At 64.2% G+C, this 57,671-nt stretch carries 44 protein-coding genes (1 of these 44 running past the window's edge); 21 read left to right on the top strand and 23 right to left on the bottom strand.

All coding sequences use genetic code 11. The features are described from left to right. Positions 1-83 precede the first annotated feature (83 nt). The 4 genes from EDF56_RS07995 to EDF56_RS07980 form a co-directional block, all read right to left on the bottom strand. Positions 84-764 carry a Fe2+-dependent dioxygenase gene (locus tag EDF56_RS07995; RefSeq protein WP_132386196.1) on the bottom strand — a complete coding sequence of 227 codons (681 nt, stop codon included), beginning with the start codon at positions 762-764 and terminating at the stop codon, positions 84-86. Positions 765-831: 67 nt separating this feature from the next. Continuing rightward, positions 832-1,680, bottom strand: a complete 849-nt coding sequence (locus EDF56_RS07990; RefSeq protein WP_132386195.1) for an SDR family NAD(P)-dependent oxidoreductase — start codon at positions 1,678-1,680, stop codon at positions 832-834. 46 nt (positions 1,681-1,726) lie between these two features. Continuing rightward, positions 1,727-2,698, bottom strand: a complete 972-nt coding sequence (locus tag EDF56_RS07985) for a TauD/TfdA family dioxygenase (RefSeq protein WP_132386194.1) — start codon at positions 2,696-2,698, stop codon at positions 1,727-1,729. Between the two features lie 59 nt (positions 2,699-2,757). Beyond that, positions 2,758-3,450, bottom strand: coding sequence for a TetR/AcrR family transcriptional regulator (locus tag EDF56_RS07980; RefSeq protein WP_243652465.1), 693 nt, complete (start codon positions 3,448-3,450; stop codon positions 2,758-2,760). Positions 3,451-3,726: 276 nt separating this feature from the next. On the opposite strand from EDF56_RS07980, the gene EDF56_RS07975 reads away from it, so the two are divergent. From EDF56_RS07975 to EDF56_RS07965, 3 genes are read left to right on the top strand one after another with little or no spacing between them, the layout of a single operon-like run. Further along, positions 3,727-4,638: a TauD/TfdA family dioxygenase gene (locus tag EDF56_RS07975; RefSeq protein ID WP_207904660.1), complete on the top strand. Its 912-nt coding sequence runs from the start codon at positions 3,727-3,729 to the stop codon at positions 4,636-4,638. A gap of 47 nt (positions 4,639-4,685) precedes the next feature. Further along, the gene (locus EDF56_RS07970) at positions 4,686-5,762 is read left to right on the top strand and encodes an LLM class flavin-dependent oxidoreductase (RefSeq protein WP_132386192.1); all 1,077 of its coding nucleotides are present in this window, start codon (positions 4,686-4,688) and stop codon (positions 5,760-5,762) included. 4 nt (positions 5,763-5,766) lie between these two features. Further along, positions 5,767-7,857 carry an FAD-dependent oxidoreductase gene (locus EDF56_RS07965; RefSeq protein WP_132386191.1) on the top strand — a complete coding sequence of 697 codons (2,091 nt, stop codon included), beginning with the start codon at positions 5,767-5,769 and terminating at the stop codon, positions 7,855-7,857. 43 nt (positions 7,858-7,900) lie between these two features. On the opposite strand, the gene EDF56_RS07960 is transcribed toward EDF56_RS07965, so the two are convergent. Next, positions 7,901-10,201, bottom strand: coding sequence for a TonB-dependent receptor (locus EDF56_RS07960; protein ID WP_132386190.1), 2,301 nt, complete (start codon positions 10,199-10,201; stop codon positions 7,901-7,903). 304 nt (positions 10,202-10,505) lie between these two features. On the opposite strand from EDF56_RS07960, the gene EDF56_RS07955 reads away from it, so the two are divergent. The 4 genes from EDF56_RS07955 to EDF56_RS07940 all read left to right on the top strand — a co-directional run bounded on the left by EDF56_RS07955 (position 10,506) and on the right by EDF56_RS07940 (position 16,143). After that, entirely contained in the window at positions 10,506-11,780 is a 1,275-nt protein-coding gene (locus EDF56_RS07955; RefSeq protein ID WP_132386189.1) for an MFS transporter, read from the top strand. A gap of 183 nt (positions 11,781-11,963) precedes the next feature. Continuing rightward, complete coding sequence (locus tag EDF56_RS07950; RefSeq protein WP_165912133.1) at positions 11,964-12,362, top strand: hypothetical protein; 399 nt, start codon at positions 11,964-11,966, stop codon at positions 12,360-12,362. Beyond that, positions 12,359-15,214: a response regulator gene (locus EDF56_RS07945; protein ID WP_132386187.1), complete on the top strand. Its 2,856-nt coding sequence runs from the start codon at positions 12,359-12,361 to the stop codon at positions 15,212-15,214. Before EDF56_RS07950 ends, EDF56_RS07945 begins: the two co-directional genes overlap by 4 nt. Further along, positions 15,211-16,143: a diguanylate cyclase gene (locus tag EDF56_RS07940; RefSeq protein ID WP_132386186.1), complete on the top strand. Its 933-nt coding sequence runs from the start codon at positions 15,211-15,213 to the stop codon at positions 16,141-16,143. Before EDF56_RS07945 ends, EDF56_RS07940 begins: the two co-directional genes overlap by 4 nt. Positions 16,144-16,251: 108 nt before the next feature. On the opposite strand, the gene EDF56_RS07935 is transcribed toward EDF56_RS07940, so the two are convergent. The 3 genes from EDF56_RS07935 to EDF56_RS07925 form a co-directional block, all read right to left on the bottom strand. Continuing rightward, positions 16,252-16,491 carry a hypothetical protein gene (locus EDF56_RS07935; RefSeq protein ID WP_132386185.1) on the bottom strand — a complete coding sequence of 80 codons (240 nt, stop codon included), beginning with the start codon at positions 16,489-16,491 and terminating at the stop codon, positions 16,252-16,254. Between the two features lie 344 nt (positions 16,492-16,835). After that, the gene (locus EDF56_RS07930; RefSeq protein ID WP_132386184.1) at positions 16,836-19,058 is read right to left on the bottom strand and encodes a fused MFS/spermidine synthase; all 2,223 of its coding nucleotides are present in this window, start codon (positions 19,056-19,058) and stop codon (positions 16,836-16,838) included. A 188-nt stretch (positions 19,059-19,246) separates the two neighbouring features. Beyond that, on the bottom strand, positions 19,247-19,543 hold the full coding sequence (locus tag EDF56_RS07925; RefSeq protein WP_132386183.1) for a hypothetical protein: 297 nt from the start codon (positions 19,541-19,543) through the stop codon (positions 19,247-19,249). Between the two features lie 248 nt (positions 19,544-19,791). Here EDF56_RS07925 and EDF56_RS07920 point away from each other — a divergent pair, with 248 nt between their 5' ends. After that, positions 19,792-22,122 (top strand): TonB-dependent receptor, encoded by a 2,331-nt coding sequence (locus tag EDF56_RS07920; RefSeq protein WP_132386182.1) that lies wholly within the window; start codon positions 19,792-19,794, stop codon positions 22,120-22,122. Between the two features lie 51 nt (positions 22,123-22,173). On the opposite strand, the gene EDF56_RS07915 is transcribed toward EDF56_RS07920, so the two are convergent. Together EDF56_RS07915 and EDF56_RS07910 are read right to left on the bottom strand one after the other, a co-directional pair. Then, a complete protein-coding gene (locus tag EDF56_RS07915) occupies positions 22,174-23,346 on the bottom strand; it encodes an MFS transporter (protein ID WP_132386181.1) in 1,173 nt (390 codons plus the stop codon). A gap of 15 nt (positions 23,347-23,361) precedes the next feature. After that, positions 23,362-24,396 (bottom strand): aldo/keto reductase, encoded by a 1,035-nt coding sequence (locus tag EDF56_RS07910; protein ID WP_132386180.1) that lies wholly within the window; start codon positions 24,394-24,396, stop codon positions 23,362-23,364. Positions 24,397-24,496: 100 nt separating this feature from the next. On the opposite strand from EDF56_RS07910, the gene EDF56_RS07905 reads away from it, so the two are divergent. The 4 genes from EDF56_RS07905 to EDF56_RS07890 all read left to right on the top strand — a co-directional run bounded on the left by EDF56_RS07905 (position 24,497) and on the right by EDF56_RS07890 (position 30,239). Further along, positions 24,497-25,390, top strand: a complete 894-nt coding sequence (locus tag EDF56_RS07905; RefSeq protein ID WP_132386179.1) for a LysR family transcriptional regulator — start codon at positions 24,497-24,499, stop codon at positions 25,388-25,390. A gap of 305 nt (positions 25,391-25,695) precedes the next feature. Further along, positions 25,696-28,125, top strand: coding sequence for a glucose/quinate/shikimate family membrane-bound PQQ-dependent dehydrogenase (locus EDF56_RS07900; protein ID WP_165912132.1), 2,430 nt, complete (start codon positions 25,696-25,698; stop codon positions 28,123-28,125). A 109-nt stretch (positions 28,126-28,234) separates the two neighbouring features. Beyond that, positions 28,235-29,563 carry a carbohydrate porin gene (locus EDF56_RS07895; protein ID WP_132386178.1) on the top strand — a complete coding sequence of 443 codons (1,329 nt, stop codon included), beginning with the start codon at positions 28,235-28,237 and terminating at the stop codon, positions 29,561-29,563. A gap of 55 nt (positions 29,564-29,618) precedes the next feature. Then, positions 29,619-30,239 carry a TetR/AcrR family transcriptional regulator gene (locus EDF56_RS07890; RefSeq protein ID WP_132386177.1) on the top strand — a complete coding sequence of 207 codons (621 nt, stop codon included), beginning with the start codon at positions 29,619-29,621 and terminating at the stop codon, positions 30,237-30,239. 3 nt (positions 30,240-30,242) lie between these two features. Here EDF56_RS07890 and EDF56_RS07885 read toward each other — a convergent pair whose 3' ends face one another. Beyond that, a complete protein-coding gene (locus EDF56_RS07885; protein WP_132386176.1) occupies positions 30,243-30,704 on the bottom strand; it encodes a MarR family transcriptional regulator in 462 nt (153 codons plus the stop codon). A 129-nt stretch (positions 30,705-30,833) separates the two neighbouring features. Between EDF56_RS07885 and EDF56_RS07880 the strand changes: the two genes are divergently transcribed. Beyond that, complete coding sequence (locus EDF56_RS07880; RefSeq protein ID WP_132386175.1) at positions 30,834-31,262, top strand: organic hydroperoxide resistance protein; 429 nt, start codon at positions 30,834-30,836, stop codon at positions 31,260-31,262. 78 nt (positions 31,263-31,340) lie between these two features. Here EDF56_RS07880 and EDF56_RS07875 read toward each other — a convergent pair whose 3' ends face one another. Genes EDF56_RS07875 through EDF56_RS07850 form a run of 6 tightly spaced genes read right to left on the bottom strand, consistent with a single transcriptional unit; the run spans position 31,341 to position 41,953 of the window. Then, the gene (locus EDF56_RS07875) at positions 31,341-32,381 is read right to left on the bottom strand and encodes a glycosyl hydrolase family 8 (protein WP_132386174.1); all 1,041 of its coding nucleotides are present in this window, start codon (positions 32,379-32,381) and stop codon (positions 31,341-31,343) included. Between the two features lie 18 nt (positions 32,382-32,399). Then, positions 32,400-32,861 (bottom strand): cellulose biosynthesis protein BcsD, encoded by a 462-nt coding sequence (locus tag EDF56_RS07870; RefSeq protein ID WP_132386173.1) that lies wholly within the window; start codon positions 32,859-32,861, stop codon positions 32,400-32,402. Beyond that, positions 32,858-36,289 carry a cellulose synthase subunit BcsC-related outer membrane protein gene (locus EDF56_RS07865; protein ID WP_347812972.1) on the bottom strand — a complete coding sequence of 1,144 codons (3,432 nt, stop codon included), beginning with the start codon at positions 36,287-36,289 and terminating at the stop codon, positions 32,858-32,860. The genes EDF56_RS07870 and EDF56_RS07865 overlap by 4 nt, the downstream gene beginning before the upstream one ends. After that, positions 36,286-40,779 (bottom strand): UDP-forming cellulose synthase catalytic subunit, encoded by a 4,494-nt coding sequence (gene bcsA, locus EDF56_RS07860; protein ID WP_132386172.1) that lies wholly within the window; start codon positions 40,777-40,779, stop codon positions 36,286-36,288. The genes EDF56_RS07865 and bcsA overlap by 4 nt, the downstream gene beginning before the upstream one ends. Next, positions 40,776-41,510: a cellulose synthase operon protein YhjQ/BcsQ gene (locus EDF56_RS07855; protein WP_132386171.1), complete on the bottom strand. Its 735-nt coding sequence runs from the start codon at positions 41,508-41,510 to the stop codon at positions 40,776-40,778. Before EDF56_RS07855 ends, bcsA begins: the two co-directional genes overlap by 4 nt. Next, positions 41,510-41,953 (bottom strand): hypothetical protein, encoded by a 444-nt coding sequence (locus EDF56_RS07850; RefSeq protein ID WP_132386170.1) that lies wholly within the window; start codon positions 41,951-41,953, stop codon positions 41,510-41,512. Before EDF56_RS07850 ends, EDF56_RS07855 begins: the two co-directional genes overlap by 1 nt. Positions 41,954-42,407: 454 nt before the next feature. On the opposite strand from EDF56_RS07850, the gene EDF56_RS07845 reads away from it, so the two are divergent. Then, complete coding sequence (locus EDF56_RS07845) at positions 42,408-44,306, top strand: EAL domain-containing protein (RefSeq protein ID WP_132386169.1); 1,899 nt, start codon at positions 42,408-42,410, stop codon at positions 44,304-44,306. Between the two features lie 107 nt (positions 44,307-44,413). Here EDF56_RS07845 and EDF56_RS07840 read toward each other — a convergent pair whose 3' ends face one another. Together EDF56_RS07840 and EDF56_RS07835 are read right to left on the bottom strand one after the other, a co-directional pair. Then, positions 44,414-44,860, bottom strand: coding sequence for a hypothetical protein (locus EDF56_RS07840; RefSeq protein ID WP_132386168.1), 447 nt, complete (start codon positions 44,858-44,860; stop codon positions 44,414-44,416). Beyond that, positions 44,844-45,107 (bottom strand): helix-turn-helix transcriptional regulator, encoded by a 264-nt coding sequence (locus EDF56_RS07835; RefSeq protein WP_347812971.1) that lies wholly within the window; start codon positions 45,105-45,107, stop codon positions 44,844-44,846. The genes EDF56_RS07840 and EDF56_RS07835 overlap by 17 nt, the downstream gene beginning before the upstream one ends. Before the next feature lie 188 nt (positions 45,108-45,295). Between EDF56_RS07835 and EDF56_RS07830 the strand changes: the two genes are divergently transcribed. Together EDF56_RS07830 and kdsA are read left to right on the top strand one after the other, a co-directional pair. Then, positions 45,296-47,791 (top strand): EAL domain-containing protein, encoded by a 2,496-nt coding sequence (locus EDF56_RS07830; protein WP_132386166.1) that lies wholly within the window; start codon positions 45,296-45,298, stop codon positions 47,789-47,791. Between the two features lie 103 nt (positions 47,792-47,894). Then, positions 47,895-48,737, top strand: a complete 843-nt coding sequence (gene kdsA, locus EDF56_RS07825) for a 3-deoxy-8-phosphooctulonate synthase (RefSeq protein ID WP_347812975.1) — start codon at positions 47,895-47,897, stop codon at positions 48,735-48,737. A gap of 21 nt (positions 48,738-48,758) precedes the next feature. Here the strand turns inward: kdsA and EDF56_RS07820 are convergent, their stop codons facing one another. The 3 genes from EDF56_RS07820 to EDF56_RS07810 form a co-directional block, all read right to left on the bottom strand. After that, on the bottom strand, positions 48,759-49,625 hold the full coding sequence (locus EDF56_RS07820) for a manno-octulosonate cytidylyltransferase (RefSeq protein ID WP_132386164.1): 867 nt from the start codon (positions 49,623-49,625) through the stop codon (positions 48,759-48,761). 11 nt (positions 49,626-49,636) lie between these two features. Further along, the gene (locus EDF56_RS07815) at positions 49,637-50,674 is read right to left on the bottom strand and encodes a KpsF/GutQ family sugar-phosphate isomerase (RefSeq protein WP_243652464.1); all 1,038 of its coding nucleotides are present in this window, start codon (positions 50,672-50,674) and stop codon (positions 49,637-49,639) included. 265 nt (positions 50,675-50,939) lie between these two features. Next, positions 50,940-51,983 (bottom strand): phytanoyl-CoA dioxygenase family protein, encoded by a 1,044-nt coding sequence (locus tag EDF56_RS07810; RefSeq protein WP_243652489.1) that lies wholly within the window; start codon positions 51,981-51,983, stop codon positions 50,940-50,942. A 191-nt stretch (positions 51,984-52,174) separates the two neighbouring features. Here EDF56_RS07810 and EDF56_RS07805 point away from each other — a divergent pair, with 191 nt between their 5' ends. The 5 genes from EDF56_RS07805 to EDF56_RS07790 all read left to right on the top strand — a co-directional run bounded on the left by EDF56_RS07805 (position 52,175) and on the right by EDF56_RS07790 (position 57,140). After that, on the top strand, positions 52,175-53,338 hold the full coding sequence (locus EDF56_RS07805; protein ID WP_243652463.1) for a DUF2279 domain-containing protein: 1,164 nt from the start codon (positions 52,175-52,177) through the stop codon (positions 53,336-53,338). A gap of 30 nt (positions 53,339-53,368) precedes the next feature. Then, the gene (locus EDF56_RS07800) at positions 53,369-53,983 is read left to right on the top strand and encodes an inositol monophosphatase family protein (RefSeq protein ID WP_243652462.1); all 615 of its coding nucleotides are present in this window, start codon (positions 53,369-53,371) and stop codon (positions 53,981-53,983) included. Between the two features lie 6 nt (positions 53,984-53,989). Then, positions 53,990-54,211, top strand: coding sequence for an inositol monophosphatase family protein (locus EDF56_RS26340; protein ID WP_243652461.1), 222 nt, complete (start codon positions 53,990-53,992; stop codon positions 54,209-54,211). Continuing rightward, positions 54,208-55,857, top strand: a complete 1,650-nt coding sequence (locus EDF56_RS07795) for a beta-3-deoxy-D-manno-oct-2-ulosonic acid transferase (protein ID WP_132386163.1) — start codon at positions 54,208-54,210, stop codon at positions 55,855-55,857. The genes EDF56_RS26340 and EDF56_RS07795 overlap by 4 nt, the downstream gene beginning before the upstream one ends. Before the next feature lie 95 nt (positions 55,858-55,952). Further along, complete coding sequence (locus tag EDF56_RS07790) at positions 55,953-57,140, top strand: glycosyltransferase family 1 protein (protein WP_132386162.1); 1,188 nt, start codon at positions 55,953-55,955, stop codon at positions 57,138-57,140. 1 nt (position 57,141) lies between these two features. Here EDF56_RS07790 and EDF56_RS07785 read toward each other — a convergent pair whose 3' ends face one another. Beyond that, positions 57,142-57,671 carry the 3' portion of a pentapeptide repeat-containing protein gene (locus EDF56_RS07785; protein WP_132386161.1) on the bottom strand. 163 nt of this gene lie beyond the right edge of the window, so 530 of the gene's 693 nt are visible here — the last part of the coding sequence; its start codon lies off the right edge, out of view — the gene reads right to left on this strand; its stop codon occupies positions 57,142-57,144.

Below are 57,671 nucleotides of genomic sequence, written 5' to 3'. Positions count from 1 at the left end.
TGGGGCGAGGAGCGCCGCAATATCTTGGGCACGCAACGATTATCGCGGTGGCGGCAAAAGCATCCGTCAGGGGTGCCGAATTCTCAGGTAACCGACCACTGGCGGAGCAGGTTGTGATAGACATTGGTCAGCGCATCGACCGAGCCATGCTCCGGATGGTCGCCCGCAATCGACTGGATCGCGCCGTCCAGTTCGAACATCAGCCGTCGGCGCTCCGGAGAAGCGACGAAGCTCTGGGTCCAGAAGAACGAGGCAAAGCGCACCCCGCGTGTCACCGGTGCGACCCGGTGCAGGCTGCTGCCGGGATAGACGACCAGAGAGCCTGCCGGAAGCTTGACCGTATGGTTCCCGAACATGTCCTCGATAACGAGTTCGCCGCCATCGTACTCGTCGGGATCGCTGAGGAACAGCGTGCTCGACACGTCGCTGCGCAAGTGCTCGCCGGTGCCAGGGATCGGGAAGATCGCGTTGTCGACATGGTTTCCGTAGTGCCCATGCCCGTCATAGCGGCTGAAACGCGGTTGCAGGATGCGCTGGGGCAGGGTGGCGGCAATGAACAGCGGCGTCTGGTAGAGCCGCGTCAGCACCCGGTCGGCAAGTTGCCGGGCCAGCGGGTGATCGAGCGGGAGTTGTTCGTTCTCCTTGACGAGCGCCGCGCGGTGACCCGCAGTGGCGCGTCCGTCGGCCCAGTCGGCCGCTTGCAGCGCCTCGCGGATTTCGCGCACTTCGTCGGGTTGGAAAAGCTCGGGAATCTCGATGACCATGCGGCCTTACTTGCGCAATATGCGCAAGATGACAATGCCGCCGCGTGAGAGTGCCTGAGCCCGGCGGTCACTCCTCGGCCGCGTAAAAGGCGTCCGCGAAGTCGAAGGCGTCGTAGACGATGCGGCGATAGGTTTCGTCGAAAGTCTTCCGGATTGCGCCGTCACTGATGACCATCGGGCGATCCTCCTCCACGGCCCTGACGACCAGCTTGCCGACCAGTTCGGCCGGCCGGAACTTGACCTCGGCATGCCACTGCGCGCCTTCCGGGATCTGCACTTCGCCCTCGCCCGGGCCGCCGAAACGGGCAGGGCGGTAGCGGGCATTATTGGCCTTCATGTTGCTGACGACGCCGTGGGGCACGAAGGCCGTGACCCCCACGCCGTGTTCGCGCGCCTCGATGGCAAGGTTCAGCATCATGCCGATGATCCCCATCTTCGCCCCCGAATAGGCCGCGTGATAGGGGATCCAACTCGGTAGCAGCCCGGCGGTGGAGGCCGTGGCGCAGAAATGGCCGTCGCGCGCGGCCACCATGTCGGGATAGAAGGTCTTTACACAGTTGAGCACGCCCAGCAGGTTGGCATGGACGATCCAGTCGATGTCATCCGCGCTCATGTCGGTGATGCGCTCGAACGAGGTGGCCCCGGCGTTCGCGAATAGCAGCGAGACGGGGCCGAGATGCTCGGTGGCGGCTTGTTTCGCGGCTTCGAGAGAGGCCATGTCCGTCACGTCGCAGCCGATCGCCAGCGCCTTGCCGTCCATTACAGCGATCTCGCGGGCGACCGCTTCCGCGTTTTCGGGAAGGATGTCGGCAATCGCCACGGCCGCGCCCTTGGCGGCGAGTTCAAGCGCCAGCCCGCGCCCGATGCCGCTGCCTCCGCCGGTCACCACGGCCGTCCGGCCCGCCACTTTGGTCATCGCGTTCCTCTCCCCTGCGTCGGTGCTTTTCAGGCCCTGAAGGACCCTACATCCTCACCGACGTCGTTGTTTCGTTCATGGCGGCAGCCGGGGCGAATTCGAAACGACCCAGACCATAATCTCCGGCAATCGTGGTGCGCTGCATGGTGCGGCCAAGCGCCGGGTCGTTGCCCGAGACAGCATGGAGCATGCGCCAGTTATCCCAGATCAACATCTGATCGAGCCGCCAGGCATGGTGATAGCTCTGGGTGGCGGCGATGCGGTTGACGGTCTGGCAGACGTCTTCCAGCAGCGCCTCGCCTTCCGGCGTCTCCAGCCCGAGAATGCCGTCGGCCATGTAGGGTGAAACGTGGAGGCAACGCCCGCCATCGGCGCGTGTCCAGATCGCCGGATGGATTGCGCGGGGCGCGCCTTTCCGGTTTTCCATCATTTCGAGCGCACCGGGCTTTTCGCGGATCACGCGCAAGGTCTTGGGCTGGCCGAAGCGGTTGGTCTGATAGGCGACATTGAGCGTATAAAGGATTTCCGCCTGTTCAAGCCGGTCGCGCAACTCGGCCGGAAAGGCGCGGTAAAGCGCCAGCCCGTCGACGAACCCGGTGAGGCCACCTTCGGAGGTGATCTGAGTTGCCCGCAGCACACCGGCCCGATTGAGTTCGTTGTTGTAGCAATGGTCGAAGTGCCAGGGCAGCCAGTGCGCGAGTTGCTTGCCCTCGATCTCGACGACGCCCGAAGCATTGGGTTCCTGCTTGATTTCGACCACGCCGGGCAACTTGCTGGCATCGACCCGACTGACTTCCTTCAGCGGATGTTCCTTGAGCGGGCCGAACACCCCGCTCAGCGCCACCTGCATCTCGTCGCTCTGCTCGATCCCGTCGAAGACGATCAGCCCCTCGCGCTCGAAGGCATCGAAGATCGCCCGGCGGCTGGCTTCGTCCGCCAGAACCGCGTGCGTGACACCGGAAATGCGCACGCCGAAAGGTAGCTCCTGTCTGAGCGGTTCGATCCTCAATGCGCCCATTCCTTGCATCCCTTCCCATTTGGCACCCCGATCGTTTCATCGGTAGCGTGCTGCCGTTTCTACGGCATCTGTGCGTTCAGCATTGAATCGACCAGCAGCCGCCGCAACTGCTCGTTTTCGCGCCGCAGTTGTTGGAGTTCCAAAGTCGCGGATTCCGGCGCGCCGTTGCGTTCCGGGGCTCTGCGACCGTCCGCTCCGGACAAGAGGCCGTGAAGCAGCACGTGGACGGCATAGCGGATGTTACTCTCAATCTCGGCGGCGCTTACGGTCATGCCCCAGGCCGTCACGGTGGGCGGACCGCAGACGACGATGTACATATAAGCAGTTGCGGCGTTGCGTGCCTGCTCCTCGCCGCATTCGAGCCGGCGGCGGAACAGGCTGGCCAGCCAATCGACGGTCGGGCCGGTGCCGGCATTATAAGTGAAAGCGCCGATCTCCGGAATTCTGGCGGATTCGGCGTTGGTGATCCGCAACAGGCGGATGCCGTCCTCGCTCATTACATTCGCAACGAGGCGGCGGCCGATGCGTAGCAGCGTGTCCTCGAAATCTTCGCTCTCGCAGGCTTCCAGCGTCTCGAGGGGCAGTATCCAGTCCTCGATCGCCCGTTCCAGCGCGGCCTTGAAGAAGGTGAGCTTGTCGCCATAACGCTGATAAAAGGTGCGCTTCGCCATGCCCGCAGCGGCGCAAATCGCGTCGATGCTGGTGCGCTCGAACCCGCTTTCCAGGAACAGTACCAGCGCGCGGTCGAGCAATTCCTCGTTGCTGAGCGAGGGGCGTCCCGGCCCCCGGCTTGGCGGAGCTACGTGCCCTTCCATCACTTTCACACCTCCCCCGCCCGGCATTGGGATGCAATTAAAACGATGTAGGTATTAAATGCTTGCATGTTTCTGCCGGGTGATGGAATGTGTGGGCGTTACACTTATTTATGAAACGATACGGGTGATAATCGGCTCGACAACCGCGTCGGTCAAGCCCCGAAAGTATAACGGGACATAGCGCGGCGCAAAGCCGGCGGAGGAGAGGCGGACGTGGGATTCGCAGGCGGAATTTCCGAATCCGAAGCGGGCATGCCATCCGGTGGGAAGGCGACTATCCCGCTGATCCCGCGCATTGGCTCTCAGCTCATGATCGACAAGGCCGCGTTGCTTTCTGGCCGCCACGCTGCGCAAATTCGTGCCCTGCTGGTCGAGCGGGGCGTCGTGGTCATGCGCGGCTTAGGTGTCGATGACGAAGAATTGCGAACGATCGCACGCAGCCTTGGCGAATTGCGCATCGGCAAGGCGCGACGCGGAGCCGACGGCGCGGTGCTGGCCGAAGGCGATGGCGGCGTGCTCCGCGTGACGCTCGACGAGACACGCAACCCCGAATACGCGCGCTTCCTGTTCGGCAATCAGCTCTGGCACATGGACGGCACTTACGAAGAGGTTCCGCCTTTCGCCACGCTGCTGGCACCCGTGCGCTTGTCCAACCGGGGCGGTGATACGCTCTTCGCCAATACTTGCGCCGCCTTTGCGGACCTTCCCGAGGAAGAACAGCGGCGGCTTGAAAAGCTGCGCGTGGTCCACACGATGCAGGCGGCGCTTTTTCCTGCCAAGCGCGATTGCACGGTTGAGGAGTTCGCGCTGTGGAGTTCCTATCCGCAGCGTTCGCATCCGCTGGTCTGGCAGCACCGTTCGGGTGCCCGTTCGCTCGTGCTCAGCACGTCGGGTGCCTATGTCGAAGGCATGGAGCCGGCGGAAAGCCATGACCTGCTCCAGCGCCTGATGATCCACGCCACGCAGGAGCAATACGTCTACCGTCACAAGTGGCAGCCGGGCGATCTCGCGATCTGGGACAATACCGGCACGATGCACCGCGTGGAACCGTTCGACCGTGAGAGCGGACGCGAACTGCATCGCTGCACGCTCAATGGTGAGGAACCTGTCACGGCGCCGGCCTGAAAGGCTGAATACGACCACTGACCCAACGCAATACGAGGATGAGCAACATGCAGGTCGGTATCCACCTGGGCTTTCAGAATCTCCACGGCATGCCGGACGGCGATTTCTTCCGCCGCGAGACCCAGCTCGCCATAGAGGCCGAGGCCATGGGCTTCGACTTCGCCGCGGCGGTGGAACACCACTTCACCGACTACGCCGCCTGTCCCGATCCGCTGCAACTGCTGACTTACGTCGCCGCGAAGACGAGCACGATCAAGCTGATGCCCGCCGCCGTCATTCTGCCGTGGAACGATCCGCTGCGCGTGGTCGAAAAGACCGCCATGCTCGACCATCTCAGCAACGGCCGCGTGATCCTGGGCATGGGACGCGGCGCGGCACGGCGCGAATTTACCGGCTTTCGCACCGATCTTGCGGATTCCCGCGAACGTTTCGACGAGGCGGCGCCGATGATCCTTGCCGGTCTCGAAACCGGCTTCGTCGAAGGTGTCGGTCCGCACTTCCCTCAACCCCGTGTCGAAGTTCGACCCCGGCCGGAGGGCTGGTCGAAAGAACGCTGCGTCATGGTCTCGATGTCGCGATCCTCGGTGGAGGAAGCGGCCCAGCTCGGCCTGCGCACGCTGCGGTTTTCGCAAGGCGACTGGGCCAAGGCGCTTCCCGAGATCGACTTCTACCGCGAGACCTTCGCCAAGCTCCACGGCGAACCCGCACCGCCTTTCGTCATCAGCGATTTCGTCGTCTGCTTCGACGACGAGCAGCAGGTGATCGATTATACCGACAAGTACTTTGCCGCGCAGTTCCAGCAGGTTGCCCAGCATTACGAGTTCGGCGGCGAGCATTTCCGCAGCCTCCCGTCCTATTCGACATATGTCTACCTGGGCGAAGCGGCAGAGGCGGCGGGCGGCCCGGACAAGGCCTATCGCGACTACATTTCCGGCAACATGATCGGCACCCCCGACCAATTGGTCGAAAAGCATTTCGCGCGGGCGGAGATGGTCGGCGACTACTGGATCATCGCCAATTTCAGCTTCGGCGGGATGCCCTATGACGATGTCTACCGGCAGATGCGGACGTTCGCGGAGAAAGTCATGCCGCGCCTGAAGGAGAGCGCACGAGTGGCGGCCTGAGCCAGTGCATCCGCGCTACCCTGCCGTCTTCTCGCCCATCGCGCTGGGCCCGGTCATTATCCCCAACCGCTATTTCTTCGCGCCGCACGGCAGTGCGCTCAGCGCGGGGACAAAGCCTTCGGACGATCTTGTCGCCTACAGCGTCGAGCGCGTGAAGGATGGCGGCTGCGGCCTCGTGATCGTGGCTCTGGTGGCGCACGAACGCGGCCGCACCCGTCAGCCGTCGCCGCATCCGGACGAGAATGTCGCCGCCTTCGCGCGCATGGCCGAAGCGGTCCACGCAGCGGGCGGACGCATTTTCGGGCAGATATTCTATTGGTGGGGCGGAGCAGGCTGGTGGCAGCCGTTGAGCCCGCCGGCACCTGCTTTCGGGCCCTCCAATCGCCAGTTCGCCTATGGCCGCCGCACCGCGACGACACGGGCCATGACGGTGGGCGAGATCGCCGGAATGCATGAGGCGGTCCATCGCTCGACCGCCAACTTGCGCCGCGCGGGCTTTGATGGGGTGATGCTCCACGGTTCGCACGCCGGGCTGATCGAGCAGTTTCTCTCGCCCTATTACAATGCGCGGGAGGACGATTACGGAGGCAGCTTCGACAATCGCCTGCGTTTTGCGGTGGAATCGCTGGAAGCTGCACGGGCCGGGGCTGGGCCTGGCATGGCCGTGGGCATGCGCTTCAATTGCGATGAGGAAGTGCCCGGCGGCTATGGGGTGGCCGGCGCGCGGGATGCGGTCTCGGCGCTGACCGGACGCGGTTTGCTCGATTATCTCGACCTCGATGTCGGGATGGAGCCGCAGCAGTTTCACCATGGCATGCCGACGGGTTTTTCCGAGAAATTCCCCTACCGCAAGGCGGTCGAGCAAGTGCGGAGCGCAGCAGGCGAGGTGCCGGTGCTGTCCGTTCTCGGCCGGATCACCCGCATGGCCGAGGCCGAGGAGGCGATTTCCTCGGGCGTGGTCGACATGGCGGGATCGGCGCGCCAGCTTATCGCGGAGCCGCAGTTCGTACGGCTTGCGCGGGAAGGTCGCGAGGATGAAGGCCGCACCTGCATCGCCTGCAACTGGTGTACCGCAGCAGGCGGTGACGGGGCGCAGGGCTGCACGATCAATCCGGCGAGCTACCGCGAGCGGCTCTGGGGCATAGACAGTTTCACGCCCGCGCCAAAGCCCTCACGCGTCGTCGTGATCGGTGCCGGGCCGGGAGGGCTGGAGGCTGCGCGTGTCGCGGCTCGGCGGGGGCACCGCGTCACGCTTTTCGAAACGCGGGCGGAGCCGGGCGGCGCATTGGCCGACTGGGCACGCCTGCCGGGCCGCGCGCATTATGGCGAGGCGGTGAAATGGTGGGCGGCCGAACTGGAGCGGCTCGGGATAGACTGTCGCTTCGGTGTTCGAGCCGATGTCCCTCTGGTACTTGCCGAGGCGCCCGATGCAGTGATCGTCGCCACGGGCGCGCGGTATCGCAAGGGCGGGGAGAGTATCTCCAGCGAGATGCCGGTGCCGGGGTGTGACCGACCTCTCGTTCATACGCCGGAAGCCGTGCTCTCGGGCGATGTGAGGCCCGCGGGGCGCGTGGTGATCGTGGATGGAGAGGGGTATCACACCGGCAGCGGCCTTGCCGAAATGCTTGCGGTGCATGGGGTGCAAGTCACGCTGGTCTCCGCCGAGATGTCCCCCGTTTCGGCGCGCTTGAGCGATGCCTGGGAAGAGCGCTTCGTGCTCGCGCGGACGAAGCGGGCCGGAGTGACGCTTGCCACGGGAACATGGATCGAGAGCATCGAGGAAGGCGCGGTCACCCTGCGCGATGTCCATACCGGCGAAATGCGTTCGACGCCGGTGGATGCAGTGATCCTTGCGACATCGCGCGCGCCGGTGGACGATCTTGCCCGTGCGCTCGAAGGACGAGTGGCGCAGCTTTTCACTATTGGTGACGCGCTGGCCCCGCGCATGCTGGCAGCGGCCGCGTATGAGGGGCAGATGTTCGCGCGGCTCATTGGTGAGCCGAACGCACCGCAGGACGTTGCCGGGGCGTGGTTCGCTCCCGATCCCCCGCGCGTCAACCCATTGCCGGCCGACATTCTCCGTCCCGGAAGCTGACGGGAAGTGGCGACGGGCCTTCCAGCCCGCCGCCGATCCATCCTCAGAACTTCACGCCGAAAGTCACGCCGTAAGTCGCCGGTGCGGCCCAGACGCTGCCGATGCCCAGCGATGCGTAGTTGACTGCCGAGCGATAGCGGTGATCGGTCACGTTCTCTCCGAAGAGCGCGAGCGAGTACTTGTCGGAAGCATCGTTCCATTCGGCGCGCAGGCCGAGCTGGGCGTAGTCACCCTGCTTGAACTGCTGGGCAATGCCGAAATAGAACGACGAGGTGTAGTAGAGATTGCCCGAAAGCGTTAGCCTTCCGCCAGCCAGATCGAGCCCGTAGGACGCCGCGAGGTTCGCCGTGATCTCCGGCGAGCGCTGCATCTTGAAGCCGCTGGCGTTGGTGGTGGTTTCGACCAGTGCACCCGCTCCGAGACCGCCGAGCTCAGGAGGCGTGCAGGCGACCGGCGAAGTGCCGAACGCCGCTGCGGGATCGCAGAACTGGTAGAACGGCGCGTTGGGGAACTTCTTGTAACGCGCATGGGTCCAAGCGACGCCCGCGGACACCGTGAAGTCCGAAGTGACGTGCCCGCTCACCTGGCCTTCGAGGCCGTAGATCTCGGAGCTGGCGGCATTGGTGATCCGCGCGGTACCGGCCTGGAAGCTCGACACCTGGAGGTTCTTGTAGTCGTAGTAGAACCCGGAGAGATCGGCCGACAGCCAGCCCTTGGCATACTTGTAGCCCAGTTCGTAGGCATTGATAGTCTCGGGCTTCACCGGGCGGTAGGAATAGCCGCCGACGTTCAGCAGGCCCGCTTTGTAGCCCTGCGTGAACGAGGCATAGATGCTCGATTCGTCGTTCGGCTTGAAGCGCAGCACGGCACGGGGCGTGACGCGGTTGTTGGTGAGCTTCGGCACGTCGTAGCGGGTGTAAAGCGGCACGTCAGACGGGAAGGCGACGGGATTGCCGTTGGCGTCTTCATAAACCGAAGCGGTCAACGCACGTTCGAAATAGGCGTCGTCCACCCAGTCATGGCTATAGCGCGCGCCCGCTGTCAGGAAGAGCTGCGGCGTGATCTCGTACGTGGCGTCGGCGAAGACCGCGATCGACTGCGTGAGCGTGCCGGATTCGCCGTTGCGGACGAACGGCGCAGTGCCAAGCTTGGCATAAGTCGGCCAGGTATCGCGGTTGTTGAAGTAATAAGCGCCGGTCGTCCATTGCAGGCGCGAGCCCGGCTTCGAGTTCAGCAGCAATTCCTGCGTGAAGGTCTTGCTGTTGGAATCGATGCGGATGGTGAAGATCGGGAGCGCGGTGGCGTCAAGATCCTGGACGCTGGTGACCCGCTCGTCGCGGTACTGCGTGTAGGAAGTGAAATCTGCAAAGCCGAGATTGGCCTTGATCGTGCCCTGAATAACGTCGGTGTTGGTGGTTGCCCCGATGCCGTCGGTGGGGTTTAGCGCCACCTGATTGGGCTTGGTCGCGTAATATCCGGTCGGGGTATACTGATAGATCCACTTCGTACCGTCTTCGTCAACGAAGGCATTGTGCATCAGCGCCGAGGGATCGTCGGACTGCGAGTGGGTATAGCGCAGCAGGAAGCTGACGTCGGGCGAAGCCTCGACCTTCAGGCCGGTGCGCACCGACCAGCGGTTATATTGTCCGATCTTGTCGTTGTTATCGATGATGTTGGTCTGGAAACCATCACCACGGCGATAGAGGCCCTCGACATCGAACGCGACGCCCGGCGCGATGGCGGAAGTGCCGTAACCCTGCACTTCGACCGTGTTGAAGCGGCCATAGGACACACGCATTTCACCGCCCGGCTTCTCGCTGGGATCGGCAGTGGTGATGAGGATCGCGCCGCCCGTGGTGTTGCGGCCGAACAGGGTGCCCTGCGGGCCCTTGAGCACCTGCACCGACTGCACCTTCATCAGCTGGAAGTCGGTCGAAGCCGCGCTCGGCAGGAAGAAGCCGTCAAGGTAAGTGGCGACGTTGGGACCGCCGCCCGAAGTGGTGATTGCCGTACCGACGCCGCGAATGGTGGGCTGAGTGTAGACGCCGGACTTGTCGAACCGCAGCGCAGGGACGACCCGCGACAGATCGGAAAGCTGGCGCACGCCGGCATCGGTCAGCGTCTGGCTGCTGACCGAGGTGATCGTGATCGGCACGTCAAGCTGGCGTTCCGAACGGCGCTGCGCGGTGACGTAGATCTCGCCGGACGGCGTCGGTTCGGATGCCGTCTGGGACGCCGCTTGAGCCGCCGTCTGTCCAGCATCCTGAGCCGCAGCCTGTTGCGCCAACATCGCAGTGGCCAACACTGCTGCGGACGATGCGCAGCGCCAGAAATTGATCGACATGTTTCCCTCCCCTGATTGTTGCCCGCCATTTCAGCGGTATCTGCCTTTGGCCTTTGCATTAGCTCACGTTCGGACAAAGTTTCGCGATAGCCATATCGCTATGGCGTTTTACGGGCAGCTCCGTTGCGGAAGGGCCATTAGCCTTAGGGGTTGAGACTATTTTGCAGTGCGGCTTTTGGCGAATGGCCTCTTTGGCCTCGGATATAGAAAGCCCCCACAAGCGATTGCTTTTCGCACCCCCGCGCTTGTCAGCCCCGGCATTCGCTGCCAGCGGCGATGCGCACCCGCTCTGGCCGGAGAGAGCATGAATCAGCCAAGGCATCCTTTCTCATTCCCCGCCTTCCGGCTGTTCTGGGTGGCGCGGCTTTGCACGACCATGGCGCAGGGCGGCATGGTCGTCGTGCTGGGCTGGCAGGTCTACGAAGTCGCCCGCGCCACGCGCAGTATCAAGGAGGCGGCGTTCCAGCTCGGCATCGTCGGACTGGTGCAGTTCATTCCGCTGTTCCTGCTGGTACTGGTGACCGGATGGACCGCCGATCATATCGACCGGCGCGTGATTGCGCGCCTGTGCAGCGTGGTGCAGCTCGGCTGCGCGCTATTGCTTGGCTGGCTCAACACCGGGCATCCCGGTGCCGGTCACGGGGTGACCCTGGGCGCGCTGTTCGCCGTGGCGGCGATGTTCGGGATCGTCAGAGCCTTTGCGGGCCCCGCGCTCAACGCCCTTGCGCCGGATCTGGTCCCGGCCGACGTTCTGCCAAGAGCGATTGCCACGAATGCCATCGCCAGTCGTCTTGGCGCGATCATCGGTCCGGCCTCGGTTGGCTTCCTGTATGATGCCGGGCCGGTGCTGCCCTATGCCGTGGCCGCCGGACTCTTCACGCTTTGCCTCGGCTGCCTGATGGCGATCGGGCCGGTGCCGCGATCGAAGCGGAACGCCGCGCTCAATCCATGGCAGCAGATGATCGAGGGCGTGGCCTATGTTCGCTATCACCCCCTGATCCTCGGCGCCATTTCGCTGGACCTGATGGCGGTGCTGCTGGGCGGTGCGACGGCTCTTCTGCCGGTCTTCGCGCATGACATCCTCATGATCGGCCCCAGCGGGCTTGGGACCTTGCGTGCCGCGCCTGCCCTCGGTGCGATGCTGTCGGCGTTCTGGTTCTCATGGCGGCCGCTCGACCGTGGGGTCGGGACCAAGATGCTGGCGGCCGTCGCGGTTTACGGTGTGGCGATCGTCGGCTTCGGGATCTCGCGGTGGTTGCCGCTCTCCCTGCTGTGCCTGACCGTATCGGGCGCGGCGGACATGTTCTCGGTCTACGTGCGCCAGTCGCTGATCCAGCTTTCCACGCCGCAGGATATGCGGGGCAGGGTAGGGGCCGTCTCATCCCTGTTCATTTCCGCATCGAACGAACTGGGCGAAGCGGAATCCGGCTTCGTGGCGGCACTGATCGGCCCTGTCGCCACGGTGATCGTGGGCGGTTTCGGAGCAATCGCGGTCACGATGATCTGGTCCCGGCTGTTCCCGGCTTTGCGGCAGGCGCACAGCTTTGACATCCGCCCGTTCGAGCCGGCGCGCAAATAGGCCGTGGATAAAATCGGCGGCGACAAGACTAGCCGCCGCTGTAGGGCCCGCCGCTTCTGCGGCAATCCCGCGTTTGAGCCCGGAAATCAAAAGTGTTTCCTGCCGACCGCGTAGGTCGCGGCTATACTATATTTACGATTGAAACACCGCTACTTAGCTAAGCTTGCACACCCGTGGGGGGTGATGGGTGCCATGCTATTGCAAACGCAAGGAAATCAGGTTGGGGGTGAGTCCCACGCAAATAGCCGGCGGCACGCGCGGGCGCGTGATCTGTTGCCTGCGATGATCATGCTCTGCCTGCTGGTGGCGGGTTTGCTCGTCGCCTCGCTCGCCAGTACGGAGAAGGGCGACGGCTATCTCGTCGTGGTCCCTCCGGGCTGGACACTGGGACGGACGACCGGATTGATCCGCGCCTCGGGCGGCCGCTTGGTGCGTCCCGGCGGCTTCTCCAACATCGTCATCGCCGCATCGACAGACCCCCGCTTTGGCCGGGCGCTGAAACGTGCGGGCGCCGTATTTGTCCGGCGGGTGCCGGGTCCGCTGGGCTGCACCGCTCCCCAAAAGCCGAGTACCGCGACATGACAGACGAGATCGCCGCGCTTCGCACCAAGTTCGGGCGCTTCCTGGTCGTCCTGCTCTGGCTCCATGTTCCGCTGCTGGTCACGGTGGCGCTGATTCAGGGCGAATCGCTTCTCAACGCCGCGCTGGCCGGTGTGTTGCTGGCGGGCTCCTACCATCTCATGTGGGCACTGAACGGGCCCGCACCGGCCACACGCTACCTTTCCGCCGTCGCGCTGATGGGCGAGGTCGCCGTGCTGCTGTTCCTGATGCGGGGTCATCCCTGGCAGATGGACATGCACATGTACTTCTTCGCGATGCTGGCGCTGACCATCGCCTGGCTTGATCGCGAGACCATTCTTGTGGCCGCCTTCGCCATCGCGCTGCATCACCTCCTGTTGCTGTTCCTGCTGCCCTATGCGGTGTTCCCGCAGGAAGGAACGCTGGAGCGCGTGCTATTCCATGCCGGAATCGTGGCGTTCCAGACAGCGGTGCTGATCTGGCTCAACGGCATGCTGGTGGCCAGTTTCGAGCGTATCGGCCGCATGAGCAGCGAGATCCTCCAGAAGAATGCGGCGCTTGAAGCGCGCACGCGCGAGGCCGAGGAGGCTACGCGCGTGAAGAGCATGTTCCTTGCGAACATGAGCCACGAAATCCGCACGCCGATGAACGCGATCCTTGGCTACGGCCACCTGATCGGCCTTACCGGCCTCGACGATCGCCAGCGCGACTTCGTGGACAAGATCAAGGGCGCGGGTTCTTCGCTGCTGCGATTGATCAACGACATCCTCGACTTCTCGAAGAACGAGGCGGGCAAGCTCGTGCTGGAAATGCAGGACTTCGACTTGCGCGCGACGATTGCCGAGCAGGTCCAGCTGGTCGTTTTCGAGGCGCAGGCCAAAGGCGTGCGCCTTTTCTCGCACATCGCACCGGACGTGCCGCAGGCGGTCTGCGGCGATCCGCTGCGGATTGCGCAAGTCGCGCTCAATCTGCTGAGCAACGCAGTCAAGTTCTCGGTGGGCGGGCGCGTCGAGGTCAGCGTCTATGTGGTCGAGCGCGAGGGCAAGCGCGCCATGCTCGAACTCGTCGTTGCCGACGACGGCATCGGGATGAGCGCCGAGCAACAGGCCGCGCTCTACCGGCCCTTCTCGCAGGCGGACAATTCGACGACGCGCCGCTTCGGGGGTACCGGCCTTGGCCTCGCGATCTGCAAGCAGATCCTTGAACAGATGGGCGGCTCGATCGCCGTCGCCAGCGCACCGGGCAAGGGCAGCACCTTCACCTGCCGGTTCGAAGTGGCGGAAGCCGGCGCGATTCCCGCGAGCAGGGTGGTATCCTTCGAGCAGATCCGCGACTTGCGCGTGCTGGCGGTCGACGACAATTCGGCCTCGCGCGAAATCGTCGAAGGTATATTCGGCCATTGGGGCATGAATATCGACCTGGCCGCTTCCGGCGAGGAAGCCCTGGCTGCCTGCACGGCCGCGTGCGGCAGGGGCGATCCGTTCGACCTTGTCCTGATCGACTGGAAGATGCCGGGAATGGACGGCCTCACGCTGGCCCGCATCCTTCAGGAACGTGGCCTGGAAGCGCCCCCGCCGCTTACGCTCATCCTCACGGCCTATAGTGTAGACGAAGCGCTGGCCGAAGCGCAGGGGATCGCCATCTCTGCCGTGCTGGCCAAGCCGATCGATCCGCAAGCCCTGCTGGAAACGATCACCCTGCTTTTCGCCGGGGAAGAGCCGGCCCCGGTGAAGCCCGCGCCGCCGGCAGCTCCTGTGCAGACGCAAGTGCAGCCGCACTTGCGCGGCCAGCGCGTGCTGGTGGCGGAGGACAACGAGATCAACCTCGAAATCGCGACCGAACTGCTCACCCAGGCCGGGCTCATCGTCGATCCGGCGATCAACGGGCAAATGGCCTGCGACCTCATCAGCGCGCGGGGCGACAGCTACGCGGGCATTCTGATGGACGTGCAAATGCCGGAGATGGACGGGCTGGAGGCAACCCGCCGGATCCGCGAGACGTGGCCGCGAGGGACACTGCCGATCCTGGCCATGACCGCGCATGCCTTCGATGAGGAGAAGCGCAAGTGCTTCGAGGCGGGAATGGACGATCATATCGCCAAGCCGGTCTCGCCTGCCGCCCTCGTGGCGCTGCTCGACCGCTGGCTCAAGCCCGTGGCGGCCGCGCCGGCTAAAGCGCCGGAAGCGGATACGCGCCAGACGGAGGTTGAGGCTGTACTGCCGGCGCAACTCGCGCCATTCGATCTTCCCGTCGCGCTGGAGCGGGTTGGCGGCAAGGCCGCGCTGCTGCGCCGCCTGATCGTCAGTTTCGGCCGTGATTACGGCGCCGTGCCCACGAACTTGCGCAGCGCGCTCTCTCGCGACGAGCCGTGGGAGGCCCGCCGCATCGCCCACGGTCTGCGTAGCGTGGCCGGGGCTCTCGGCCTCCATACGGTGCAATCCTGCGCCTCGGAGATTGAACGCCTGCTCGAAGCGGAGGACATCGCGTCCGTACCCGCCGAAATCGATGCGCTCGACGCGGCATTGCAGCCCGCCGTTGCCGCCGCGCGGGGCCTCGATGGTCAATCCAGTGAAGACCGTACCGAAGCTTCCGCTGCCGATCCCGAACGCGCGGCACGCGCGCTCGCGGACTTGCGCGGATTGCTGCTGCGCCGCAGCCTTCGGGCGCGCGACGCCTATGAGGAATTCGCGCGGGCCTCAGGCCTGCTGGAAGCCGAACGGCAGAATCACCCGCTCTGTCATGCCTTGCAGCGGCTTGACTATGTAGCTGCATTGGAACTTGTCGACCGCATCGACGACCGTGCTGACATTCAGCCGGTAACCTCCGATCCTGTCGCAATAAGGAATATTCCGTGACCAAGGCGACGATCCTGATTGTCGATGACGACGTGGCAAATATCGAAATCATGAATGCCGCGCTGGAGGACGACTATGATGTCTGCTTCGCCAGTTCAGGCGAGGATGCGCTGGACGTTGCGCGCGCCGTGCAGCCGGACCTGGTGCTGCTGGACGTGGTCATGCCGGGCATCGACGGGTTTGAGGCCTGCCGCAAGTTCAAGACCGACCCCCTGCTGGCCGATGTGCCGGTGATCTTCACGACCGGGCTTGGCGATACCGAGGCTGAAATGCGCGGGCTGTCGCTCGGCGCGATCGATTACATCACCAAACCGGTGCAGCCTGCGCTGCTGCGCGCGCGCGTGGCCAACCACGTCGAACTCAAGCGCATGCGCGACCGGCTTGCGCAAATGGCGGTTACCGACGCGCTGACCGGGCTGAGCAATCGCCGCCACCTTGAAATAGACCTTGCTGCCGATTGCGGACGACTGTCGCGGGGCGACGAATGGCTGTCGGTCATCATGGTCGACATCGATTTCTTCAAGCAGTTCAATGACACTTACGGGCATCAGGCCGGCGATAGGTGCATCATGATGATCGCATCGGCACTTACCCGGGCGATCCGCAACCTGAGTGGTGACCTGAACGGCAAGGCGGCCCGCTATGGCGGCGAGGAATTCCTCTGCGCGCTGCCGGGGGCAGACCCGGTGTCGGCAGGCGAAGTGGCGCTGGAAATCAAGCGGCAGGTCGATGCCCTTTGCATCCCGCACAAGACCTCGCGGATCGGCCCGCAAGTTACGGTGAGCATCGGCGTTGCCTGTGCGCGCTGCCGGGACGGTATGACTCCGGACCACTGGATCGCGGCGGCCGACGCGCAGCTCTACAAGAGCAAGTCGTATGGCCGAGATCGGGTTACGCTGGACTGTTTCGAGGGCGTGGCCTCGCACTGATGTGCAAATGGCCCGGCAGAGCGGGCCAGTACCGGCGGCGGCACGAATGCGGAAGTTCGCGCCGCCGCCGGCGTCTCTGAGAAAGCCCCTCTGGAGAAGGGCCCCGGATCAGGCGGTTGGCGGATAGGGGTGGCGGCCGAAGACCCACTTGGGCGCGTCGTTGGACGTGCGGAATGGGTCTATGAGCAGAACCTTGGCCTCGTGACCGGCCATGCCGGCCTGATGGGCGATGTCGATCGCCCGGTTCAGCGCTGCCTTCATATCGGCGAACACTGCAAGAGCAACGCCGTGGAGAGTGACTGTCCAGCGATCGCCCTGCGGCAGGACGTGATAATCGTTCTGTTCCATGCGCCGTATCTCCTCTCTCTCTCTTTGCAATTGTCGTGAAACGGATGCCGCGAGACGGGTGGGCCTGAATTTGTATCGTCAGGCCGCAAAGCTCTGCCTTGGCGGCGGGATTTCTGTAATCGACTTGCGTGCTGTCGAGGTCGACCCGCACCGGATAATCGCCTTTTTGCGGCCACTTCATCTTGCGACCTGGCGACCTGGGCGGCGGGAAACTCACCGCTCTATATTCTCAACCATACTGGTGGACAAAGTCCTGTCAATGCGATTCGGCGCGGCCTTCGCGGCTCGTCGCTTGCGCGGCACTGGTGGTCTGCCGGCCGTGTTCGGCGGGCGACAATGTGCAATCAAAAACTGCCGAGCCGGTCCCAGCGGATGAAGGGAAGGATCGAGGCATGGTCATCCGTCCATGGCCGCGCGGCGTGCTCGTCCAGCACGGTCCATGGCGCATCCGGGCTGTGCCGCGCCAGTGCATCCAGCACCGCGCCATCGCGTGACAGGGCGATCCAGCGCGACGGCGTGTAGCGGTCGGTGTCAGTCGGAATGTCGAGCCGGGAGAGGGGCGCCAAACCGGCATCGCGGGCATTGGCGCCGACTACCGGGGCCAGATCGATGTAGCGGTTCGAGATGTGAAGCATGAGCAGCCCGCGCGGACTCAGTGCCTTGAGGTAGACCTGCAATGCCTCACGCGTCAGCAGATGCATCGGAATCGCATCGGAAGAGAACGCGTCAATAACCAGCACGTCGAACGAGGCCGGCGGCAGTTTCGCAAGTTCCAGCCGTGCATCGCCGATGACGACGCGGGCATCAGGCGTGCAATCGCGGAGGAACGTGAAGCGGCCGGAGGTCGAGAAACGCAGGACCACCGGATCGATCTCGAAGAAGGTCCAGTGCTGACCCGGCTGCGACCGACAGGCGAGTGAGCCGGTGCCAAGCCCCACCACGCCGACACGGGCGTGTGGCCCCTGAAGCGCTGGGGTCGCGGCAAGCGCCAGTGACACGCCGGACCCGGGTCCGTAATAGGTCAGCGCATCATGCGCGTGCGCGGGATCGAGCGATTGTTCGCCGTGCAGCGTGGTGCCGTGCGCCAACGTGCGGAGCCTTTCCTCCTGCCGGTCGTGCACGGTATAGATGCCGAAATAGCTGCGCGTACGGTCCCCCGCGAGTGTCGCGCGTATCGTCCAGATGCCGCCCTGCGCAACCATCGCCATGGCCAGCACGGTAAGGAACGCGCCGCGCCACGCCATGACCATAAGGCCGGTACCCACCAGAAACACCGTCAGCACCGTTGCGATCAACACGTCATCGGGGCGCAGCGCATATTGGTCCAACTGCCACGCCAGAAACGCCGCGAAGGCGAGCAACAGGGCGAGCGCGATGCGCAAGGGGCCGGAATCGATGCTTTCACTCTCGCTCCAACGCAGCAGCGGCTCAAGCGGCATCAGCAGCGCGGCGGCCAGCACAAGGAGCGGGTGCTCCCACGCCCAGTCGAACACCATCGGTGCGAGCAGCGCCGTGAACAGTCCGCCCAGCGCGCCGCCCGCCGAAAGCGCGAGATAGAACCGCGTGAGATGGGCCGGGCCCGGTCGCAAGTCGTAAAGGCGCGCATGCAGGGCCGTCGCCACGCAGAACAGCAGGAGGCAGGTCGCCCCGGCCATCCACAGCCCGCCCGACCCGTTCGAGACCATCGCATAGCTGCCCGCGAAGAGCACGACAACAGGTGCGATCCGGCTCACCGCGTGGGCCGGTGCGCGCCGATCGGCAAAGGCGAGGACGAAGCTCAGCAGATAGAGGCCGAGCGGGATCACCCAGAGGAGCGGCATCGCGAAGATATCGGTCGTGAGGTGGGTTGTGGTGGACAGCATCAGCCCCGAGGGCACGGCGGAGAGCATCAGCCACAGGATTACGGTGCGCCAGCCGATCGGCGCCTCTTCAGGCGCCTCGACACTCGCGGCGGGCTGATCGGGCAGGGCATATCGGCTCGCGGCGGCGAGCGCGACGAGCAGGACCAGCAGCACGAAGCCGGCCGACCATGCAAGGCTCTGCTGGCGCAAGCTCAACAGGGGTTCGGCCAGCAGCGGATAGGCAAGAAGCCCCGCAAAACTGCCCAGATTCGAGGCCGCATAGAGCGCCCAAGGCTCACCCGCACGCGGATCCGCGGCGAACCAACGCTGCATCAGCGGCGCCTGTGCCGATACGGCGAAGAATACCGGGCCGATCGACAGGCCGAGCAAAAGCGGCACCCACAGCTCTTCGGGAAGTCCGGCAATCCGCGTCATGCCGGTCAGCCCGGCCGGCAGCGTCAGGCCTGCCAGTATCAGCAGCGAAAGGTGCACTGCCGCCTGCCTGCGCAGCGACAGTCTGCCAAGCCAGTGGGCATAGGCATATCCCGCCAGGAGCAGCGCCTGATAGACCAGCATGGCGCTGTTCCAGACGTTCGGCGCGCCGCCGAGACGCGGCAATGCCATGCGGGCGATCATGGGCTGAACGAGGAAGAGCAGGAAGCTCCCGACAAGGATCGTCGCGACGAACAGACCGCGAGCGGGGCCGCGAAAACCGGCTGCACTCATGACGCGGCGCCAAGCCGACACGCAGATTCAAGGCGGAGTTGGGCGGGGGGAGCCATCAACAGCCTCTATCGCATTGCTTGGTCTCGATAAAGAAGTGGCTCGCGCGGAACGCTCAAAAATCCGGATGAGACCTGCGAAACCACGATGGAGTGCAGGCTCGCCGACACTGTGAAACGGTTATTCATTCGCTACGATCGCCGCCTTCCCGCGAACGTCGCGAGAAGACAGGTCGCGGTGACCGGGCCGATCCAGTCGACCCACTGGTCGAGCTTGGGCCAGACGCGCAAGTCGAGCGGCCCCCACCAGGGCATGTTGGCCCTCAAGCCATGGCCATAGAGTTCGATCCAACGGTACTCCGCCTGCGCGATCTCGCGGCCGATGAAGTAACCCGAGGCCAAGGCCGCGCCGGTCCACCAACTGCCGGTGAAACGCGCGATGATCACCTGCAGGATCAGGGCAGCGACCGCGTGTTCGAAATAGTTCATTTTCGGCAGTTCCCTTGGCATCCGATGAAAGGGGGATGTGACTGAAACGAGATAAAGTCGACGCAACTCTGTCGTATTGATGCATTGCTCAAGTCATATTTTTAAATTTCCCTGTGTTGCCCCCATGCAACCCGATCCTGTAAAAATGAAATACCATCCGTTTTCGTGAAAATGACATGGGATTGTCATCGGTTTGTCGCCGAACAGGTGGAATTCCCCCGTCGGTTTCAGGGTGGAGTTCTCTCTCAATGAAGACGGTTCACGTATCTCGCCTGCTTGCGGCAGGCGTCTCGTTTCTTGCCTGCGCCGTTGCCGTGCCTGCCTTTGCGACGGACAATAATGCGGCCGACGCTCCCGCCGATCCTTCCGGAGATGGCGCCGCCACAGGCTCCACGGGTGAGATTGTCGTCCTCGGTTTCGGCGAAACCCGCCAGACGCAGACCGTCAACGCCCAGGATATCGCGTTGCTGACGCCGGGTACCTCGCCGCTCAAGGCGATCGCCAAATTGCCCGGTGTCAACTTCCAGTCGGCCGATGCCTTCGGCAGCTACGAATGGTCGGCCCGCATCTCGCTGCGCGGCTTCAACCAGAACCAGTTGGGCTTCACGCTCGACGGCGTGCCGCTGGGCGACATGAGCTATGGTAATTATAACGGCCTCCACATAAGTCGCGCCATCATCTCCGAAAACCTCGGCAACGTCACTGTCAGCCAGGGCGCCGGTGCACTGGGCACGGCCTCCACCTCCAATCTGGGTGGCACGCTGCTGTTCAACTCGCGCGATCCGGGCCATGAACTCGATGTCGTCGCCAGCGCGACCTATGGCAGCGAGGATACCGTGCGCGCCTTCATTCGCGGTGAAACTGGCGACATGGGCCCCTTCCGCGCCTACGTTTCCTATGCCCACATGGACGCGGGCAAGTGGAAGGGTGACGGCGCCCAGAAGCAGGATCAGGTCAATGCGAAGCTGGTGGGCGACCTCGGCGCAGGACGCCTCACAGCCTGGGTGAACTATTCGGATCGCCGCGAGAACGACTATCAGGATCTGTCCAAGGCGATGATCGACCGCCTTGGCTACAAGTGGGACAACTTCGCGCCTGACTGGAAGGCGGCCTATTCCACGGCTGCGGTCTATCAGAACCAGCTCGCTGCCGCTGCCGGGACGGCACTGCCTTTCCCGACGTACGGGACCGCCTTCACTGCGCCGATCGAAACCGTCGACGATGCCTACTACAATGCCGCCGGCCTGCGCCGGGATTGGCTGGGCAGCGTCAAGTTCGAGACCCCGGTCGATCGGCCGCTGCGCTTCTCGCTGCAATCGTACTACCACAACAACCATGGTCAGGGCCTCTGGTGGACGCCCTATGTGCCGAGCCCGACCGGCGCGCCGCTTTCTGTGCGCACGACCGAATACGACATCAAGCGCGCTGGCGCGATCGCGACGCTGAACTGGGATGTCAGCTTCAACAAGCTGGAGCTGGGCGCCTGGTATGAGGGCAACAATTTCCGTCAGGCCCGCCGCTACTACGCGCTGGACAATACGCTCGACGGCAGCTCGCGGGATTCGCTGGAATTCCAGTCGGACCCGTTCGCCACGCAGTGGGATTACAAGTTCCAGACCAACACGTTTGTCTACCACGTGTCCGACACGATCGACGTGGGTGATGCGCTGACCGTCAGTGGTGGCTGGAAGGGCATCGACGTTGTCAACAAGGCGAACCCGATCGTCCAGTCGAGCTATCCCTCGGGCCGGATCAAGGCCAACGACATGTTCCTGCCGCAAATCGGTGCGGTCTACCGGGTATCGTCGAAGGCCGAACTCTTTGCCAGCTATACCGAGAACATGCGCGCCTTCGTTTCTGCGGTGACATCGGGTCCGTTCTCGACCACGCAGGCCGGTTTCGACGAAATCAGCGACACGCTAAAGCCGGAAACCTCGCAAACCGTCGAAGGCGGCGCGCGCTTCCGTTCAGGTCCGTTCCAGGGATCGCTCGCGGGCTACTACGTGGACTTCAAGAACCGCCTGCTGGCGATCAGCTCCGGTCCCGGCATCGTCGGCAGCCCGAGCATTCTGGCTAACGTCGGCTCGGTCCAGACTTATGGCTTCGAAGCTGCCGCAACGGTGCAACTGCCCGCCGGTTTCAGCGCCACGGCGTCCTACGCCTACAACGTCTCGGAATATCAGGATGACGTTGTAGACGGCACCGGCGCCGTGGTGAATACCGAGGGCAAGACCGTACCGGACAGCCCGCGCCACATCGCCTCGGCCGAACTCGCCTATACCGGCGATATCCTGTTCGGCCGCATCGGCGGCAATTACATGTCGAAGCGCTACTACAGCTATACCAACGACGTTTCGGTAGGCGGCCGCTTCCTGCTCGATGCGTCGCTGGGAGCCAAAGTGCCGGAGGGACATGGCTATCTTTCGGGCGTCGCTCTCGAAGTCTCGGTCAGCAACCTGACCGACAAGAAGTACGTCTCGACGGTGGGCTCGAACGGTTTCACCAACAGCGGGGACTCGCAGACGCTGCTGACCGGCGCGCCGCGGCAGTGGTTTGTCACCCTGCGCCGCGGTTTCTAAAGGCGGCGTGGAACTGAGCCCGTCCCCAAGGCGGGGACGGGCTCAAGATCCTCAGGCGCTGTACAGCGGTTCCGCCGGCGCAGGGGTTCTGCGAACCGTCAGGACAACGGCAACAAGTCCGATGAACGAAGTCGCCGCTCCCGCCAGTGCCACGGCCGGATACCCCAGGCCTGCCGCGATCACGCCGCCGCCCAGCGCCGCGCCAATCGCGTTACCAAGATTGAACGCGCCGATATTGACCGACGAGGCCAGGTTAGGCGCGTCCGCCGCAGCGGTCATGACGCGGACTTGCAAGGGCGGCACCAGCGCAAAGCTGGCCACGCCCCAGAGGAACACCAGCACGGCAGTCGGCGCAGCGAAAGGCATCAGCAGCGCGAAGGCGACCAGGATCGCCGCAAGGCTCGCCAATGTCACCATCAAGGTCCGGTCCACCGAGCGGTCGGCGAAACGTCCACCAAGCCAGTTGCCCACCGTCAGCCCCAGGCCATATGTCACGAGCATGGCGGTGACGAAGCCCAGCGAAGCATGGGTCGCCTCGCGCAGGATCGGTACGACATACGTGAAGACGGTGAACATCGCGCTCGATCCAACAACCGTCAGTGCCAGCGCGCCCAGAACCTTGCCCCGTGTCAGAACGCGCAGTTCCGCCATCGCATTGCCCCCTTGGGGCGCCGGAAGGGCGGGCAACGTCAGGCGTAGCGCGGCCATCGTGGCGAGGCCAAGGCCCGAAATGCCCCAGAAAGCCATCCGCCAGCCAAGGTGCTCGCCCGCCCAGGTCGCCAGCGGCACGCCGATGACGTTGGCAATCGTGAGGCCCATGAACATGGCGGCAACGGCGCCCGCCTTGCGCTCGGGCGGCACGAGGCTGGCCGCGACGACCGAGCCCACGCCGAAGAAGGCGCCGTGGTTGAACGACGTGACGATCCGCGCCACCAGCAGCATGGTATAGCTGTCCGAAATCGCCGCCAGCAGGTTCCCCAGCGTGAAGATGCCCGCCAATGCGATCAACAGCGTGCGGCGCGGCATTCGGCCGGTGGTGAGCGTCATCAGCGGCGCACCCACCATGACACCGAGCGCATAGGCGCTGATGAGCAGCCCGGCCGTGGGGATCGAGATCCCCAGGCTGGTGGCGATGACCGGCAGCAGGCCCATCGGCGCGAACTCGGTGACGCCAATGCCGAACGCGCCGACGGAAAGGGCCAGCAGCCCCGGATTGAGCTTCATGGGTTGCAGTCCTTGTCAGACCATCGCCGGGTTGAGACGGGCAAAGCCCGCCTGCTGGCGATAGGGAGTATGCGGGTAGGGCGGGACGACCTCGCTCGCGGCATCCAGCGTGGCGACTTGTGCCGCCGTCAACGACCAGCCGACCGCGCCGAGATTGTCGCGCAGCTGCTCTTCGTTCCGCGCGCCGATAATCACCGAGGAGATCGTCGGCCGCCGCAACAGCCAGTTGATCGCGATTTGCGGTACGGTCTTGCCGGTTTCCTCGGCAACGCTCTCCAGCGCGTCGATCACGCGGTAGAGGTGCTCTTCTGTCACCGGCGGGGCGAACTGTTCAGTGTCGTGCAAACGGCTTCCGGCGGGAATCGGACGGCCGCGCCCGATCTTGCCCGTAAGGCGTCCCCAGCCGAGGGGGCTCCAGACCAAAGCCCCCACGCCCTGATCGGCGGCAAGCGGCATGAGGTCCCACTCATAGGCGCGGCCGATCAGTGAATAATAGACCTGATGCGCAGTGAGGCGCGGCCAGCCGTGGCGATCGGCGACGCCTTGCGCCTTCATGATCTGCCAGCCGGGATAGTTGGAAACACCTGCGTAGCGCAGCTTGCCCGCCGCGATCAGGATGTCCAGCGTGCCCATCAGTTCCTCCACCGGAGTGGACGCATCGAAGGCGTGGAGCTGGAGCAAGTCGATATGATCGGTACCAAGGCGCCGGAGCGAGGCATCGACCGCGCCGATCAACCGGGAGCGCGAGGCGCCCCAGTCCTGCGGACCGTCGCCCATCGGCAAGCCGGTTTTGGTAGAGATCAGCACCTGATCGCGGCGCCCCTTGATCGCTTCGCCAAGCACTTCCTCGGAGGCGCCGTTCGAATAGACATCGGCGGTATCGAACAGAGTTACGCCGGCCTCAAGGCAGATATCGATCAGGCGCCGCGCTTCCTCGGCGTCGCTGCTTCCCCAGGCGCCGAACAGCGGCCCGCTGCCGCCGAAAGTGCCGGTGCCGAAACTCAGCGCCGGCACTCGCAGGCCCGACGATCCCAATTGGCGGTATTCCATGCTTGATCCTTCCGGTTACGCTTCGGCTGCATAAATGGAACACGCTATCGTGCAGCGTTAGCCCTCGCGAAGGGCAAGGTTCTTTGCTATCCACGCAAAGATGGATGACGGAATGGATCGCGCGCGGGCGCTGGAAGTGTTCGCGGCGGTAGTCGATCTGGGCAGTTTTTCCGCAGCGGGCCGCGTACTGGGGCTCACGCCTTCCGCAGTGAGCCGTCAGGTCGACCGTATTGAGGCGCGACTTGGCGTGCGGCTGCTGCTGCGCTCAACCCGGGCATTGGCGCTGACCAGCGAAGGTAGCGCCTATCTCCTCGCCGCACGCCGCATCCTTGCCGACCTCAACGATTCCGAACAGCAGATCGCAGATCAGGGCGCACCGCGCGGGCGGCTGAGAGTCAGTGCAGCGCTGGCGCACGGGCGGCTCTGCGTGGTGCCGCTGCTTGGCGAATTCGCGCGCCGTTTTCCGCACATTCTGGTGGACATCGCGTTGACCGACGCGCTTGTCGACGTGGCGGCCGGGCAGGCCGATGTGGCGATCCGCTTCGGTCCGCTGCCCGACAGCGGCCTTACCGCGCGCAAGTTGGGCGAAACACGACGCGTCATTGTTGCCTCGCCCGACTATCTGGCCCGCGTTGGTATCCCGCGCGAGCCTGAGGATCTGCTGGACCACAACTGCCTGAGCTTCAACTTTCAGCGCGTGGAGCCAGTCTGGCCATTTCGGCGGGGTGGACGCGATTTCACCCTGTCGGTGAAGGGAACGATCGAAGCCAACAATGGCGAGACGCTTGGACAACTTGCCGAGCAAGGGGTGGGCGTCACCCGTGTAGGTTGCTTCAGCGTCGCCGCGCAAATCGCTTCGGGCGATCTCGTCCCGCTGCTGGAAGATTTCAATCCGGGTGATGTCGAGCAGATCCATGCTGTCTTCGTCGGCGGTGCGAATGTTCCTGCGCGTGTCCGCGTGTTCATCGATTTTCTTGCCGAAAATCTGCGCTGATTCAGGATTTTCCGGCAGGACGAATCACTTGCGCAGCCGCGAGACTTTGCTGGCGACATTTGCAGGCATCTGAATAGACAAGAAAATTCGACAACGTCGGCGCTTGCGGGCGTTGACGGACGTCTTTCTCCGCATGCCCGCATGGCACGTCTTGCTCTCCATCGATCTATGTACTAGTTGGTACACAGATCGATGGAGAGCATTGCGAGCACTCCGTTTTCATGCATTCTCTGCGGACCTGACCGCTCCGGCTATGCAAGCCCGGGCATGTTCGGCGCAATCGAAGACGATAAAGGAGGTGCCGAATGCCCGGCACGAACAACGCTATCGGCTTTCTGGCCAAGGTATGGCTGTGGCTGCTCGGGACGATCATCCTGCTGGCCGGCCTCTTTTTCACCCTTGGCGGAGCGAAGCTCGCCAGTCTTGGCGGCAGTCTTTACTTCGTGGTCGCCGGCATCGCGCTGCTGGTTTCCGGTTTCCTGATCTTCCGCCGCCGACCGGCCGGTGCGCTGCTCTTCGGGGCAACGTTCCTGCTGACGATCTGCTGGGCAGTGTGGGAGGTGGGCTTTGCGTTCTGGCCGCTGATCTCTCGCCTACTGGCGATGGGCATCGGCGCGACGGTGGTTGCGCTATCCTATCCTCTGCTGGTCCGCGCGGCCGGTCGCAGACCCTCGCGCGGTCCCGCACTTGGCGTGGCGGTTGTGCTGGCTCTCTGCTCGGCCGCGGGCTTTGCCGCGATGTTCGTGCCGCATCCCACTGTCGCTTTCACCGGGCAGGAGGGCGCGCTGATTCCGGTCGATCCGACCCATGAGCAGAAGAACTGGGAAGCTTACGGCAATACCGGCGGCGGCAGCCGCTTCGTCGCTCTGGACCAGATCACGCGTGACAACGTGAAGGACCTGAAAGTGGCCTGGACCTACCGTACGGGTGACATGGCGCTCAGCGACGGCAACGGTGCCGAAGATCAGAACACGCCTCTGCAAGTGGGCGATACGGTCTTCGTCTGCACCCCGCACAACAACGTGATCGCGCTCGATGCCGACAGCGGCCGCGAGAAGTGGAAGACCATCATCAATGCGCGCGCCTCGGTCTGGATGCGCTGCCGCGGGCTTGCCTATTTCGACGCCAAGGCGCCGATCCAGCAGCCGAACATGCCCGGTTCCACCCCGGTCACCGCCATTACCGTGCCTGAGGGCGCGCCTTGCCAACGCCGTATCCTGATGAACACGATCAACGCCGAACTGATCGCGCTCGACGCCGATACCGGGAAATTCTGCCCCGACTTCGGTACCGGCGGCCGTGTCGATCTGAAAGCCGGGCTCGGCAATGCGCCTGATCCGCAATACCAGATCACGTCCGCGCCGACCCTTGCCGGTACTACCGTGGTCGTCGGCGGCCGCGTGGCGGACAATGTGCAGGTGGACATGCCGGGCGGCGTGATGCGCGGCTTCGATGTGATCACCGGCAAGCTGCGCTGGGCCTTCGACCCCGGCAATCCGGCAATCACCGGCATGCCCCCGGAAGGCCAGACTTACACCCGCTCGACCCCCAATGTCTGGGCGGCGATGTCCTACGATCCGGCGAGCAACACCGTGTTCATGCCGGTGGGCAGCCCCTCGGTCGATCTCTACGGCCAAACGCGAACCCCGCTCGATCACAAATACGGTGCCTCGATGCTCGCGCTCGATGCGACGACGGGCAAGGAGAAGTGGCACTTCCAAACGGTGCACAACGATCTGTGGGACTTCGACGTCCCTATGCAGCCCACCTTCTTCGATTTCTCCCAAGCCGATGGCAGAACGGTGCCCGCGCTGGTGTTCGGCACCAAGGCAGGCCAGCTCTACGTGCTTGACCGCGCGACCGGCCGGCCGCTGACCGAAGTCGCGAATGTCCCGGTCAAGCCCGCCAACATCCCGAACGAGCCCTATTCACTCACCCAGCCCAAGTCGGTGGGCATGCCGCAAATCGGCACCGGTCTGCTGACCGAGGCCGATATGTGGGGCGCGACGCCGTTCGACCAGTTGCTCTGCCGTATCGCCTTCAAGGGCATGCGGTATGAGGGCCTCTACACGGCGCCCGGCACGGACAAGTCGCTGAGCTTCCCGGGGTCGCTGGGCGGCATGAACTGGGGCGGGCTCTCGATCGATCCCACCAGCAACACCATCTTCGCCAACGACATGCGCCTGGGCCTCTGGGTCCAGATGTTCCCGCAGACGGCGGAGCAGAAAGGCGCAGCGGGCAATGCTGGCGAAGCAGTCAATACCGGCATGGGCAGCGTTCCGCTGAAGGGCACGCCCTATTCGGTTATCAAGGACCGCTTCCTCTCCGCGCTGGGCGTGCCCTGCCAGAAACCGCCCTTCGGCACGCTGACGGCGATCGACATGAAGACCCGCCAGATCAAGTGGCAGGTCCCGGTCGGCACCGTGCGCGATACCGGCCCGATGGGCATCCGCATGGCCCTGCCGATCCCGGTCGGCCTGCCGACGCTCGGCGGAACATTGGCGACGCAGGGCGGTCTCGTCTTCATCGCGGGAACGCAGGATTACTATCTGCGCGCCTTCGACTCCGCGAACGGCAAGGAGATCTGGAAAGCCCGTCTGCCGGTTGGCAGCCAAGGCGGCCCGATGAGCTACAAGTCGCCGAAAACCGGCAAGCAATATGTAGTGATCACCGCAGGCGGCGCGCGCCAGTCGCCCGACCGCGGCGACTACGTGATCGCTTACAAGCTTCCCTGACGGTCAAGGTGGTGGAGTTGAGGCTCTGCCACCGTCCGTTGCCGCAAATCCCAAGCAAACCCCCGCGTTCCGGAAGGCGCGGGGACAGGAGCGGGCTTTGGCCCATTACATGACCAGATTGACCCGACTGGCCGGTTGCGGCCTGCTGATCGCGATTCCGCTCGCGGCCGGTGAGGCGCGCGCCGAAGATACGACCGAAACCGCCGCAGAAGATCAGGCCCAGACGACACCTCAACCCGCACCGCCGCCCACCGGACGCGATACGCTCACCGGAGATTGGGGAGGGCTGCGCACAGACCTCGTCGACGCGGGCGTCACTTTCCGGGGCGACTACGTCTCGGAATCGTTCGCGGCCGTCAAAGGCGGGCTGCGGCAGGGCACCGCTTATACGCAGCAGGTCCGCATGGGCGCGGATTTCGATATGGGCAGGATCGCGGGTTGGTCGGGCACGACGTTCCATTTCACCATCAATGACCGCCGTGGCGTCGGCATCTCGTCGGATTTCGTCGGAAACCGACTGCCAATTCAGGAGGCCTATGGCGGCCAGTATACACGCCTCACCGAAGTCAGCGTGGAGCAGAGCCTGATCGGCGGCCAGCTCGACGTCAGAGCCGGCTTCTTTGCCATGGGCAACGACCTTGGCGGCATGGCGCTGGGCTGCAACTTCGTGAACGCGGCCTTCTGCGCGCACGCACTTTCGCTTTCGGGCGACAGCGGATGGTACAATTATCCCAACGCGCGCTGGGGGGCGGCGATCCGCTACAAACTGCGCCCGGATGTGACGATCCGCACGGGCGTCTATCAGGTGAACCCGCGCCTCAATGATGAGGACAATGCGTGGAACCCCTTCGCGGGCGGGACCATCGGCGTGTTGCTTCCGCTCGAGGTCGAATACGATCCCGGCGCGGCGGCGGGCAGCCGCGTGCTTCCGGGGCATTACAAGCTGGGCGCCTACTACGATACCTCGCGCGTGACGGAGCAGGGCGGCAGCGATACCGTCAAGGGCCGCTACGGTGTCTATCTCCTGGCCGACCAGATGATCTGGCGTGACGGGCAGGGGAGCCGGGGCCTCTCGATCTTCGGCCAGTTCACCGCCAATCCCGAGATTTCCTCGCAGATCACGCGCTGGTATGCGGGCGGCTTCGTCAAGACCGGTACGTTCAAGGGCCGCGACGCCGATACCGTGGCGCTCGGCTTCGTGCACGCCGTGGTCGATCCGCGCCTGCGCCGTCAGAATGTGGATATTGCGCCGATCCCGGGCAGCTACGCCTCGCTGCCCGCCGGCGAGACGGCAATCGAACTCAGTTACGGCATTCAGGCCACTCGCTGGCTCTCGATCCGGCCCGACGTGCAGTACATCGTCGAGCCCGGCGCTTTCAGTTTCCGCTCGACGCCGAACGCGCTGGCGCTGGGCTGTCAGGTGAAGATGACGTTCTGATCCGGCACCAGCAATGCCGTTGCTCTTGAGGGATCGAGGTCCCATAGCGCAGGCGATGCAGGACACCGGGTTCACCGAGCGCAACCGGCGCGAGATCATCGCCATCGCCACCGCCCATTTCGCGGACAAGGGCTTCGCGGGCGCGCGCGTCGATGAGATAGCTGCGGCCACCGCGACATCCAAGCGGATGATCTACTATCATTTCGGCAGCAAGGAAGGGCTCTACCGGGCAGTCCTGACCGAGGCTTATCGCGGCATTCGCTCGGCCGAACTCGAGGCGGGGCTTGATGACATGTCGCCGCTAGCCGCGCTCGACCGGCTGACGGCGCTCACGTTCGATTATCACTTCCACCATCCCGAACTCGTCAGGCTGGTGATGGACGAGAACATGCGCCACGGCCCGCATATCGCCTCGGTCGTGGAGGCGCGGAACGAACTGGTCCTGCCCAAGACGGCGGCGCTGATCGCGCGCGGTGTTGCCGATGGCAGCTTCCGGTCAGGTATTGACCCGATCGATCTGCATATGACGATCAGCGCGCTGGCCTTCTACTTCATCTCCAACCGCTACACCTTCGGCGCGATATTCGATGTCGACATGGCGAGCGAAACCGCTGCCGCGCGGCGCCGGGAACAGGCTGTCGCGATCGTTCGCGCCTATTGCCAGCGGAACCCGTAAAGGTCACCCCGAAGTTCGCAGATTCCCGCGCAGGACTTTCAGCTCCTCGTTCAGTCGGGAGAGTTCGGCTATCGAGAGCCCGGTCGCGGCGAGCACTTCCTGCGGCACACAGCGCGCTTCCTCCATGGTCTCGCGGCCCTTGTCGGTGAGCGTCACGCGCACCACGCGCTCATCCGCGCTGTCACGTGTGCGGGTTACGAAACCCGCCGCCTCGAGTCGCTTGATAAGCGGCGTGAGCGTGTTCGATTCGAGGAAGAGACTCTCGCCCAGTTCGCTCACGGTCTGACCATCGCGGCGGGTGAGGGCGATCAGGGCAAGGTACTGAAGATAGGTCAGGCCCAGCCGATCGAGCAGCGGCTTGTAGATGCGATTGAACGCCAGGCCGGTCGAATAGACGGAAAAGCACAGGAAATCCTCGAAGGGATCGCTGCGTGGGGGGGCGGTCGAGAGGGATGGCTGGGTCATGCCGTGAATATAAATCGCACGCGATTTAATCGCAAGGGTTGACACTGCGTCGATGGGAATGCATTTAGATCGCACACGATTAATTCACTAACGATCAAATATCCCCCATCTCTCGAAAGGAAAATGACGATGTCCATCACCCCTCTCTACAAGACCAGCGCCACGGCTACCGGCGGCCGCGACGGCCAGGCTGCCACCGATGACGGCAGCTTCGCCGTTACGCTCGGCACAGCGAAGGAACTCGGCGGTAATGGCGAGGGCAACAACCCCGAACAACTCTTCGCCTCGGGCTACGCAGCCTGTTTCCTCGGCGCGATGAAGTTCGCCGCTGCGCAGGACAAGTCGCTGCCCCGCGTTCCTGCCGACGCCAGCGTCAATGTCACGATCGGCATCGGTCCGCGCAGCGACAAGGGCTTCGGCCTGACCGCCGAGCTGAAGGCCTCGCTGCCCGGCGTGGACCGCGCGGCCGCCGAAGCTCTGGTTGCCGAGGCCGACACGATCTGCCCCTATAGCCACGCCATTCGCGGCAATGTCGAAGTGGCGCTTTCGGTCGCCTGATCGGCGCCAATGCGCAACGAAAAGGGCGCGGTTCCAAGCGGAGCCGCGCCCTTTCGGTTTGCTTGCGGCCGTTGCCGCCTATCGAACGAGATGCAGGCCGCTCAACAACTGGAGCGATGCCGAATAGTAATCGTCGGCCAGGATCGCTGGTTTTTGTGTCCCGAGCAGCAGACTGGCCACCGCTGCGCCGCCGCTCGAAATCGCGTAGGGCGCCTCTTCACCGCTCATCACGTCGATCCACGCGGGGATCGGGCGACCGGCGGCCGTGCTGGAACGCCAGTACGCATCGACATCGTCCACGAGCGCCGGACGCCCGCCCAATGACGCCCAAAGTGGCACCCGGATCGCGTCATATCCGAAGCGCGGCGGCTTGTCGGGCGCCGGGGCGAGCTGGGAGGGCCCTGTAATCCTCATCCAGTCCACCGGCAAATGGCGAGTCCCGAAGCGGGCAAGCTTCGCAATCGCCTCGCAGTCGGCGATGATCGGCGCCCATGACTGTTGGCCGTCGATCAGCGCGAACGCGTCGAGCGCGGGCCAGACGAAGTATGAGGAATTGAGCGTAACTCCCGCGTCGGTCACGAAACCTTCGATGCCGGGCAGCAAGAGCTTGCGGCCGTAGCGCTCGATCACGCAGTGGCTGGCGATCGCGGCGCGGATCTCGGCCGCGCGGGCGGTGTATTCCGGGTGATTCCAGCGCTGACCGGCAAGGCCGAGCGCCCAGGCGATGATGATATCGCCGTCGGTCGCATTGTTGCGATCAGCCACCGGATTGGCGGCGGTAGGGTCAAAGCGCCAGGAATGAAGCGCCACGTCGGGGCGGGCGAGGTGCTCGCGGGTCCACTTGGCGATCCGGTCGAACGCCTCGCGGTCTCCGGCGTCGAGCGCGAATGCCAGCCCGTAGCTCTGGCCCTCGCTGTGGCTGACGCCCTTGTTGCCGGTATCGACGATGCGGCCGTCCTGCGAAAGGAACAGCTCGCGATAGCTGCTCCAGGTTGCCGGGCGGCCGGGGGTGCGGCTTTGGGCGCCGCCGTTGCAGGCTGCGGTCAGCGTCAGCATCGCGGCCAGGGTGAACTTCCTGCGGTCGATGCGCGGTCCTCGGAACGTCTCGTCGCTAGCCATCGTCGGTCTAATCCTCGTTCAGCGTCCGTGACGCACTTCGAGCAGATCGTCCTTCCAGACGGCCACCGTGCGCAGGGCCTCACCGCTTCCCAGCGCCCGGAACCACGCGTCATAGGCGCCTTCCAGAACCCCCAGCAGCATGGCCTGCCACGAATGGCGCAAGTCGGGCACGACCGGCTCCGGCAAGTGCACGTGGCGCACCGTAATCGCGTCCTCGCCGACCACAAGCTCAATTTCGCCCCAGTCAAGGTCTTGCCAGAAACCGTTTATCCGCGATTGCAGCGCTGCCACGTCGCTGACGTCCTCCAGCGGGACGAGCGTGGCCATGCGGCGGCCGATCGCCACGAAGAACGCGCGCGCCTGCCCGGCGGGCGCGCTTTCGCCCACTTCGGCGGCTGTCATCGTCGCCAGCAGCGCAAGGCCGCCCACGCCGGTCAGGTCCCCTTCGTGCCGGGGGGATGGAAATGCCTGGAACTTCATCTGCCGGTGCTCCCGAAGTTCTGCCTCACGCCGAACACGCTACGGAACTCATCATAACTTCCGAAGGTATTATAGCTCGCTTCACCGCCGATGCGGGTTGTCGGCGTAACCTTGTAGTAAAGCGAGAGCAGCGCCGAAAGCGCAAAGCCGGTCTTGCTGGTTTCATCGTAATAGGCACGTACGTCGTTATCGGCCAGCTTGTAGGCATCGAGCTGGGACTGAAGCACGGGATCGTTCGGATAGAGCGGACTGGCGTCCTGGCTGTAGCTCTGGAAGCCGGGCGTGAACGAGGCGCGCAAATCGAAGCGCTCGTCCTGGAAGGTGTAGTTGACCGGGAAGCCCACGCTGATGAAGCTTTGCGGGCTGAAATAGCCGCCATTGCCCCAGGTGAAGTAGTTCTGGCTCTTGTCGTAGGCCTGATAGTTCACGTTGAGGCCGACCGTCAGGGTCCCTCGCGGCGTCGCGTAAGTTCGCAGGTAACCGCCGACATTGGCCTCGAACCCGTCGTTGCGAACGACCTTGGTGCCGTCGAAACGATAGTACCGCCCCTCGCCGTAAACACCGCTGCCGTCGTGGTCATAGGAAAGCCCGGCGGCGAAGGCCGTGCGCATCACCTGGCCCCAACGCGCCTTGGTCACCGGGTCGACAGTACCGGCGTAGGACAGCACGCTGTCGGTAACCGGCTTGCGTTCGATCATGGCACTGGCGCGCAGGCTGTCGTCTATCTTCGGGGTGACGGCGGCGTGGAAGGCGACCTTGGTCTTGCCCATGCCGATCGGCGTCGTGCCGACTTCGCCCTGAGCGAGATCGCTCTCGTAGCCGATCGAGACGGCGGCGCCTGAATCGTTGACACTGCCCGGGCCGGTAAACACGGCCTCGGTCTGGGAGACGATATTCGCGGCCTCCACCGTGGCGTTCTGGCCGAAGCGGGCCTGCCCGGACTTGCTGGGAGAGCCGGCGTCGATCACCGTCGCTTCCACTTTCCCGTAGACCCGGCCGCCGAGCACGTCGGTTGACAGGCGCGCGGAGCCCTTGATCTCATCCAGACGGCTCAGGCCCTTTTCGCCGGAACGCTGGCGATAGCCGGTCTCGATATCGGCGCGCGGGCCAGTTTCCTGTGTCAGTGCCGCAAGCTTCGACTGGATCTGCGCCATGACCGGATCGCCCGGCACGGCAATGGAGGGCGGTGCGCTCACCGGGAAGTTGGAGGTCGGCGCCGCGCTTACGGAACCCGCGCCATAAGCGGGGCTGGCATAAGCCACGGTGCTGGGGCCCGCCATGGGGGCGGACGGTGCCATCGGCATGGGCGAAGATGCCGCGACCGTGCCCGACGGTAGCCGCGTGCCCGAACCGAGCGCAAAGGGATTGACCGGTTGCGGCGCTGCTGCCGCCTGATTGCGGAACGGATTGGCCGAACCTGCAGGGCCCGTCGTGCCAAAGGGATTTCCCCCGGCCAGCGCATTGGCGGAACCCTGCTGCGCGACATAGAGATCGCGAGCATCCCTGAGCATGCGGGCAGCGGCGCGGTTGTCGCCTCGGGCCTGTTCGACCCGCGCCAGCGTCATGCGCACTTCGTAGTCCTGCGGGAAAGCGCGCAGCACATCGGCCTGCGCCTTGCGCGACAGTTCGCCATCGCCGGCCGCCTGTGCCGTTTCGGCAAGACCGAGCAGGGCGTCGCGGTCGCCGGGCTTGCGGGCCAACACCAGTTGCCAGGTCTGCGCGGCGCGGGCGGACATGCCGCCGGTCTGATAGAGCCGGGCGAGACCGGTCAGCACATCGGTGCTATCGGGTGAGGCGCTCCAGGCCGATTGCAAAATGTCGAAGGAATCGGCGTAGCGCCCTTCGAGCCGCGCGTGATCGGCCTGCGAGACCATCAGCGAGGCATTCATCCGGGCATAGGCGCGCTGACCTTCCGGAGAATTGCCCGCCAATGCGCCGGCGCGCTCCAGCGCTTCACGCGCCAGATCGTCACGGCCGACGCGCGCCAAGGTGCCGATCAGGCCCTCATAGTCCTCCACGCTGGTAATCTGCCCACGCATCGCGTTTTCCGCGACCGCGCTGGCACCGGCGGTATCGCCCAACTCGTAAAGGGCATTGGCGATGGCCGCCTGCTTGCCCGCCGGAATACCGCTCATCCCGCCGAGTTCCCGCAGCGAGTTCAGCGCTTGTGCGGATTGGCCTGCCGCTGCCAGCGCCTTCGCGCGTGCAATCGCCTCGTCGGTTTTCACGCTTACGGCGAAGCTACGCATCGGCGCAGTTCGCTGGGTTTCGGGGATCAGGTCGATCAGGCGGGCGGCCTCTGTCGGACGCCCCATGTCTGCATTGATCAGCGCGGCGGCGTAGAGCGCGTCGGGCTGGCCCTTGTTGACCAGCGAGCGCACCAGCGCCTCGGTCTCAGGAATGCGGCCGCGTTTCAGATTGAATTGCGCGAATTCGTAGCGGATCCATGGATCTTCGGGATCGAGCACGAGCCCGGCCTGGAATTCGCGGATAGCACCCAGATCGTCGCCATTGGCCGCCGCCGCCATGGCCCGGCTGCGTGCCGCGCGCAGTTGCAGGCGTTTGTCGTCGGTAGCGCCGCCGCCCTGGCTGGCCTGCCGGTAGAGATCCGCCGCGTCGGCGTGGCGGCCTTGCTGCTCATAGATGTCCGCCAGCAGTTCCAGCGCGGGCGCCGGTTGCGCATAGCCGGAATGGACAAGCGCCTCGGCCTTCTGCTGTGCTCCAGCGGCATCTCCGCGTGCCAGAGTGTCGCGCGCGTCCTGAAGTCCCGCGAAAAATCGCGCCGAGGTGAGGCCCTGCGCCCATTGTTCCGAACGACCGAGGCGTGAGGCCTGATCGAGCAGGTTGGCCGATTCCGCGAAACGGCTCTGTCGCAGCCGCACGATGCCGAGGCCGCCAAGCGCATCGGGATCGCGGGAATTGATCGCCAGCGCCCGCTCGAACTGGCTGGAGGCGCCCACAAGATCGCCCTTGTCGAGCGCGGCGAAGCCGGCGACGCGTGCCTGCCCACCACGGTTCGCAGCCGTCACGGCGGGGCTCGGCGGTGTGGGTGCCGGGGCGGGTTTGCGCTGCGCGGGGGGAGGCGTGGGCGTGGCTGGCGCCGTTGCCCGTGGCGGCGTCGGGACCGCGTTGCGTGGCGGTGGCGGTGGCGGTGGCGGCGGCGCTGCGGGAGCCGGACGTGCGGGTGCACTCCTCATCGCCGCGAGCACGTCCGGATTGTTTGGATCGATTGCGCGCGCGCGGCGCAGCGCTTGCTGGGCCAGATCCTCTCGCCCTTTCGAGCGCCAGTACTTGGCCTGCTGCAACAGCGCCGCGACGCCGGCCGTCTCTGCAACTGCCACGCCCGTACCGGCGCCGAGGCCGATTGGTGCCACGCTCAGCAGCAAAGCAAGCCCGGTGAGGCGCAGGCTCTTCGTCGCAGACATCATGCGGTTTCGTCCGGGTTGCCGAGGCGGCGCTGGGCCTGACGGCGGAAGTAGAAGTAGGCTGGTCCGGCAAGGATCACGGCGAGCGCGAGCGCGCAGATCCCCATGAGCATCGGCCGCTGGCTGAACCAGTAGGCCATCTTCATCCAGATCGGCAACGACCCGGTCCAATAGCGGTCGCCGATCGCGAAGCTGCTCATGCCGTCGCCGCGCGTGACCGCCAGATCGCCCTGGATCGACGCGTTGATCTTCACGTCCGCCATGCCATCGACCAGCGGGGGGAGTGCGGCCGCATTGTCCGCCAGAAGGGCAACCACGGTGCGGTCCGACGCGAAGGGCGAGCGGAAGCTGACGATGCCCGAGAACCCACGCGAGTTGAAGACCAGCGGCGCCGCCGCCATCGGATCGTCACGCTGCGTGCCGCCGAAAAATGCAGTCAGATATTGCATCGGTGAACGCTGGGAGACTTCGAGATGCCCGTTCACGTAACGCACGGGCGCGCGGGAGAACAAGTTGCCAATCCCGGCCAGTTCGGCGCGGCCGACGACCAGAACGTCCTGATCCGCAAGCTGTTCGGCATCGACTGTCGACGTCACGGTGACGGCCGTCACCGGCACGCCGGTCGAGTCCCCGAACCGGCCCATCAGGTCCAGGAATGCCTCTACCGATGCGGGCAAGGGATTGTCGGACATGACCACGGTGGTCTCGCCAAGATCCGGCGCCACGGTGAAGGGGAAACCGGCACCGGCGAAAGTCGCAAGATCCGGCATGAGGATCGCGTGGTAGGCCGAAGTGAAGTCGATCGTGCTGGTGGGATCGACCGAAGTGCGGACGTTCTCCGGCAGGGTACCGGTGCACTTCTTCTTGTCGGCGATGACCAGATTATAGTCGAATGTCAGCTCATTCTGGCCGAACAGGTTGTAGCGCGGCAGGATGATCGAGGCGTCGGAATCCTGGCTCTTGGCCCCGCTTTGACCGAACAGTTCCTCCCACCATCGCGAGCCCAACGGCAGCGACTTCAGGTACTGCCCGTTGAGCGACACGTCGAGGCGGGAGGCGCGCTTGTCCAGCCACTGCGCGACCGGATAGCGGTAGCCCAGATTCAACCGTCCGCCTTCACGCGGCCAGAAGAACAGGTCAGGCGCGACGCGGAAGCTGGCGCTCAGCGTGCCGGGGCGGAAACCCATGCCTTGCAGCGCATAGGCCGGCATGATCTGCCCAAGCTGGACCGGATGATCGGTGGTGATCCACCGCAGAGCGCCGTAGCGCGACCAGGTCGGGATGCGAACGCCGTCGAAGGCCATGCGCTGGCCGCCGAACACGCCGCGTCCGAGTGCCACCGCGCCCGTGGCAAGGCGCAGTTCGCCGTCGCTGCGGCCCATGAATACCAGCAGCGTGCCGGTGGGATCGGCAGGGTTGGTCATAACCGCGGCCGAAGGGCCGGTGATCGGGGCCAGCGTCAGCCCCGGGATCGACTGGCCGGCCTTGAGGAATACCACTGCGTTGCCCTTGGGCAAGGCGCCGTAGACCGGCTTGAACGAGAAGCGGCGATAGCTGGCCATCGCGCCCAGCCACGAGGCCGTGGCGGCGGATGCCTCCAGTTCACCCTTGTGAGGTGTGCCCGCGTACACGAACGGCATGCGCAGCGGCGCGTTCTGCCCCTTGTCGAAGAACGGCAGCGGCAGTCGCGCAAGATCGGGCCCGAAGGCGAGCGGCTGATAGTTGAAATCGATCCACGAGCGCACATTGCTGATGTTCGCCCAGAGCACCGAATTGAACGGATCTTCGCAATCGCGGGCGTAGTGCCCGACAAGGCGCAAGTTGAGCTGATTATCGCCCGGCAGGAAAAGCGCGGGATTGATCGGAATACGCAGCACCTGCCCGCCCGCATCGCCCCGCGTGAGCGGCAGGGTTTGCACCACTTCACCGTTCACAATGACGACGAGGTGGCTCATGTCATCCAGCATCTGCGGCGACCAAGCCATTTGCAGGGTCAGTACGGCCGAAGTAACGACGCGGTCCTGCCGCATGCCGAAGGGAATGCCGATTTCGCCCTGCGTACCTTGCAGGCGGATCGGGCTGGTGATGCGCATGTCCTTGAGCGTCAGCCGCTCCGCGATGCCGCCCGGCGCGGAAGCGGGTGCAGCTGACGCGGGGTCTGCCGGTGCCGCGGGCTTTGTGGCTGCCTTGGCGGCGGGCACGGGCGCGGCATGGACCTCGCGGGTGCTGAACACCATAGTCGCCAGTCCCAGCCCCAGCGCGGCAACCAGTGCGGCGGCCTTGGCGACGCGCCGGAACGGGCGCTTCGGCGCCTTGGCGGAGCCCGGCGTGCTGTCCTGCGGATGGAAGGGATCGGAAGGTTCGACGGGAGCGAGAAGGGCGGCCTGTTCGCGCATGACGCGCCGTTCGGCGAAATTGAGGCGCAGCATGCGTTTGATGGTCACCATGTCGACAAGGATGATATCGGCGAGCGAGCGGATCCCGTGGACCTGCTCGTGGGGGCCCGAGGGCTGCCAGGCGTCTGCGCGGCCCATGACTGCGCGAACGAGATGGCGACCAGCCAGAACGTCAAGCTGTTCGAAGCGGACGTAGACATTGTTGCCGCTGGTGCGCAGCGTCTCCACCGGGATCGAGAGCACTTCGTCGCCCATGGCCATTGTGATGTGGCCCACCGCAAGGTTCTGAATGGGCTGGCCGGCCGGCAGAGAAAGTCCGGCACCGCCCATCGAGATATCGATGGTGCGCGCGGCCAGCACGTGGCCCGAGGTGAGGTATGCCGTCACCGGCAGCTCGACCGGGATGCGGATGTCTCTGCGGGCCTGCCGCGTCTCGCGCGCGACGGAAACCGCCGCCACCAGGATAATCAGGCTGAACGATGCCCATGCCGCGTTCAGCACCAGCGTATCGGTCTGGACGTTGAACATGTAGGGGAAGAACAGCCATTTCACGACGGCCAGCACGATCCCCATCACCAGCAGCCCGATGCAGATCAGGTGCGGGCGCACGATCGCCCAGTCGAAATAAGTGCGGTCCAGCAGGCTGCCCTTGTCGGTGACATTGAACTTGCCCTTGCGGGGCTGGAACAGCGTCATCAGCGTCGGTTTCACCAAGTGGAAGGCCAGGATCGTTTCGTAGACCTCGCCCCAGAATGGCCGTCGATCTCCACCCTGCGTGCGCAAGTTGGAGGCCGAGGCGCAGAACAGGTGCGGCATGGCATAGGCGAAGATCAACGAGGCCGAGGCCTGGATGATGTTGAGGCCGAAGATCAGGTAGGCGAGGGGGCTGGTCAGGAAGGCGATGCGCGGCAACGGATACTGGAAGTGCAGCATCGCGTTGAGGTAGCAAAGCCGCTGCTGCCAGGTGAGGCCGCGCCCGAACAACGGGTTATCGATGCGCAGGATCTGCGTCATACCGCGCGCCCAGCGGATGCGCTGGCCGACGTGGAGCACCAGTCGCTCAGTGGCGAGGCCCGCGGAAAGGCGGGCGCTGACATAGGCGGTGTTCCAGCCCGTGCGCTGGAGCTTGAGCGCGGTATGCGCGTCCTCGGTCACCGTCTCGCCAGCGAAGCCGTTGGTCTCCATCAGCGCCTCGCGCCGGATGATCGCGCAGGATCCGCAGAAGAAGGCCGCATTCCACAAGTCGTTGCCGCCTTGCACCGGGCCGTAGAACAAGTCGCCTTCGCCCGCCATGTCCTCGATCACGCCGGCAAGATTGCGCTGGACCGGGTCGGGCGAATACATGTGGTGCGGCGTCTGCAACAGGGCAAGGCGCGGGTCCTTCTGGAACCACCCGACCGTGAGTTGCAGGAAGGCGCGCGTGGGCACGTGGTCGCAATCGAAGATGGCGATCAACTCGCCGTCGGTCTTGCCCATCGCCGCGTTGAGATTGCCCGCCTTGGCGTGCAGGTTGCTATCGCGGGTGATGTAGCCGCAACCCGCTTCGCGCGCGAAAGCGCGGAATTCGGCGCGCTTGCCGTCATCAAGGATGAAGACGCGGTAACGGTCGGCCGGATAATCGAGGTCCATCGCCGCGAACACTGTGTTGCGCACGATGCCGAGGCTCTCGTTGTAGGTCGGGATGTAGATATCGACGGTGGGCCAGTTCTCCGGATCACCGATGGGCTCGATCACCGGGCGGTCGAGCGGCCAACTCGTCTGCACGAAGCCGAGGACGAGGATGACCCACGCATACAGTTCGGCAAGGTACAGGCCGCCGCCGAGCAGGAATTCCGGCAAAGTGCCGAAGGCCAGCGTCTGGGTGGTTCGCCAGAACATATACCGGGTGGAGATCAGCACCGCGAGCAGGCCCAGCGCCAGCGAGCCCTTGCGGCCCGGCCAGCGCCGCAGGACAAGAGTCCCGGCGATCGCCACTGCCGCGAATATCCACTGCGCCCGCGTATCGAGCGGCACGCCGACCACCATTGCGGCAATCAGCACGATCGGCACAACGGCGAGGTACCGGAACGCCCTGCCGGGCAGAATTTTACCGCTCATGCAGCGCGGCTCGCGGTCGGTGCGATCCAGGAGGCGGCGGTGGATTCCAGCGCGGGTAGAATTGCGCCGGAAATCGCCCGTGCATCGTGCAGTGCCGCGCTGGCAGGAGCGTAGCGGGAGAGGGGTTGCAACATGGCCATGGCCTCTGGGACGGCCTCGTCAAGGCGGATACGCCCGATCAGCCGCTGCCCCGCCAATTCGCGCACGAAAGCGGCGCCATGCCGGGACAGGCGGCGCGTTTCATCCAGTGCGTTGATCACGAAGGCCGTGCGCAGCAGACCCTCACTCCCGGTTTCTCCGAACATCTGCGGCAGCAGTGCCAGCGTGTCGGGCTGGGCGGTCAGGGTGCAGAGGTGGGCGCAGGCATGCTCGACCAGTCGCAACGCCGCGCGGAATTCGCCCGAGGGCATGTCCACCACCAGCACGCGGTCCTTGCCCGGCGTCAGGTAACCAAGGTCATTCAGCATCGGCAGAAGATCGGCGTCTTCGGCCGAACGGTGCCAGTAGCGCAAGTTGATGCCGCCCACCAACACGGCCTCGTCGGCCGGAGCGGTCAACGAGGGTAGGGATATCGCCTGCGAAAGTCCGAAATGCAGCGCCATGGTGTCGCGCGCGGCCATTGTCAGCACCGTCACGTCGGCGCCTTCGGCAGCAAGGCCCATGGCGAGGTGCGCGGCGACGAATGTCGTGCCGGTGCCGCCCTTCGGCGCATGGCATAGGACCATTGGCATCAGTTCTCTCCCTGCTCGCCCGGCTTTCCGCGCGCGTCTCCGCCCGATTGCGACAGGCGGCGCAGCAGGCCTCGAATGTCCTGGGGTGGGGGCGGGGCAGGCGCTTCTTCAGCGGGCAAGGCAGGCTGGGCGCCTTGCTCGTAACGGCTAAACAGGACCTTCAGCGGTTCCTCCGCCGGTTTGGTCAGGGGGCTCGCTGACGTGCCGCTCAAAGTGCCTGGGTGCGGAGTGATCGAGGGCTGGGCACGTTCGGCTGCCGGGGAAGAGGCGCCGGGGCCATTGCCCTGCGGTGTTCCCGGATCGAGCGCCTGAAGGCGAGGATCGCGGAGGAGGGATTCCAGGATCGGCCAGAGCTCAAGATCGGTGAAACGATCCTCGAATTCGCGATAGGCGAAGTCGCTTCGGCCCAAACGGTCCAAAAGGTTTCGGGCATCGATGCGCATGCTGCGTTTCCCCCTATCGTCACGGCAACATCATTAAAATTGGTTAATATCTAGTTTACGCGGAGCGAAAAGTTCAAAAGCCTCGCGCTGCGAATTTTCTGGTGTGGTGCAGCGATTGTGCCGCAGCTGGCGAGTGGCCGATGGGATGCCCGTTTGGGCCCGTTTTCGACCCACCAACGCTCCGTCCGCGGGGTTCCTCGAAGCGCATTTTCCTCACTCATTCCCCCAGATATTGCGCTCCGATTTGCCTTCGGACTTGATTGCACCGGATTCTTCCGTGGTTCTTGAAGGCGCCAATGTCATGTAAAGGAGTGCAAAATCGTCGCGAAGGCGGAATGGGAACGCGCAATGTCGATAGGGGTTCCAAGGATAGGGGCCCGGTAATCGAGGGGCGGGCCCCAAGAACATCGGGACACCTCCTGACGGGAGGATCGCGGGACAGAGGAAACGGCAGGTGCAAAAGGACGGACAGCTTGAGCTACCGGTGGCCCAGTACCTGCGGCTCAGGCGCCATATCCCGCCGCTCTACGGCGTGCTGGCGATTAACGTTGTGGCGCTGGCATTCACCCATAGAGCTACCGCGCCGCTATACCTGACCCTTGGTGTGCCCTTTCTTCTGGTGCTGGCCTGCCTCCAGCGCATCCACGTCTGGACGCGGCCGGTAGCCCCCGCTGCCATTGCCGTGACCGAGGCTGAGCGCCTCATGCGCCGCACGACATGGCTGGGTATCGGAATGGCGTTGGGCTTTCTGGCCTGGGCGCTCGTCCTCGACCAATATGGCACGCCCGAGCAGCGCGGGCACGTGATGCTGTTCATCGCTGCGACCATGATGGCCTGCATCTTCTGCCTCACCTACCTTCCGCGCGCGGCGACAGCGATCGGCGTGATCGTGATCTGCGCGTTCACGCTCTACTGCGTGCTACAGGGCAGTGAGGAGCGCATCGCGATGGCGCTTTCGATCGGGGTGGTGACGGGGCTGATCCTCTTCGTCATCCGCGATTCTTTCGCCGCGTTCGTCCATCTTGAGGCCTCACGCGATGCCCTGATCGCGGGGCAGCGGCGAGCAGAACGCCTTGAGGCGGAAAGTGCCCGGCTTGCCCGCACCGACGCGCTTACCCAATTGCCAAACCGGCGGCGGTTTCTGGAAGATGTCGAACAGCGCCTCGAAGGCTGCTCACCCGATAAGCGCTTCTCGATCGGCCTGCTGGATCTCGACGGTTTCAAACCCGTCAACGACACCCACGGACATGCGCAAGGGGACCGCCTGCTTCAGGCAATCGGCGGCCGGATTGCGGCCTTGTGTGACGGGAAGGCCACGGTCGCCCGGCTAGGCGGCGACGAATTCGGCGTGATCGTTCCCGCTGCGATCGACGCGGCGCAAGAACTCATGCAGAGGATCTGCCTGACGGTCCAGGAACCGGTGGAGCTGGGCGATACGCTGGTTTCGGTCGGTGCTTCGGGCGGGGTGGCGGCCTATCCGGATTCAGGCCGGGATGTGAACGACCTGTTCGACCGGGCGGATTTCGCGCTCTACTATGCCAAGCGCCATGCACGCGGCAATTGCCTGAAGTTTTCGGCGGAATTCGAAAACCTGATCCGCGCCGATCACCTTGTTGAATCCGCGCTTCAGTCGGCTGATCTGTCGAGGGAAGTCTCGCTGGTCTTCCAACTGATCTACGATATCGAGAAGATGGTGCCGGTCGCAGCCGAAGCCTTGGCCCGCTGGTCTTCGCCGATCGCGGGAACAGTGGCGCCGGAAATGCTGGTGTCCTGCGCCGAACGGCTTGGAATTCTACGGGTTCTGACGCTGCATTTGTTCGATCTCGCGCTGGCGTCGGCCGCCGTCATGCCGCAACACTTGCGCATTTCGTTCAACCTTTCGGCCGGAGACCTGACCAATCCGCAAACCATAACCGGCATTCTGGACCGTATTGGCGCCAGCGGCATCGACCCGTACCGGCTGGTCTTTGAAGTCACCGAAACCTCGCTGATCTCAAACTTCGCTACCGCCGTTCGCGAGCTACAGCATTTGCGGGAAACCGGCGCAAAGATAGCGCTCGACGATTTTGGCACGGGCTTTTCGTCGTTCAATTCGTTGCAGCAATTGCCACTCGACGTGCTCAAGATCGACAAGAGCTTTGCCGACCGCATCGAGGATATTTCGTGCCGCCGTGTGCTGAATGGTATTCGGTCGCTAGCATTCTCCATGTCGCTCGATTGCGTGATCGAGGGCATCGAGACCGAGGAGCAGCTGACCGCCGTCCGTTCGCTGGGATTTCGTTTCGTGCAGGGCTTCCACCTTGCAGCGCCTCGTTCGCTGAAGGACATCGCCGCGCTTGTGGGAGTGGCTTAATTTAACATAAGATATATTATCAATTCATACCGTGGCCCCACGAGGGCGTCCCCTGACGCGACGTCGCTCTCACGGCGCATCGCGAGTTGGGAGAAGCCCGGCGGGTCTCACCATACGTAGCCGTCCCGAAACCAGCGGGTAACCACAAACGCAAGGCCGGCCATGATGGGCAGCAGGAAAGCCAATGGCAATCTTGCGGCTTCAGGGATTTCGTTTCCGAACATCAGGAATCCGAAAAAGGTGAACCCGACAGCACGCCCTGTTGCCGCCCCAAAAGCAAGCATATGCGCGCGCCGGACCTCGTCCGAGGCGCGCCAATTCAAACGCGCCAATAAGCCAAGGCAGATGGCAAATGCCAAGGCCACCGCGATCCGTGCCGGAAGCGGCAGATGTATACCGTAGCTGGGATAAATTCTCTTGGGAAAGACCGCGCCTTCGTCACCCGCGATGCCGATCACCACCGGCATGAGGCAGCTCAGCAATACGGCCAGCCCGAAAAGAGCCAGCTTTCTGCGTTTGTAGCTGCGTTCCCATTTCTCATCGGCACGGCTCATCGTCACCCTCCCAAAAGATTGCTTCCACCGGCAGCCCGAAGACCCGTGCAATGGCATAGGCGAGCGAAAGCGACGGATCATGTTTACCGTTCTCGATCAGGTTGATGGCCTGGCGCGAGACTCCTACGCTGCCACCCAGCCCAGCCTGACTGAGGCCGTGTTCACTGCGGAGTTCCCGCAGCCGATTGTTCATGTCCGGTCTCTGCTCATGTAAGGTATAGCTGACATGGGGCAGCAGAAGTGTCAAGAGAAGCTGACATCATCTAACGGAAGGCGGGCATTTTCCTTGCGCTATCGATTACAGCCCATTTTTTCGCCAGTTTTTCCTTCCGGACCAATGCCTTCCTAGAAAATCTCGATTAATTAACCAAATCTAGCAGAAATGCCGGGATATTGCCCTAATAAGGTCGCACACATCCCCCCGAAGAAAGCCTGATGCTCCTCATCCTGCAATGCATTCGTGACCGGCACGATTTTCCGCTCGTCCTGTTGGCAGCGCTCGTCTGTGCGCTGACCGCGATCGGCACGGTACGGCTGTCCCGGCAGATCCGCTGGGCCCATGGGCGCGAAAAGACGGCCTGGCTGGCCACTACCGGCATTGTCGCCGGACTGGGCATCTGGGCTACCCATTTCATCGCCATGCTCGGCTACGATCCAGGATTCGTATTCGGTTACGATTTCGCGGAAACCGCTGCCTCGCTGGCCATCGTGCTAGGGACATCGGTCGCCGCATTGCTGCTAGCAGCCCGTTTCGATTCGAAAACAGGGTCGTTTTGCAGCGCCTTGCTGATGGGCGGCGGCGTTGCGGCGATGCACTATCTTGGCATGGCCGCGCTTGAAATGCCCGCGATCATTCGCTGGGACCTGGGCTACGTGGTCGTTTCGGTCGTGCTGGCGATTGCGCCTTTCACGCTTGCGATCCCGCTGGCGCTGCGCGGCCAGTCGGCCGGCACGGGGGCGGCAGCGGCGATGCTAATGGCCTTTGCCGTCGTGCTGCTCCACTTCACGGGCATGACCGCGATTTCGTTGATCCCCTCGCGCGCGGACTTCTCATCGGACACGATGATGTCGCCCCGCGCGATGTCGCTGTGGGTCTTCGTCGCTGCTTTCAGCACGCTGGCAATTGCCGCGACAGCGGCCGCCATCAGTCGCCGCGCCGAAATCATGATGCGCCGCAACGAACGCCTCAACAACGAGAGGCTGGAGCTTGTCGGGCGCCGCCTCGATCTTGCGCTGGAGAACATGCATCAGGGCCTGTGCCTGTTTGGCGCGGACGGGCAGTTGGTCCTGTGGAACCAGCGTTTCCTTGAGATGTATCGACTGGCTCCCGGCGATATCCGCCTGGGCATGACCATGCGGGACATTGCCCAGGCGGCCATCGGCAATCGGGCTCCCCCGGCCGAAATCGAACGGCGCGTGATGCGTGTACTCAACAATCTGGATGCCGCGCTCGAAAGCCACGGCCGCGCGCCCGATGTTTCGGAATATGACGATTTCGTCGTTTCGGTCCGTTCGCGCCCCCTCCCCGACGGCGGCTGGGTCTCAACCTTCGACGACATTACCGAACAGCGCCGGACGGAAGCGCGGATCGAGCATCTTGCTTTGCACGATGGGCTCACCGGCCTGCCCAACCGAAGCAAGTTCAATGACCTGATGGACCGCGCGATTGACATCGCCGCTCATTCCGGCGCGCGTCTGGGGGTGGTCGTGCTCGACCTCGACGGGTTCAAGGAAATCAACGATTCACGCGGCCATGCCGCCGGTGACGAGGCGCTCAAGGCCGTCGCCGCCAGCTTGCGGGAGGCCATGCTGGAGGGCCAGAACGTCGCGCGCCTTGGCGGCGACGAATTTGCCGCGACGGTCCTGTTCCGCGAGAACCATGAACTTGCCGATTTTGTCGATCGCATCTCCACCTGCTTCAACGGGCCTTCCGGTTCGGGCGCGGGCGATTTCGTCGTCAAGGCCAGCTTCGGCGTCGCCGCCTATCCGGAGGATGGACTGGACCGTGAGCAGCTCTGCAACAATGCCGACCTTGCCATGTACCGCGCCAAGGAAAACCTTGGCGAGCGCATCTGCTACTACGAAAAGGGCATGGACGAGAGCGCGCGCTACCGGCGCCAGATCGCAGCAGATCTGCGCGGCGCGGCAGAACGCGGCGAGCTCATCATCCTCTATCAGGCGCAGCGCACGCTCAAGGACGGCTGCATCAGCGGCTACGAGGCGCTGTTGCGCTGGCATCACCCGGCCCGAGGCCTCGTCACGCCCTGCGAGTTCATTCCTATCGCCGAAGAGACCGGTGAAATCTTCGCCATCGGCGAATGGGTCCTCCGTCAGGCCTGCCGCGAAGCCGCGCGTTGGCCCGAGCACCATATGGTCGCCGTCAATCTCTCTGCGGTGCAGCTTGGCCTGCCCAACCTTCCCGAGATCATTGCCGGCATTCTCGTAGAGACCGGCCTGCCGCCGCGCCGCCTTGAACTCGAAATTACCGAGACCGCGATCATCGGTGACAAGGCGCGCGCCCTGCACATCCTGCGCAAGCTCAAGGCTATGGGCGTCAGTATCGCCATCGACGATTTCGGCACCGGGTATTCGTCGCTCGACACGCTGAACTCCTTCCCGTTCGACAAGATCAAGATCGACAAATCCTTCGTTACCGGTTCGGAAGACCGCCCTCAGGCCCGCGCCATCATCCGCGCGGTGCTTGCGCTCGGCCGTAGCCTTGACGTGCCGGTCCTTGCCGAAGGCGTCGAGACGCACTTGCATGTCGATCTGCTTCAGGCTGAGGGCTGCGATCAGGTCCAAGGCTTCCTGTTCGGCCGCCCGCAATGCGCGCCCAGCCTGATGGCTGCCGCCGGAATGGAGGTCGATGGCGCCTCCGCAGGCAGCGCCGCCGCCCATATGCTCCACAGCGCTGGAAGCACCCCATCTTGACACTTGGGCCTGGCGATTGCTGAGGGAATTGCCTGCCGAAACCGAACCGGACGGCCTTAACCAGACAGGCAGCGGTACCGCCTGCCACGACGAGGACATTGCCTTGCCCACCGCGATCAGCATTTCACCCGAAGTCACTTTCGCCAACGACCTGCCCATGGTGCTGATCGGCGGCATGAACGTGATCGAGGGGCGCGACATCGTGCTGGAAGTCGCTGCGGAATTTGTGCGCGTTACCGGCGAACTTGGCATGCCATATGTGTTCAAGGCCAGCTTCGACAAGGCTAACCGCTCGTCCATCGGCTCGTTCCGGGGACCGGGACTGGAGGCCGGGCTCAAGGTCCTTGCCGAGGTCAAGGAGCGCTTCGGCGTGCCGATCCTGACCGACGTGCACGAACCTTTCCAGGCCGAAGCCGTTGCGGAAGTGGCGGACATCGTCCAGCTCCCCGCCTTCCTGGCGCGCCAGACCGATCTCGTGGTGGCGATTGCCCGCACCGGCCGGGTCATCAACGTCAAGAAGCCGCAGTTCCTTGCCCCGCACGAAATGCGGCACATCATCCGCAAGTGCGAGGAAGCCGGCAACGATCAGGTCCTGCTGTGCGAGCGCGGCAGCTGTTTCGGATACAACAATCTGGTCGTGGACATGCTCGGCATGGACGAGATGAAGGCCATGGCGCCCGTGGTATTCGACGCGACCCACGCCCTCCAGCGCCCGGGCGGGCGTGAAACCAGCGCCGATGGCCGCCGAACGCAGGCAGCTACCCTTGCAAGGTCCGGCATGGCACTTGGGATCGCCGGGCTCTTTCTTGAGGCTCATCCCGACCCGGACGCCGCGCTGTGCGACGGGCCCTGCGCGCTTCCGCTCGACAAGCTGCGGCCTTACCTTGAACAGGTTCAGGCCATCGACAGTCTGGTCAAGCAGTTCGCGCCGCTCGAAATCGACTGAACCAAGGCCTTCCGGCGCGCGTCAGACAATGCCGCGCGCCTTCAGGATGCGTTCGATCACGGGCTTATCGCCCGGATTGTTGAGTTCGATCGCATCCCATTCGAGCGGATCGAGGGTAACGACCGAAACCGGCAGGCCGAGGTCGAGGAAGCGCAACTGCTCCAATCCCTCCAGCTTTTCCAGTTCGCAGGCCGCTGCCGCCGCGTAGAGTTCGAGCGCGGCGGGGCGATAGGCATAGAGCCCCAGGTGAAGATGGACCGGAGGGAATTCCATCGCCGCCGCTTCGGGGGGCAGATAGGGCAGCACGCGTTTCGAGAAATAGAGCGCTCGCCCGCGGCCGTCGATCACCGCCGTCGTGCCGCCGACGCGGCCTTCGGCCTGATCCTGCGTCAAATGCGCGTAAACCGAGCGCGACGCGCGCACTGCGGGGGTTGCCATCACGGCCTCGGGATCGTGCGACAATCTCTCGACCAGGCGCGGGATAACGCTGGCCGGGGAGAGCGGCGCGTCGCCTTGCAGATTGACGATGACATCAGCAACCGGCCCGAGCCGAGTAATCGCCTGCGCGCAGCGTTCGGTGCCATTCGCGCAATCGGGCGAGGTCATGACGACTTGGCCGCCGAAGCTTTCGACTTCCTCGGCAATCCGGTCGTCATCGGTGGCTACCCAGACGCCGACTAGTCCCTTGGCCGCCCCCCCAACCGCCATGGCGCAGTCCCAGCTACGACGGATGAGGCTGCGTTCCTCGCCCGTGGCCCCGGTCAGCCGAACGAGCGGCTTTCCCGGGTAACGGGTGGAGGCATATCGGGCCGGGATGAGAATGGCGAAACTGACATCGACGGGGCTGGTGCCCACCGAATTGGTGTCCGTGCAATTGTCTTCGAGCATTGAGTTGTTTTTCAGGTCAGTCCGGTGCGCAGGAAATCGTGGACATGGATGATCCCGATGGGGATCTGGATGCCGGTCGCCACCGAAGCATCCTGAACGGGAACGCAGCACGCTTCATCTTCCGCCACCACGAAGGCGCAAGTGATCTTAGAGGCATTGAGGAAGCGCAGTGCATCCTCGGCAGCCATGCCAGCGCGCAGCACGCGGGGCCGGCGGGTCATCACGTCTTGCGCGCGGACCTGATCGAGCGTGCGGAAATGGCGCCGCAAATCGCCGTCGGTAATGATGCCGACAAGCCTTCCGGCAGCATCGACAACCCCGGCGATGCCGAAGCCCATCGATGTCATGCGGGAAATGACTTCTTCCATCGGCAGGTCAAGCTCAACCAGTGGCAACTTGCCATCGCCGTGCATCAACTGCCCGACTGAGGCCAGTCGAAGACCGATCGAACCGCCGGGATGGAGTTCCTTGAAGCCGTCGCGAGAGAACCCGCGCGCATCCATCAGGACCATGGCGATGGCATCGCCGAGCGCGAGTTGCTGCGCGGTCGAACTGGTCGGAGCGATATTCGACGAGCATGCCTCGGTGGCCTGCGGCATCAGGATGCAGACCGTGGACCGGCGATCGACCAGCGAACCGGCGCCGGATGTGACGCCCACCACCGGGATCCCCCGTCGTTCGGCATGGTCGTAAAGAACCTGGAGTTCGGCAGTGTTGCCGGAATTGGAGAGTGCGAGAATCACGTCGCCCTCCACCACCATGCCAAGATCGCCATGGGCCGCTTCGCCGGGGTGAAGATACATGGCGGGCGATCCAGTTGCAGAAAGAGTCGCCGCAATCTTGCGGCCGACGTGACCGGACTTGCCGATGCCGGCAACGACGATCCGGCCCGAGGCCAAGCTCAGCAATTCACAGGCGGAGACAAAATTCCTGTCCAGCGAAGTCGCCAGGTGATCGAGCGTCCTTGCTTCGATCCGGATGACCTCACGCGCCCGTGAAAGTACGCTTTCGCTTCCCCCGACCGCCATCAGGACCACTGAAGATGACAAGACAACTCCCCTTTTCTTGGCGGCTTCGAGCATGGGCTCTTTTGCTGCACTGCACAATAAGTAATGCCTAACATATTCTGTTAGGCAACTTAATCACGCAGACTTAACACCTATTGCAACCTACGTAGGCGCGGCATTGCAGCATGTAAATCCCTGCAAACCCTCGACGTCACCGCTTCGTCGCAATTCCGGCGGCGTTACCCGCAATGCCAGCGAAGTATTGTTAAAATTCTGTAGTTGCGAGGCCGGATTGCCAAAAGAGACCTCACGAGTCGCCCAGTTCACCTGCTGCCTTACGAATTCCGACGGACTGCCAGGGCTGGCCGATCGTTCCGGCGAAACGATCGCGCAACGCCCAGAGCCAGCCGACACGTCTTTCTGCAACGCCGCGAACGCTGAGAAGATCCCCACCGAGCCACGGCAGGAATGGATTGCGCCGCGCATAGGACCAGATCTCCACCCGCTCGACCGCCCGCACCGAGGTACCTCGCGCATGGAAACCCAGCGTGTCGGCCACGACCAGGGTATTGCCGGGGATCGCGAAGACTTCCGGCTCCGACAATCCCATTTCGGCCAGTTCCGCGGAATTCACACGCGGCGAGCCGCGACCGGAGAGGCGGTCCATTTGCTGCGGGCCGACAAGGCTCCGCCGATATTCCCAGTCGAGACGTTCGGGCGTCAGCCGGTGCGAGCCGCGTACATAGGTAAACGGCGCTTCGTCGTGCGCCACCGGATTGAGGAACAGCCAGGCCTTGAGCGAGGAATGGAACGCATCGGCGTGGAGCGCTTCCTGAGGATCGGCGCCCTCCCCCGGATCGTGCGTGACGATCGTTTGGATGTAGTGCAGCGGCGTGATCCGGAAACCCGCCACGTAGGCGAACAGGGCCTTCAGGTCGGCACGCTCCAGCTGGCGGCGCAGTTCAGGGATGGCTTCGAGCATGGCAGGATCGATTGCCAAGCGCCGGGTTATCGCATCGCCCTGACGCATTTCCCGGGCCGGGCCGTGATAGTCGAGGATCGCCTCGCGCAAGGCTGCGAAGGTTTCAGGCGCGACAAAATCGGAAATCGCCACGAAGCCGTCATGGTCGAACGCCTCGCGCCATTCGGGGCGAACGCGCCGGGCCAGACGGCGGCGGCGCCAGGCGCAGAGGCTTCCTGCAAGCTGCACGCGGACGCGGTGCAAGCCAAGGCGATTCAGGCGGCGGGATCCGAGAAGCGGGTTATCGAGAAAGCTCTTTGCCCCGGTTCCCAGTTGGACCATCCAAATCGGAAACATGAGGAACGACTTGACCGATTTGAGAACAATCATATGAAATAGAAAACCAATCTCGGGGGGCGGCCCAATGGCCTCTCTGTTTGGCATTTGGCAACCTTTTTCGCAAGGTTCGGTTCCGGGACTGTGTCCGGCACGTGAGCGTTGTGCGGCGGCAGGGGTCAGGGTGACATGGATTGATGAGGATGGGTCCAGGCGCACGCACGGTTCTGGCACTTGCGGGTTGCGTGGCGGCAACCCCTGCCTGCGCCGAGATCATAGCTTCGACAGGCGACACGGTTCCGGTCGTTACCAGCACGCCGCCTGACAGCCAGGGCGCGGCGACTTCTCTTGAACAGATACCCGTCACTCTACCGGTCGCACCATCCGAAACCCTCGTCGGTGTCCAGCCCATCGCCTGGAATCTCGGTGATGCGCTGGATGGGAACGCACCGCAGGCTTCCGCCGAAGTCGCGGCCATGGCTGCATCGGGAGGCGAGCCGGCTAATGTTGGTATCGGTGCGGCCGGATTCGGCGGTGGCGGTCTTGACGTCAGCGGCGATACCGTCAATGGCCCGGCCGATCCGCTCAAGCGCCGCTGGTCGGACCATATCCCGCGCGACCAGTCTCAATATCGCACGTTCTGGCAACAGGCGCGCACTGTCAGGACTGAGGCCCTGATCGGCGTCGCCTATTTCACGCTCATCAGCTCGCACAAATTCTTCGAGGAAACCGCGCCATTCCACTTCAAGGATGAAGGCTATTTCGGCAAGGACACCGAAAACATCGGCGTCGACAAGCTTACCCACGCGTTCGACACGTACTTGCTCGCGGAATTCTTCCACAGCCAGATTCACCGGAAAACCGGAGCGACGGCGGGCGATGCGATCACGGCGGCCATCATCGCCTCCGGCCTCATGGCCTTCAACGAGATTTCGGACGCGATCGAGCCAGACAGCGGCTATTCGCTTCAGGACGTCTCGATGAACATCGCCGGCGCAGCCCTGTCGGTTTTACGCAATACGGTGCCGGGCATGAAGGAGAAGTTCTCCTTCAAGATCGAGATCGTTCCCAACAGCAATATCTACAGTATTCAGGGCAAGCCGCACTATGCGCAGCAGCGCTTCATGTTCTCGCTCAAGGGTGCCGGCTTTGAAGAGCTGAATCACTCACCGCTTCGCTATCTGGATTTGCAGGTCGGCTATTTCGCTTCGGACTTCTCCAATGCCGACAAGGCGGCGGGTGTCGATCCGAAGCGTCATCTTTTCTTCGGCGTGGGCCTGAACCTTGGCGAACTGCTGTTCGGTAAGTCCCAGTCCCGCCTCGGCAGAGTGGCCTATACCGTGCTTGACTACTTCCAACTTCCCTATACGTCGCTGCGCTACGATACGACCGGACGGGTCGGTTATTGATCCCGACTATCGGCGCATAAAGGGCAAATGATGACGGACCGGCTCACACTCGCGGTGGAGCAGGCAATGCGAGAAGCGGCGGAAATTGCGATCATGCCTCGCTTCCGCACGAGCGAAGCCCACGTTCTCGCCGACAAGGGTGAGGACGGCAACACCGAGCCCGTAACCGCAGCCGACCGCGAGAGCGAAGAAATCCTTGCCGGACGCCTTGCCGCGCTCATCCCCGGCGCAGGGATCGTCGGTGAGGAGGCGGTTCATGCCGACCCCGCGCTGCTGAGCAGGCTTGGTTCCGGGGCATGCTGGCTGATTGATCCGCTCGACGGCACTGCCAACTTCGCTGCCGGACAAGGCCCCTTCGGCCTGCTCGTCGCTCTGGTCGAGGACGGGCTGCCGGTGGGGGGCTGGATTTTCGATCCGCTTTCGAACCGCTTCTGCGCGGCGCTGGCTGGCCATGGCGCCAGCGTGAACGGCGAAGCCTTCAAGGCTGCGGAGATCCCGCGAAAGCGTCCACTGGCGGCCGTCACCCGTCTGTTCGCTAACCGTGCCTCACGCGAAACCCTTATGGACGCGCTGGAGGCCGACTATGATGTCGTCGACAGCCCGCGCTGCGCTGCCGACCAATATCCACGCGTGGCGACTGGCTAAAACGACGTGACCCTGTTTACCCGCACCCTGCCCTGGGATCACGCGGCCGGTGTCGTTCTCCTCAATGAATCCGGCGGGCGCGCAGCCCGGCCGAACGGCCAGCCCTACCGCTGCGACGATCAAGGCGAAGGCCTGATAGTCGCCACTTCACCGCGGCAGTGGGACGCGATGGCCGAGCGACTCGTCGCTCTTGGATGCGATCTCACCAGCACCAGCGTAGCAGCATGAACAGCCTTCCATTCCTGCGTATCCCGCCCTTCCCGGCCCACCGCGCCGCGCCGCTTGCGATTGCCCGCGGTGACGCGGATCCGGTAGCTGCGGCTACGCCCGAGGGCCTGATCGCCGCACTGAGGGAGCACCGGGTGGGTGGCTCGTTCTGGGGCGCACAGGCCGGACGGCCTGCCGGGCGAGACGTGGTGCTTTCCGTCACCCGTGCCGGGGATGCTCCCGCGATCCTGGCCTCCGCGCGCGAGTCCGGACTGCTCGACCGGGCTGTCCTGATCGGCTCCGGCGCGTCAGGGGACGGCCTCCCCACTCTGCCCGCGAACAGCGATCCATGGTTCGTCTGTGCCGGCGCCGCCCAAGTCATCGCGGCGGCTGACGACGAAATCGCGCTGGTCGCTGCGATCCTCGGCATTCCGCTTACCGTAATCGGCGAAGGACGTTTCGCCACGCTGGGCAATCCCGATGCGCTGGGTTCGGTTCTCTCGCAAGAACTGGACCGTCACTGGCGCTTTCGCAGCCCCTTCGACGGTAGCGAGATCGACGCGCTTGAAGCAATCGCCATGCTGGGACGCTGGCGCACATTGATCGACGCCAACCGGCGTGTTGCCGCCGTCCATGGCATCGCGCGCTGGAAGCGGATCACGGCGGACAACCTGCTGTGGGACGGCTCCGGCCCCGTCCGGCACGACCGCGCCGTTCAAAACGGCCCATCTGCTGGCAATGAAGTGCTCGCCTGGATCGCACGCAGCGATGCCAAGGCTCTCGCTGCCCTGAAAGCCGAAGGCGTGACCATCGGCGAGATCGAGGACGGCATGATCCGCTCAACCGGTTTGGGCGCCAATTGCGTGCCCCCGCTCTCGATTGTGGTCGATGTGCAGGGGCCGCATTTCGATCCGGCGCAGGCCAGCTCGCTCGAAACGATCCTCCAAAGCGCCGAGATCGACGCCAAGACGCTGGCACGAGCGGCAACGCTGCGTGAAAGGCTGGTTCGCGCCGGGATCAGCAAATACGGGCAGGACCAGACGCTCGCGGCCGTGCCCGAGCGTGAAGTTGGGCGCCGGGTCGTACTGGTGACCGGACAGGTCGAGGATGATCGCTCGGTGCTGTGCGGCGGTGCGGGTCTGGGCAATCTCGAACTGCTTCGGCGTGCCCGCGCGCAAGAACCGAGGGCCCGAATCATCTTCAAGCCGCATCCCGATGTCGAGGCTGGCCATCGCAAGGGCCATGTTCCCGATGCCCAGATGCTCGAACTGGCTGATGAGATCGACCGCAGTTCATCGATTGCGGCGCTGCTGGACCGGGTGGACGCGGTCCATGTCCTCACCTCGCTGGCCGGCTTTGAAGCGCTTATGCGTGGCCGCGAGGTGGTGACCCACGGCGTCCCCTTCTATGCCGGCTGGGGCCTGACCCGCGACCTCGGCCCGGTTCCTGCCCGGCGCACGCGCAGGCGGACGCTAGACGAACTGGTTGCGGCCACGCTCCTCCTCTATCCGCGCTACCTCGATCCAGTGACGCGCCTGCCGTGCGAGGCGGAGGTGCTGGTGAACCGTATCGCGGCAGGTCAAGCCGATGTCCGATCCCCCCTCATTCGCCTGCGGGAGTGGCAGGGGCGGCTGAACAGGTTGCTGGGCTGGAGAGATCGACGATAGCGGCGAGTACAGCTGCGGCCTCGCTTGCCAATGGATTGAAGCAATTGCTAAGCGGCTAACCTCCGGCGACACCGACTTCCCTACAGGATACGATCTTGGCAGCATCGCGTTCCCACCGGCCCGCGAGGCCTTTCGTCTTCGATGCGAGCCGCCTGATCTGGCGGCTGTGGCGCGGGCGACTGCCGACCGGGATCGACCGGGTCTGCCTTGCCTATCTCGAACATTTCGCGGAGCAGTCCTGCGCCTTCCTGCAATGGCGCGACCACCGCGTCGTGCTGGGGGCCAAGGATAGCGACCGCCTTTTCGCACTGCTGCGGGCAAGTGCGGGCATGGTCGACAAGCGGCGGCTGGTCATGCTTCTGGCGCATGCCATTCCGCGTGCCATGCTCGCGCGTCGGTCTTGCAAGAGCGCCATCTACCTCAATGTCGGCCACACCGGCCTGCACATCGATTCGTTGCCGTCATGGCTGAAGGAGCATGGCCTCCGGCCGGTCTACCTCATCCATGACCTGATCCCGATCACCCACCCCGAATATTGCCGGGAAGGGGAGCTGGCGAAGCACACCGTGCGCATGCGCAATGCGTTGCGCAGTGCCAGCGGGATCATCGTCAATTCAGCGGATACCGGCAATGCGCTCGCCCGGTTCGGGCTTGAGCAGGGGTTGCCGCCGGTGCCGCAACTTGTAGCGCATCTCGGCATCGAAACGCCGGGCTCCGGGAACGCAGGATCGCCGCATCCGCGCCCTTATTTCCTGTCGATCGGCACGATCGAGGCGCGCAAGAACCACATGCTCCTGCTCGACGCCTGGGACCATCTCCGCCGCGAGCTTGGCGCTGACACGCCCGATCTGGTGCTGGTCGGCCAGCGCGGCTGGATGGCCGAGAGCACGTTTGCAAGGCTCGACGGCGCTCGGCCCGAGCACGGCAAGGTGATCGAACTCCAGCGCTGCACGGACGACGATCTCGACACATGGATCACCCATGCAAGGGCCTTGCTCATGCCCAGTCGGGTCGAGGGCTACGGCCTTCCGGTGCTCGAAGCCATGCTGCGCGGCACGCCCGCGATCGCAAGCGACCTTGCCATCTATCAGGAAATCGGCGGCAATGTGCCGCTGCTGCTCGATCCCGATGATGCCGCCGCCTGGGCCCATGCCGCCAGGGACTACCTGACGGATAGCCCGGACCGCGAAAGACAGAAGACTGCGCTGGAAACCTTCGTCACACCCGGGTGGGCGGAGCACATGCAACTGGTCGAGCGCTGGCTTGGCGCCCTGCCCGCGTAAGTCACAGCACCCGCAGCCCGAGTTGCCCCAGCAGTTCCGCCGCTTGAAGGCGGGAAATCGTGGCGCCCCGGAACAGCCGGGCGTCCATCAGTTCCAGCCCGCTGAGATCGGCACCGCGCAAATCGGCCTGCTCGAACCGGCTGCCGTTCAGCGTGGCGTTGCGGAGTGAGGATTCCTCGAACACGGCCATGCGAAAGTCGCATTTCCGCAAGTCCGCCTCGGAAAAATCCACCCGTTTAAGGTTCGACTTCCGGAAGGAGATCCCGGGCAGCTTGGCATAGGAGAGCAGGACTTCTTCCAGCGACACGCCGATCATGCCTGCATCCGTGAAGTCGGCGCCGGTGAGCTTGCAATTTGCAAACCGCGTGGACATGAGGCTCGCCCGCCGGAACGAGGCATTGTTGAAGTCCCCACCCGTCACGGCGGCATCGCCAAAATCGGTACCGACGAAAGAGGCCTCCGCGCCTCGGCAGCCGATGAATGCGGCCTCGGTCAGAATGGCCCGATCAAATCTGGCCCGCCGCATGGCGC

The organism is Novosphingobium sp. PhB165 (assembly GCF_004341845.1).
Lineage (GTDB): Bacteria > Pseudomonadota > Alphaproteobacteria > Sphingomonadales > Sphingomonadaceae > Novosphingobium.
Note: the sequence above shows the minus strand (reverse complement) of the source record. Positions and strands in the feature narration are given on the sequence as shown.

Excerpts from the sequence above, each read along its gene's own strand:
- EDF56_RS07800 (WP_243652462.1), top strand. The coding sequence starts at position 53,369 with ATGACGGACCGGCTCACACTCGCGGTGGAGCAGGCAATGCGAGAAGCG.
- EDF56_RS07950 (WP_165912133.1), top strand. The coding sequence starts at position 11,964 with ATGGGTGCCATGCTATTGCAAACGCAAGGAAATCAGGTTGGGGGTGAG.
- EDF56_RS07910 (WP_132386180.1), bottom strand. The coding sequence starts at position 24,396 with ATGGAATACCGCCAATTGGGATCGTCGGGCCTGCGAGTGCCGGCGCTG.
- EDF56_RS07890 (WP_132386177.1), top strand. The coding sequence starts at position 29,619 with ATGCAGGACACCGGGTTCACCGAGCGCAACCGGCGCGAGATCATCGCC.
- EDF56_RS07850 (WP_132386170.1), bottom strand. The coding sequence starts at position 41,953 with ATGCGCATCGATGCCCGAAACCTTTTGGACCGTTTGGGCCGAAGCGAC.
- EDF56_RS07830 (WP_132386166.1), top strand. The coding sequence starts at position 45,296 with ATGCTCCTCATCCTGCAATGCATTCGTGACCGGCACGATTTTCCGCTC.
- EDF56_RS07920 (WP_132386182.1), top strand. The coding sequence starts at position 19,792 with ATGAAGACGGTTCACGTATCTCGCCTGCTTGCGGCAGGCGTCTCGTTT.
- EDF56_RS07820 (WP_132386164.1), bottom strand. The coding sequence starts at position 49,625 with ATGCTCGAAGACAATTGCACGGACACCAATTCGGTGGGCACCAGCCCC.
- EDF56_RS07885 (WP_132386176.1), bottom strand. The coding sequence starts at position 30,704 with ATGACCCAGCCATCCCTCTCGACCGCCCCCCCACGCAGCGATCCCTTC.
- EDF56_RS07875 (WP_132386174.1), bottom strand. The coding sequence starts at position 32,381 with ATGGCTAGCGACGAGACGTTCCGAGGACCGCGCATCGACCGCAGGAAG.
- EDF56_RS07870 (WP_132386173.1), bottom strand. The coding sequence starts at position 32,861 with ATGAAGTTCCAGGCATTTCCATCCCCCCGGCACGAAGGGGACCTGACC.
- EDF56_RS07935 (WP_132386185.1), bottom strand. The coding sequence starts at position 16,491 with ATGGAACAGAACGATTATCACGTCCTGCCGCAGGGCGATCGCTGGACA.
- EDF56_RS07915 (WP_132386181.1), bottom strand. The coding sequence starts at position 23,346 with ATGAAGCTCAATCCGGGGCTGCTGGCCCTTTCCGTCGGCGCGTTCGGC.
- EDF56_RS07855 (WP_132386171.1), bottom strand. The coding sequence starts at position 41,510 with ATGCCAATGGTCCTATGCCATGCGCCGAAGGGCGGCACCGGCACGACA.
- EDF56_RS07880 (WP_132386175.1), top strand. The coding sequence starts at position 30,834 with ATGTCCATCACCCCTCTCTACAAGACCAGCGCCACGGCTACCGGCGGC.
- EDF56_RS07865 (WP_347812972.1), bottom strand. The coding sequence starts at position 36,289 with ATGATGTCTGCGACGAAGAGCCTGCGCCTCACCGGGCTTGCTTTGCTG.
- EDF56_RS07900 (WP_165912132.1), top strand. The coding sequence starts at position 25,696 with ATGCCCGGCACGAACAACGCTATCGGCTTTCTGGCCAAGGTATGGCTG.
- EDF56_RS07960 (WP_132386190.1), bottom strand. The coding sequence starts at position 10,201 with ATGTCGATCAATTTCTGGCGCTGCGCATCGTCCGCAGCAGTGTTGGCC.
- EDF56_RS07895 (WP_132386178.1), top strand. The coding sequence starts at position 28,235 with ATGACCAGATTGACCCGACTGGCCGGTTGCGGCCTGCTGATCGCGATT.
- EDF56_RS07955 (WP_132386189.1), top strand. The coding sequence starts at position 10,506 with ATGAATCAGCCAAGGCATCCTTTCTCATTCCCCGCCTTCCGGCTGTTC.
- EDF56_RS07970 (WP_132386192.1), top strand. The coding sequence starts at position 4,686 with ATGCAGGTCGGTATCCACCTGGGCTTTCAGAATCTCCACGGCATGCCG.
- EDF56_RS07840 (WP_132386168.1), bottom strand. The coding sequence starts at position 44,860 with ATGAGCCGTGCCGATGAGAAATGGGAACGCAGCTACAAACGCAGAAAG.
- EDF56_RS07795 (WP_132386163.1), top strand. The coding sequence starts at position 54,208 with ATGAACAGCCTTCCATTCCTGCGTATCCCGCCCTTCCCGGCCCACCGC.
- EDF56_RS07905 (WP_132386179.1), top strand. The coding sequence starts at position 24,497 with ATGGATGACGGAATGGATCGCGCGCGGGCGCTGGAAGTGTTCGCGGCG.
- bcsA (WP_132386172.1), bottom strand. The coding sequence starts at position 40,779 with ATGAGCGGTAAAATTCTGCCCGGCAGGGCGTTCCGGTACCTCGCCGTT.
- EDF56_RS07985 (WP_132386194.1), bottom strand. The coding sequence starts at position 2,698 with ATGGGCGCATTGAGGATCGAACCGCTCAGACAGGAGCTACCTTTCGGC.
- EDF56_RS07810 (WP_243652489.1), bottom strand. The coding sequence starts at position 51,983 with ATGATTGTTCTCAAATCGGTCAAGTCGTTCCTCATGTTTCCGATTTGG.
- EDF56_RS07990 (WP_132386195.1), bottom strand. The coding sequence starts at position 1,680 with ATGACCAAAGTGGCGGGCCGGACGGCCGTGGTGACCGGCGGAGGCAGC.
- EDF56_RS07930 (WP_132386184.1), bottom strand. The coding sequence starts at position 19,058 with ATGAGTGCAGCCGGTTTTCGCGGCCCCGCTCGCGGTCTGTTCGTCGCG.
- EDF56_RS07925 (WP_132386183.1), bottom strand. The coding sequence starts at position 19,543 with ATGAACTATTTCGAACACGCGGTCGCTGCCCTGATCCTGCAGGTGATC.
- EDF56_RS07995 (WP_132386196.1), bottom strand. The coding sequence starts at position 764 with ATGGTCATCGAGATTCCCGAGCTTTTCCAACCCGACGAAGTGCGCGAA.
- EDF56_RS07945 (WP_132386187.1), top strand. The coding sequence starts at position 12,359 with ATGACAGACGAGATCGCCGCGCTTCGCACCAAGTTCGGGCGCTTCCTG.